Genomic DNA, 54,312 nt, shown 5'->3' on the forward strand with positions numbered 1-54,312 from the left:
GTCGTTTCCATGTAAGTAGCGATTCGCGCCAAATTAACCGGTGTTTGCCTGACTTCATTGATTGAATTTCGTGACTCGCTATCAAGCGGTTAATGGTTCGCTCGGTAACACCAGCGACATCTGCAGCTTCCTTAATGGTCAAGAGTGAGTGCTTCGTGTCGTGACTATGTCGGGAATTATTTCCTGACATAGTCGCGTGGTTAACCGACATATTGAACCCTCCTGCGCAATCGATATCCGAGTTGCTCTTCAAGTGCGAACAACACTGGCTCGAGCATGTTTTCGAGAAAAGGCAGTTGATCCGATGAGAACGGAAGTTTGAGGCAGGTGCAGACCATGTAAACCCAACTCTCAATGGCTTCGAGATTATCTTCTTCAGTGCCACATCCAAGATGCGGGACTAAGTCGCCACCAGGTATAACGTGGAGCGATACCATCAAGTTTTTCGCAAGCGCTCCCGCAAACTCTCTAGCATCACTTCGAAGCTCAATTGTGTGAGCAAGGTGGCGCGTGTGATTATGATTCATCATGGTAGGCCTCCAAGTCGTGAATATCGAAGTTTTGCTTTAAGAGGCGCTCAAATGCAGAGCCATCTTGACGTGTGAGATTAGGCACGTAGCGCGAGTACACGCGAAACAGCATCTCAGTAGAGCTGTGGCCCATTTGCCGCGCTATCCACTCAGGGCTCTCGCCAGCCGCGAGCCACAAAGTCGCGGTCGTATGCCGTGTTTGATACAGCCGACGTTTGTTAAGCCCCAGATGAGCGAGTAGGGGGTACCAGACTCGCTTTCTTACATTTCCGTGAGAAAGAGGAGTGCCAACGCGTGTGCAGAACACATAATTAAACTCATGCGTATGCTTGCGTTGTTCGAGTAATGCTTTGTAGACAATATCGCTCATCTCAATCGTGCGATAAGAGCCATCTGTTTTGGTGCTCTCGGTTCTTCCATTCACAACCGTGCTTCGGATATTGATTTGCCGGCGTTCGAAATCGACAGAATCCCAAGTAAGACCATCTACTTCAGCGGTCCGCATCCCCGTAAAGAAGCGCACAGTAAAATACTGCCGAAAATCTTCACGCACGCTTTTTATGATGAGTTGAACCTCTTCGAGTGAAAAAGGCTCAACATCAGAGCGCGGCACCTTTAATGATTTAATCCCAACGTAAGGTGAGCTAAAATTAAATCGGTTGGCTGCTTCATTCATAATCATTCGCAATGGCGTCATGATGTGATTGATACGAGATGGTGAGAGTCCTTTGTTGTTCCGTTGTGTAACTTTGGCGAGTGATGAACGGAACTGCATAATCTCTGTCTTCGTAATGCGGCCAACCTCTTTTTCACCGAAATTAGGTATAAGGTATCGGTCGAGCGTGTTGCGTACCGTATCCGAATGCGACTTACGCCATTGAATTAGCATTTCTGCGAACCAATCCTCAGCGAATATACGAAACAGTGGTGTTTCGCACGTTTGGCCTACTTCCATCCGGTCGAACTTGTGTGCCCTCGGGCTATCGGGGAAGTACCGTGAATACGAAAATGTACCCAAGGTGATTTCTGCTTCAATACGCTCCAGGAGATTCTCTACTTTTTTACGGTTTGCTCGCGTATCCGAAAGAGCCGTCATTTCTTTACAGCGAACCCCTTTGTAGCGAAAGTCTACATACAGTTTTCCGGTTTCTGGTCTCACATTTACACTACCCATGGGCTGCACCTCCTCGGGCCATCGGAATCGAAAGCGAGTGGCTGGAGAACTTGCCCATGTCATCGCGAATTGTTTCCCATAGGAAAAGAATCTTTCGTCCGCCAAACGGACGGATATAGTGAACGCCTTCAAGAAGTACAGAATCTTTTAAGCGCTCGCGAATGGTCCGTGGATCGTATTTGATTCGCTCAGAGAGCTCCTCAGTAGTCAAAAGTGTCATGCCATTTAACATGGCAACCTCCTTAGTTAAGTGATAGATTAAATAACAATAAGCATTTCTGAGATTCAAATTGCTATCCTAAATGACATGTTAGCACGCAAAAATACATTTGCAACCGCTTTTTGTCATTTTGGATGACATCTTTGTGAGGTGGGTATGATTAAGTGTCATTTGGCGAGAATGATGGGGGAGCGTAAGCTCAAGATAATGGATGTTGCACGTGAGACTGGTTTGAATCGCAACACAGTCACTTTGCTCTATAAAGAGACGGCGCAGCGTATTGATTTTGTTGCGTTAGATGTGCTTTGTAAATATTTTGAATGTGATGTGGGTGAGTTGTTGGAGTCAGTGAGTGACTGACAATCAGTTGAGGCAATCACTTTTATAGGCCTCGCTCTCAGAACAATAAACGCATCAACACGGCATATGATGCTTCACTGTCTAGATGCGGTATAACAAGAACAATAAGAAATGGCAGTAACGATAAACGAGTTAGAACAATATTTATGGGGTGCTGCCAAAATCGTATGGGGAGCTGTTGATTCAGGTGTCTGTAAAAATCACATTTTTCAAAAATTAATTGAGCGGCTTCTAAGCGAAATTCGTGGCTGAATGCTGGTTTTAGTTTATTTGTCATTACGTCACCTAATTGTCTATGTAGTGTACAATAGCACTTCAAATTAGATGGCCAAGTAACTATTCAACTAGAGATCGGCAATGGCTCACGGCGTAAAACTATGATTTCTCAAACATAATAAGCTTGCCTTTTGCTCGGAAACGCAGTGGAATTTTGCGGATAAAAAGTGTCTAGAGCACTCAGGCTCTCCTACACAGTCAGAATGAATAGTAATGGTCAATAACACTGAGGTATCGGCTACTCAAGATAAGGCAAATAATTTAAACGGCTAGTAACGAGGAAGCTAGAGGAGTGTTAGAGATTGGTATCCGGAAAGCTAACCTACAGAAAACAAGGAAATGCTTTTTATATCAATTAACTTTCACATCAAAGAGCGTAGTGCAGTCGTGATATCTTTATAGGGTATATGCTGCGTATTAATACCAAACGAAACACGAATCGCACCGGCAATACGATCTGTATCCAACCCCATAGCAGTTAAAACATGTGAAGAAATATAGCTGTTAGACGTACAGGCCGATCCATTTGATACAGCAACAATTCCCTTCAGCTTCACCATCGCCGCTTCTGAGTTAACGCCAGGTACAGAAAAATTGAGCGTGTAGGGCGAAGTATTCTGGCCATTTACTTCTGCGCCAAGCTCATCGAGAGCAGAAATAAACTCAGCTTTTAGCTTGCTGACATGTATCAGCCATTTTTGGGCGTTCTTTTTAGCCAACTCACAGGCAAGCCCTAAACCAGCAATCAGCGGTGTCGCTAATGTACCTGGCCGTAGACCTTTTTCTTGCCCGCCACCGTAATAAATTGGCTTCAATGGTGGCTTGATAAAACCTCGGCGACGCATGATCAGGGCACCAACGCCTTTTGGTGCATATAATTTGTGTCCACTGACACTGATAAAATCAATACGAGAATTATCGAGGTCAAACGGATATTTACCGAAACTTTGCGCGGCGTCTACATGCAAATAAGCGTCATGCTCTGAGAGTAATTCACATATTTCGTCAATTGGTTGAATAGCGCCAGTTTCGTTGTTTATGTGCATAATTGACACTAATACCGTGTGCTCACGCAGCGCAGCTTTAAGCTGCTCTGTATCTACTTGCCCTTGTGCTGTTGCGTCCAGATAGGTTACCTCAAAGCCTTGTTGTTCCAAATGCTCTATTGGTTCAAGTACTGCTTTGTGCTCAATTTTGCTTGTGATGATGTGCTTTTTACCAGCTTGCTCAGCGAATTTTTTGAGGCCCAAAATGGCTATGTTATTACTCTCAGTTGCACCACTAGTAAATATAACTTCAGTTTTATCTGCTGCTGCAATGTTCGCAACCTGGCTTCTAGCCAACTCAAGTGCTTGCTTTGCTTTCACTCCATACTCATGAGTACGGCTACCAGCATTGCCAAATTCTTCAACCATCATTTGATAAACTAAATCAGCGACCTCAGTGGAGACAGGTGTGGTTGCATTGTAATCAAGATAAACAGCCATAAATACAGTCCAAAATAACAAAAAAAGAGACAAATAACGTTAGCTTTGATAGGATATGCGATATTGTTCGTACGTACAATGCTATTTTTCGTACGTACAATGCTATTTTTCGTACGTACTAAGTTTTGGTTATCAGGAGCCTCTACCATGGGCAACATTGTATCGGGTTTAACTTTTCCTGCGATTCGCGGTATTCAGGCAGGTACTGAATACTACATTGTAATGTGTCCACTCAAAAGGCTAAAAAAGATTTTTACTTTTGACGAAGCAGCTTTTAGTCCAGAAAATCGGGCACAACGGGTACTGAACTTAAACCGAATACCGCAGATCACGAAATATATCCATCAAAATCGAAGTGATTATACTTTTTCATCACTCACCGCTTGTATCGAAGGTAATACCCTTTTTGAATCGATACATGCGCAAGGTCACGGAAGCAAAATCGGTAACCTGCATGTCGATGCTGATGCCGAGTTTTACCTAACTGATGGGCAGCATCGCAGTGCAGCAATTAGTCGAGCACTGGAAGAAGATCCGACACTTGGTGATGAAACTATCTCTGTCGTATTTTTTGTTAACAAAAACTTAAAGCAAAGACAAAAAGTATTCCGTGACCTTAACCTTTACCCAGTAAAAACAAGTAAATCTACAGCCGTGTTATATGGCGATAGCCCTGAAGAGCTTCTTACAAACAAAGTAGCAAAAGAAAGCTCATTCTTTAACGGTGTTATCGATTTCTCTGAGAATAGTATTAGCGCGCGCTCTGCCAAATTGTTTAAACATAGCTCTCTCTTTGCAGCTTGTTTAGAACTAACAAAAGACATAAACAATAAAAATTGGGAAGCCAAAGCCAAGAAATCAATTATGTACTGGGATGCATTGGCAAGTAACTTGCCGTTATGGCAACAAGCTAAAGCTCATCAAATCAGACCACAAGACCGAGCTCACTATGTGCTTTTCACCGCTATCTTGCTTAAATGTTTCGCTATTTTGGGGCGAGAGCTGCTTGCCAACCACAAAAACTGGAAGTCATTATTAAAAAAGTTCCAGGGAATTAATTGGGACAGAAGTAATTCAGTTATGTGGGACAGACGTTGTTTCAATAACGGGAGAATGGCGCACAATAATGCAGCTGCAATTCTTACCGTAAATGCTTTGAAACAGCACCTAGGTTTAGCATTAACAGCTGAACAGCAAAAAATGGAAGATAAGTTCTTAGGGGCAAATAATGAAAGTTAAACAAGCTGTCGAAACCTACTCTGCATTTAGCGACCGAGGTTTGAAGACTACTATCGAAGATGCCAAAACGCATGTTAAGAAGCTTTATTTGTCTGACGAGGTACCGTGGGTTATAGGCTACAGCGGTGGCAAGGATTCCACAGCTATACTTCAGCTTATTTGGTATGCCCTGCTCGATTTACAAGAGGAGGGCAAGTGCCATAAAGACGTGCATGTCATTAGCACAGATACCCTAGTAGAGAATCCTTTCGTTGCTATGTGGGTAGAAAAGTCACTGGAACGTATGAAAGAGAGCACTGCAAAACAGGGCTTACCGATTATTCCTCATCGTCTGACCCCTGCAGTAAAAGATCGTTTCTGGGTAAATCTCATTGGAAAAGGGTATCCCGCTCCACGCTATAAATTCCGCTGGTGCACAGATCGGTTGAAAATTGCGCCCTCCAATACCTTTATCAACAACTTAGTTGATAAACGCGGGGAGGCGATTCTGGTGCTTGGTACACGCAAAGCGGAAAGTAATGCTCGCGCGACGTCAATGGAGCATTACGAAAATATTGAAACCAATACCCGCAAGGCTGACGGCTTAACCGCCAACGGTAGCTTAGACCGCGTCTGGGTTTACACCCCAATAGCAGATTGGACTAACGATGACGTTTGGATTTACCTGAACTCTGTTGCCAACCCTTGGAATTTCCCTAATCAGGATTTAATGGGTATGTACCAGGGCGCTACAGAAGGCGGCGAATGTCCGCTAGTCGTAGATAAAAGCACACAAAGCTGTGGTGATAGCCGCTTTGGCTGCTATGTCTGTACCATGGTGTCTGAAGATAAATCTATGACTGCTATGATTGCCAATGATGATGAAAAAGATTGGATGCTACCCCTGCTAGCACTACGAAACGAGATCGACGTCAACGACGCGAATAGAGAGAAAAAGCTCGACAAGTTACGCCGCGATAAAGCGCGCCGCGACTTTCGTAGAATGAATGGCCGTCTTACAGTACATATCTCAAAACACGGTGCTGATATTGTGCCCGGGCCCTATATTCAAAGTTTCCGTGAGCAGTTATTAGAGAAAGTTCTGCAAGCACAAGTGGCCGTGCAGCAAATGGGGCCTGCCGAAGTTAAAAATTTGGAGCTACTCCCCCTGGAAGAGCTCGAAGAGATCCGTAGGATTTGGCTGGAAGATAAGTTAGAACTTGAAGACAGCTTGCCTGCCATTTATGAAAAAATAATAAAAAAACCTTATCCAGGCAGTAGTCGGGCCCATCACCCAGTTTTGAATAAACTAGTACTGGATAAACTAAAAAACTTTTGTGCAGAGCAAAACGACAGCGATGGTCTAATGTATCAGCAAATTCGTGCCGTCATGGCGATTGCCAACAAACATAAAAATCAGCTACGACGCGCTAATTTAGCCAAAGAACTGGATGATAGCCTAGAGAAAGGCGCTTTTTCTTCGTTGGAAGATGCAAAAATCTTTGCTTTAGAGCGTAAACGACATGAGCTGCAAATTCAGTACGATAACTCACCAAACTTATCTGATGAAGAAAAAGAGATCATTGCTGAGCAGATAGCTATTATTACCCGTTCGATTAAAGAGCAAGGATACAGCTCATTGCTGATTGAAACAGAGGTCCTCAGCGATGATATTTAAAGAGCTGCAAATAAAAAACTTCGGTATCTACCAGGGCGAGCATTCCATTAACCTTGAAGTAAGCGCTGATAAGCCTGTTATTCTGCTAGGCGCATTAAATGGAGGTGGTAAAACAACCTTTCTCGATGCCATACAATTAGTTCTATATGGTAAACATGCTAAGTGCTCAAATCGAGCTGGCACCGCTTATGGCGCATTTTTAGCTAGCTGCAAGAATCGGTCCGCGCCAGCCGATGCAGAAATAATGCTTAATTTAAGCTTTCTGCACCGTACAGAAAATCGCGTTCGCCACTACGATATTAAGCGTAGTTGGCGAGTTAAAGGCTTGGAAGCAAAAGACAAAGTCAGAGTGGAAGTAGACTATCAACATGACGAGCACTTAAGCCAATACTGGGATGACTTCGTCAACGAGTTTATTCCTCTTAGTTTGTCTGATTTATTCTTCTTTGATGGCGAAAAAATTGAGAACTTAGCGCATCCTCAACGCTCCTCAGATCTGGTTAAAACGGGCATAGAAAGCTTACTTGGGCTTGATTTACTCTCACAGTTACAAATTGATCTTTCTCAAGTAGACAAAAAACGCCGAGCAGGCAATGTAGATCAAAGCGTCATGTCCAAGGTCGAAGCCTGTGAAGATGAGATGGGGCAACATAATATAGTCATGTCCGATCTAAAAAAAGAACTGGCAGAAATTGAGCAGCAACTGAGTGATACCAATATTTCTATCAACAAAGCGCGTCAGGCAGTACGTAATACCGGTGCCCATCTGATAGAAAAGCGCGATGAGTTCAAGTTTGAACTCGGTGCTGTTGAAGCCAAGCTAAAGCTGAATAAGACAGAGCAAATCAAGCTAGCAGCCGGTGTTGGGCCCTTGGCTTTAGTTAAAGACTTGATCGAGCAAACCAAAGAACAAATTCGTTTGGAAACTGATGCTAGGCAGGCTAAAGTGCTTGATCAAGCCATAAGCGTTTATGATGAAAAAATTCTCACTGCACTTAAGACGAGCTCTGCGCCAGAACAAGCTATTGAGTATGTCAGTCACACTATGGCTGAACAAGCACAGGCTCGCCAACAGCTGACGAGCGTTGAGTGTTACCTCAATACCGAGCTTGGTATTTTTAATGGTTTGGATGAGCGTATTGAGCAGGAAGAAAAGCAGCGCCAGCGTCTAAAGAAAGAAGCTACACAATTACTAGAACAGCAAGCTTTGCTACAAAAGCAGTTAGATACCATACCCGCGTATGAATCAGTTAAACATTTAATTACTGAGTTAGCGGAATATGAAGCTACTTTTAAAAACCTACATACACGGCTGAATCAAAAACAGAAATTGCTGGAGCAAGCTACAGCAAAAAACAATGTGCTGTCTCAGCGCTATACCAATCTGTTGGCGCAACAAAATAAAGATACTTTTGAGCAAAAACGTACTATTCAAGTCAGCCAGCACATCAAAAAGCTGAAAGCGACGTTGCAAGGCTTTGCGGAGCAGCTGGTTAGCGAAAATATTGAACGCCTACAAACTCTGGTAAAACAAAGATTTGATGTTTTAGGTCGTAAATCACAGTTGATAAGTGATTTAAAAATCTGCCCTACCAGCTTCATTATTACGCTTTTTGACACCTCAGGGAATGCGCTAGAGCCAGCCAAGTTATCCGCCGGTGAGCGTCAGTTACTCGCTATTGCGATTCTGTGGGGGTTGGCGGAGGCATCAGGTAAAGAGTTACCGACCGTGATTGATACACCACTAGGTCGATTAGACGGCAAGCATCGTAGTAATCTTATTAAGAGCTACTTTCCCAAAGCTGGACCACAAGTAATCCTGTTATCAACCGATGAAGAAATTATTGGCAATTACTACAAGCAGCTAAAACCGTATATAGCCAGAGAGTTTCATATCAGCTACAACGAACAAGACAAAACATCCAGTTTTAACGAAGGGTATTTCTGATTATGCAAAGCATCGACATTATTCGTTTATCAGAGAAACAAAAGCAGCAGTTGATTATTCTGAAGCGCAAAACTGGTATCGAAAACTGGAACGTACTCTGCCGATGGGCACTATGCATGTCACTGGCCGACGCAACATTACCACCGAAGGAAGATATTCCTTCGGATAGTAATGTTGAAATGACCTGGAAGACTTTTGCTGGTGAGTTCTCTGAACTGTACTTAACTATCTTAAAAGAAGCCTACCGTAAGTTTGCTAAAACCTCTGGTAATACAGAACTATCAACTTTCGTGAAAATTCATTTGAATAGAGGTATAAATCTCTATAGTAAATCCCTGTAAAGAGTCATTATGAACGAAAGAAGTGATATTGAATTTCCAATCTGGAGAAAAAAGGTAGATCAAAGCTTTCTATTTGAGAGTGTCACGCCAATACCTAAGTGGCTATGGTCTGTTTGGGACATAGAACACACTTTTTCAAATGTTCTTTCAAAGTTAGATCCTCGTTCTGCAGTATCAATTACCTTCAAAGGCATTAAATATTCGGGACACATATTTTTCTCTGAACGAACAAATGGCCAGATGTGTCGCTTTGCGTTCGAGAAATCACTTCACGCCCAGCTTAAAGATGCATTTCTGATGTCATATATGAGGGCACTGGAAAGCCAAATTCGCAAACAAGATGGCGAAAAAGCAGATATTGAATTAGCCATACCCTTTTGGGAATTCATTGATATTGAATTTAATTCAGAAAAGAAGGAATTCACTTTCACCTGTCATTACAAGCAGTTACCAACTTTCCCTAGGCTGTTCGAAAAACTGGTTTCCTCCCCAGCAATCAAACAAGTCGATGATTTTTTAGCTGGCAAAGGTACCGACAGAATCCATAAACAAGATTGGAAACCAAGAGTTGAGTATAAAAACGAAGTCGGTGCCGAAAACGTTATTTATACTCTGCTAGATACAGAGAGAAAGCTTATCTATGTTGGTGAAGCTACAAAGCTGATAAACCGTTTTGACAACGGACATCCAGACATTTCCCAATGGGACTTTTACCGTTATAACGTATTACCAAAATCACTGGAAGTACACAGACTTACATTAGAACGAATGGCTATTCGCGATATGGCGGCTCTGATGGAAAACAAAGTAGGCATTATCAGTTTCAGTCTATCGGAATATAGGTTGGTTAATAGAAAAGTTGATAAATAGCACCTTCAAATTTGGTCTCCCATAAAAAACTTATCAAGTATGATTATATAGCTGAACCAATGCAATATTTAGGTTTCGTTTGAATTCGAACAAAAAATCATTCAAAAGCCAACCTACTAGATAATAGTCTTTCTAAAACTAAACTATGTTATTCACAGTATCTTCTAGTAATTTAGTCAGTCTCCTCAACGAGGCCTCGCTGGCATTGAAATCTCTCGAAGTAAGAGTGTATTCCGTTTTTAGTAAAACATCTTTGAACTCTCTAAAATAGACTCTAAAAAAATCCCTAGATAAATCTTTTTTACCGAGGCCTACATTGTGAATACTAGGATAAGCCCTAATTATGGCAGTAAAGCCAATTGATTTTGACAAAATGAAATCTTTCGGATTATTCCACTCGTTTGGGAAAGTGTCGCTAACTGCATTAAATAAGTTTATTATTATCTTAAATATAATTTCATCTTTACCTTCAATAAAATACTTACTAAAAGGAAGGTCTTCATAGGTTAAATCGGCATTATTCTTAATATCAAGAGCTAATTTATCAGGATTCTTACTAATGAGTGGCAATAGCGCTTTAACAAAAGCTCCTTGAGAAAGCGAAGCATTTTCTCCACCTCCTTTTCCTAACATTTTCAGACGGTCAAAAAATGGAGATTCTTCTGAAGAATTCAAAGATCTCGCCAACTCGTGGCATGTCTTGTGAGGACTTCTTGATTCGACCACATCGAATAAGTCGTATATTAATGAGGGAGATACTCTGGTTTGCTTGCTGTTGATAATAGAAAATATATATGCTTTTTGTTCTTCAGTTGCATCAATGACAAACACAACAGGTAGAGTAAACTGATCTATTTTTTCAGATTTGGCTATACCTTTAATTCTGTGCTGACCGTCTAGAACTTCCGCATAATGGCTTTCATCTTCAAACTCTACAGAACCAGCGGAAATTTTTATATTCTTTGAATTAACAGAAAGAATTATAGGGGTAGGGAAGGTTGCATCAGGATCATCACAATATAGGGTTATTTCCTTTATTCTTTTCTTTGATTCTTCTCTCTGAATACCACCGTTTACTCTTTCTTTTACCAACATGATTTGGGAAACAAATCTAGCTGGCATTGCTGTCATGAAAAAATTACCTATTGGTTGTTCAAAGTTTATCACGTTGAAATTCATAATTTATTAACTCCATCAGAGTCTAAATTATCGACTGAATTACGTAGAGCCTTCACATCATAATTTTCACGGTAAAGATAGTCGCTATCTAGGTAATTCCTATTTATACATGTTGTAATGGTAATGGATTGCTTATATCTATCAGGATTATTGATGATTTCAGACCACTTTGACGATTCAGCTTCTTTTGGGTTAGCAGCTATAATAATTTTACCGTCATCTTGCTGCTTTAGAACAACTCCCAAAGCAACCTCTGTCTGACCATGAGTGTTATCTTCAAGACATATTGAAACAACAACATCTTTATCTATTCTGATACTTTCATTATTTTCGAGAATAACTCTAGCACCTTCATTGTCATTATTCTTTGTTATCATGATAGCACTAGGCAGGGATCCAACATTAAACTTTCTTGCCTTTAACAAAACAATGTCATTGACAGCTACACGAAGACCAGAGTAGATAAAAAACAAGCTGGATAAAGCGATGAGGAGCAACGGCCAGAAGATTAGACCATGCACAGTGTGTACTAACTGCACTCCAAATGACGGAAGTAAACTTACAGAAAGTCCTATAACTGCAATTACAATAGAATGCTTTTTTCTGACCGCACCTGAAATATACTCACCTGTACTAAGCATTATTTAGCTCCCAAAAGGCTTTATCGCGCATTTTTGTTAGTGTCTTTTTACCATCGATATATAAGCTGTAATGCTTTTCCAGCTTGCGGATCGTTTCCATTAAATTCTCTTGCTCGCCTTTATCATCGACATTAAAAATTGCCTTAATATCAGCATTGCGGATCTCCGCTACGCGGTGGATCACCCAAGTGAGAATGTACGAGGCGTAGTTATTCTCACTGGTTTTAAAGTGGGTAATGTCCTGCGTGGATAGCACCACGCCTACACCGTATTCGCGGCCTTCTTTTAAAATTCGGCGCAGGCTACTGAAGTTTTGTGACATAAAGTTGTCAGCTTCATCTACTAGGATCATCTTGGTGATTTGTCTGAAATCACCCTGCACTTCAGGCTTCCCTCGTTTTTGCATTTGCGAATAAAACAGATCCAGTGTTAAAGCGACAACCAAGTTTTGTATCTCTGATGGGTACCCAGCCAGCTCAATAACCGTAACGCCTGTGGTTAGCTCGTAAAGACTGGTCATATTTTCTGGAACAGATTCAAATATCTTAAAGCGGGCTAGCTTGGATAGCGCTGCATAGAGCGAGTCTTCTTCTACTTTTTCCTGAGCCATAAACAGCGCCCAGATATCCTCAATAGTTGGAGCTGGCTTTTGCCAGGTGGAAGCGTCTTCAAGACTGATGCCTGCAGCGGTATAAGCTTCTAGGATTAAGTTTTCCAGTTTTAACTGTTGTTTAGGCCCTAAACCATAGGCTTTGGCCATGGTTTCTGAGAACCCAGCTGAAGTATGGATTGGCAACATAGGCGTATTGCCGAATAAACTGAGCGGGTTATAGGGCAGCTTAAACAGCTTGTACTTTTTAGCTTGAGTGGCATTGATAAAAGCATCATCCACATAGTCGGATTTGTAATCAAAAATCAGCATCCCAATCGGTGCACTGTTGACGTTGTTATGCTGATTTCGATAGAGCTGGGTTATCATCGCCTTAGTGAACTGGGTTTTCCCTGTGCCCATAGTGCCAATAATTCCGGTATTGGTATTCATGAAGCGAGCCGTATTGGTTGGCTCCCAATAGAGGTGCTGATCCGTTCGTGCATCGTTACCGAACAAAACTTGTAACGGCCCATCGCTGGTTTTCTCAATCGGTTGCGGGGACTTCTCTGGTTGCTCATCGCTACTTACTGAAGGGGGCACCAAAGGGTCAATTGGCTCTGCTGGATGTCGTAATTCGGTTTCGGGCTCTTCTTGGTACTCAGATGTTTTAGTTTGTGGCTGCAATAAATACTGTGCTGGTACCCGAAACAACGTTTCGCTGCTTGCCGAAGCCAGCATCTCTTTTAACGGCGTTCGAATTAAATCGCCCAACCAACCGCTTGGCAGTTCAATCTTTAAAATATCCTGCTCTTCGCTATAGCAAGCATCAAAGAAAGTACCATCTTCCACATTAACGAACAAAAAGCCCTTCGGATAGTCGTTCAGCTCAGTTAGCTGATACTCACCTTTTAACCACCATTCTCTCTGCTCGTCCAAGTCTTCAAAGTAGTCATCCTTGTACAAGTTGTACAGTTTGTACTTCTCTACTTGCATCAATACCTGACGAGCAAATAGCCCTCGATATAAAAGCCCTGCCAGGTCTTGCTTCCCTAACAAATCTTCAGTCAGGTAGCGCTTTAATTCCAACGCTTGTAAAAAGCCTTTGCTATGTGTTTGTCGTTTGCCGGTTTTAACCTCTACCGGCAGCAAATACAATTTATCGTCTTTAAAGCCCGCAAAAAGCACATCATCAGAGATAGGGCCTTGCTTGTAGCCCTGTACCGTTCGGGAGAAGTCTGACTCGCTGATTTTAAGTCCAGTATTTTTGGCAACACGAATTATTTCATCAACTGACAACGGAACCCAAGTAACATCTGAGTGAGCAAGCAATGCATTAATGAACTTGTAGGCACCGATAGTACCGCGTTTGGCTTTACGCTCGTTGGAATTATCAGTGATCATCCGAAGTAGCCAACTTCCATTGAAGGCATTGAGCTCTTCAATATATCCACCTTGTTCGTCACGCTCCAATACTTTGCGGTACAAGTCGGTTTGCTTAGTTACCGTGATGGCATCGTAATTGGTTGAGTTGGTGTAGTTGTCGGAGTAATGGATCAGCACAACATCTTTGGAAGACTCAAAGAAGTCCAGCGTTACTTTTGGATCAATGATACAAGTCCAAATAGACGAGTCGTAAGAACGTTCTAATAATTTTCTGAAGCCATCATTCACAGCCAGCGCGGTCGATTTTGCTTTACCATGCTGCTCATTCGCTTTATAAGCTGGCTTCACCAGCCGGTTGTATTGCTGAGCCAGGCGCAAATGTGGCCGGTTTGTCGTATCAACACCTTTTAAACCAAAAGCCGTAAAGTAACTATCTTGCTTATTGGCGGCGGCTTCACCAACAATTAAACCATTGCAAACCACGCCGCTTAGCTCTTGATCCGGGTCAACATCGGTACGCTCGACCCGCTGGTTGTTGCGAAAGAAACTGATATGTGCGTATTGCTGAGCTGTTACCTTTTCATTCTCATACTTGCTATAGGTTAATCGGGTTCTGAGTAAGTCGACTACTAAGTCAGAATACTCTTTCGCCTTACCTTTATTTAACTCGTACCGTAATTTAAGTTCTTCATGCTTGCTCATATCGGCAAAACGGTCAAACTCGTTATACATCAACTCATCGTCATACAAACAGACATGGATATAGGGCACTTTGTCTTTTAGGTTTTTTACCAAGTCAACTAACCCCATAAAGAGATCAAAGTTGTCGTGGTTGTTGACTGAGTTAACCAGCAGCTTGGCTCTTGGACCACAACTAAACAGCATGCTAAAAGCAGCTTGGAATTCCCCAACTTTTTCAGAGACTAACTTTCGTACATAGCTAAAGCTGGTTTCTTGCTGCGGGACTAATTGCATCCAAAAGCTATTCTCTCGATCTTTTTGAACGTAACTAAATTCGAACTTTGGGTGGTACAAATACGGAATAAGCCCTTGGGGATTCAAGCGCTCTTTGGTAATACGTGGCAAACCAGAAAAGCTTTGGGCATGCTGCTTATCGGCCAACATCTGTTCGGCCAGATACAAGTAATACGACAAAACCAGCGGATGCAGTGGAGTTATGAATTCATCACCATCAAATACTGCAAAACCAACGTGCATGAGCTGCTTTTGTGCTTTATTCAGCAAATCATTTTCTTCAATGTCACTGATGGCACCCGAGAAAGCGTTAACGACTGCACGCACTAAAGCGATGTAATCCGGATCCCAGCCGCTTAGTGAGGGTAAACTTCGCCTTTGGTGCAACTCATCCAACAAAGCAGTGTACGCTTGCTTTAATTCCGGAAAGTGACAGAAAGAAGTAACATCCAAATTGCGTCCAGCCTCATCATGGCGATAGAGCAACTGGCCTTGAATAAGCTGATCCTCCCACTGCAATAAGGTTAAACGTCGCCCTTTTGGTGCTACTTCTTGATTATCAAGAATGATTTTGTTCTTAGCTCGGTTAAAGACACCGCAGTAATCTCGATCAAATAAACGCGAGTAACGCTCAGAATCAAGTAGCAATGGCAAGCCTAATGCTTCTGATGCCACAGCACCTTCCACTTCAAAATCTAGAGTGTAACTATTAGTTATAACGGTAAAGCTAATCTCAGACGACTCATTGGCTAAGGTTTCAAAATCAATAAAACCAATATCCGCAGTTTCAAAAACCTGACCTACTTGTTCTAACGCTACCTTAGTGAAATTTTCTGAAATCTTTAGAACGTTTTCATCCGTTTGCAGCAACAATCTTTGCTGCTTAACCTGGACTAAAAAGCTGTGTGCAATATTCTGTAGTGGGAAATCTGAATCTGGTAAAATAACGACTTTAAAGCCGAAGGTTTCAGCTGTTTTTTCACGGTTGAGTTTTATAAAACAAAATACCGGTGTTTGGATATCATTACAGCTAAACTTCACCCGGCTGCGCTTACCGCCTGCATTATTAATACCAGTCAGTTGCACTTTATCTTCTGATGCGTCTTTGATCTCGACCTGATTCTTTTCAATGGCATCACCAATAAAAACAAGCTCAAAATCTGCCGCTGTCTCGCCAGCATGCAAAACTAAAATTAAATGTCTTTCGCGTTTCCCCGCTTTTGTGGGAGCTTTATCTCTACCAGTTAGTTCAACAGTTAAACCCCACTCTTCACTTTCTAAACTGAGCCCTGCCTTACGGTTTTTCTTTTGTTCTTCAAAGCAAGCACCTAGCTCAAGTGTCTCACGCCAGCAGTCGGGCTCAGAAAAATGTTCTTCAATGAATTTTTCGCCAAAGTCTAGTTCACCTAACTTTTCAACTAACTCAGCTGGAAAGCGTTCAGTAATTTCAGTAATTCTACGATGAAGTTGCTGATTCTCTTCTAGACGTTTTTGGATCTGTTCGCTCTGACTTTCATAGCGTGTCAGGTCGCTATCTACAAGCAAGTTCAGCTCATGAAAGCGTAAGTCACCATTTAAAATTGCACTGTATAACTTACTAAAACCAAAAACAGTACCGCCATTATCAATGATCTGCTCATAGACTAAATCAAGTAAAATTTCAGACACTGCACGCTGTTTATCCAATGGATTAATTAGCGTTTTCAAATGTTCTTTTAAAGTAAATGGATGCCAAACTTTGCTTGGTTGAGCCAGATCTTCCGCTGAGTTGACCAGCGTATCTAGCATACTGTTATGAACAATCAATAAGGCTGTATTCTTAAAATCACCTTGCTGTGCAGCCACTAAATCACGTAAACGGGAAATGTAATTCTCTGTATATCCATGCATGTTATCAGCATGCAAGACTGGAATTAATCGAACAGCATTTAGTTCTAAAAATGGTAACGCAGTAGAAAAATCAGAAAAGCTCGCCGATTTTTTCTCTAATAGGGCTTCTATGAGTAATTCGCTATTCTTACTATCAGGTGATTTAAACTGATAACGAAAACCAGCTTTAAACTCGCTCCGCCCCCAATCAATTAATCGCTCAGCAAGAAAGCTCTCAAACTGTTTTTCTGACATAGACTGCATCCCCACTGTCACTCATACGCTCAACATTGCCGATACGCTCATAAAATTGCACAATTTCAGCTTGGCTGTGTTTATCGAAGAAAACACCACGCTGGTTAAATCCTTTTATCAGCTCATTCAAACGCAAAGATTCTTTCGGACCGATTACCAAGTTTGTCAGCAGCAGCAGATAATCCTGATTCATTACCAATACAGAGCCAGCTGCGCCTCGTTGTTGAATAAAATCAGCGCACAGGTGTTTGAGTGTCGCTTTGGCAAAGTTACTGTTGATGTCATCTTTGTCTTTATTGCCGGTTTTGAATTGCTCGCTAGACAGCTTTAATACTTGGCTCAACGCACCTATCGGTTCTGGCTTGTCAACAAGCTCGGCTTTGGTCAAGTTACGCTCTGCCTTGAAGCTATGCGAAAATTCATTCAAATGACTTGTGACTGAGTCACAATCGCGAATGCCATCAGCCAACTGCCATAGAGGCACAATTTCTTCATGATCTGCCTGCAGCATTTCTGACATAGTTAGATAAGGAAAAATTCGATGCACATGCTTATAAAGCTGCTTGTAACCCGCATCTTTTAGGTAATGTCGCTCTGCACTTGCTTTTTCGGTATCTAGTATCAAGTAGTTTTCACAAGGCTTTGGTTCACCTTGAGACCAATTTATTAAATTGTGAGCCAACTGACTGGTATACAAAAAACCATACAAACGAAGGAAGCTCTGGAAGTTATCTAATAAATAGCGTGGTTTGGTTCCTAAGAAAGCCAAATCCTGTTTAAAACATTGAGTCATAAATGGCAAGAATGATTGCTCTGCTACCTTTCCATGCTTTTTAATTATCTTAGCTTTAAGGCCATTTTTTTCGAGCACTTCAAATAAAACCTGCTCGATAAAATTCAGCCGCATCGGAGTGAAATTCAGTAGTGTTTGACCACCCATAAGTTGCACAAACATCTCACCAATGCGTTGATTGTGTTTATTGTCTTCAGCTTCGTTGGAGCGGAATAAAAGAAACTCAGGAGCAATTTGAAGAATATCCTTTGTATCAAAGTACATGGTCTTCAACGTCGACCAAAATGATGCATCATCAATGCGCTGTTTAAATTCAGCGGCCGACAAAGCTTCAAAGGCTGAAAGATCTGGTACTGCTAGTTCTTTACGGTACACTTCACCGATCACAATGCCCAGAATACTATCCCAGTCTAGCTCTTTGCGTTCATCCTTCGTTCGTAAGGGAAAGAATCGACTCAACCGATTCTTAGTAACGACTAAATTCCGGCTCAAATTCACTTTTTGACTCCCCCGCTTACTTCTAACTCACTTCCATCTCCCTCAGCGTCATATACTCGGAGGCGAGTTGAGTCACGAAGGACCAGCAAAGTTTTCGCCTTACTAGCTCTTTCATGTAGCTCTTCAACTAGTTCATCCAGCAGTACTACCGCATTTTTGTCATGCTTATTCGGTTGATAGCCTTCACAGATTCGATACAACAAACCAAGCAAATTGATATTAATAGCGACTTTTTTAATAGGCTGCTCATCAACCTTGAGGCAAGCATGGAAAAAACCGACATGCTCCTGTTCAGCTGCCGCAGCGAGCTTGATTGCTGAATTGTCCTGCTTAATATCTACATGAGCTGCGATATGAAACCCGCCTCGCGTTGCGAGCAGCAACTCATCCTTACTTAATTGTGGCGCATTACGATTATTAAACTTGCTAATAGCTGTTAATAAAACATCACGGTAAAAAACTCTTATCTCATGCTTTGCTTCAGGTGCCTCTGGTGTGCGATGCAAGCGCCATATCGTTGAGTATTTATCAAGCAAGCTGTCACTGAAGTCGGCTTGAAAACGGTGATGGTAGTTATTGCCAATGTCTTCGTGCTGAAGCACATAGAATAAGCGTATATTACTTTCTGGCGATCGTAACTTTCTTAGATCAAAGCCTCTATCTTTTAGAGTGCTTTTAAAAGACTCAAACTCATTATCATTGATCCCTAACTTGTGGCTTAGAACAAACTGATCAATCAACTTTGTACGCAACAATGCCGGATCAAAGTCTGCAATCTTAGCTACGATTTCACTTTCACTGCAGGTAAAAAGGTTCTCTGAAAGATAGCTATCACCAGAGAACAAGTGGTACACGAAGTCAAGTAATGCCCTGGCCGTTAAAAATTGATCTTTCATCAACCTAGCTTTAAACAGCGACTCCACCACAATTCTTTGCACAGATGGGATTGATAACAGCTCGAAGTTTAAACAAAGCGTAGTATCGTGAATTGGTAGTACTTTTTCTTCATCAAAAAACTGCCGGATAATATTGTTATCTTGTGCTGTGATTCTCTGCAGTAATTGCTCAGTAAATTTTGAGCTGTAGAAATGAGCGTCCATCTTAAATTTTGGATATTGTTCAAAGTCTAAGAATACAAATTCATCATTAACTTCTGATTTTTGCAAAAAACTTTTTATGGCTTGTTTAAACTGCTCATTTGCTCCTTCTTCTGAGTAGTTACCTAGCATGCCAGTATTAATACCAACCACCAAAGATTGAGTGCCGATATCGTAATCAGAGAAGACTTTGTCTAATCGCTCAATCGCGGTCTCTTTTGGACCAAAACTATGGGTGGCATCGAGATGAAAGTGTGCTTTGTGTTGATATTGTTTACTATAACGAGTCAGGATTTCGGATTTACCATCACCACTACTACCACAGAGAAAAATGACCTTTTTTTCTGCTGCTGCATTAAGGGATTTAAGCTGATTATGAAAGTCCTGCTCTATATCGGTTTCAACATAGAGGTAGTCTTTAACTGCATCCAGGTCATCGCTTTCTACAGGCTCACGATCTGTTTTTACAGCGTAAGGTGAGGATTTAGAGAGAACACTTAAAACTTCACGAAGCCGCATCAAACTTATCCCTTAAAAGCGGTTTCACAAAAACCACTCCTTGGTAAATAGATAAAATAACCTTATCATAATAATAGCTTAGGGCAAGAGTCAAATTTGCTGAAACTTCTCATATTTAAGTGCTTTTAATGGTCTGAGATATTAGCTACCACCTACTTATAGCAACATACGGTAAAGATTTTAATATTTGTTTTCATTTGAGCTTCATTGCAACATAGTATAACTATGTTTCCTTGATGCACGACACAGACTGGTAGAGTCTGAGATTTATCGACACAGCTTTAGGTGAAAATATAAACAGGACTTCACTAGTGGAGCGATAGAAAGAGGCTCACTAGGAAGGAATAGATACTGTAAAATACCTACATACCGTTGAGCTACTTCGCGATAGAAGCTAAGTTCCAAAACACATCGGATTAGATAATATTTGCCGTGGTTTTTTGGACTGATAGACGCAAATGAGCATTTGCGCTTTCGTAGATAAGATCAATAAAAAAAGCGTTACAAAAATAGCATATTTGTATGTGGCTAAATGTCAAAATATCGGAACCGAAAAACCAGAAGAAAACACTTGGTCCCCAAATGGTCCCAGATTGGTCCCAGCTAAATATATGATACGGAACATTGATTTTAGCTAAAGGCTTACAAGAATTCGTTATATGAGCTTGTCGTGATGCAAATTGTTCCAAGATTTGTCATTGGGAAGTGCCGATAGGCGAGAGAAATGGCGCGCCCGAGAGGATTCGAACCTCTGACCTCCGCCTCCGGAGGGCGGCGCTCTATCCAGCTGAGCTACGGGCGCATTTTTTAAATTTTGACTTCTAGCTTAAACACCAATTATACGATTGACCTCCGCCTCCGGAGGGCGGCGCTCTATCCAGCTGAGCTACGGGCGCATGTTTGGTGCTTTCAAAGCAGGCGTGGATTTTAGGGAATTTCCGGTTGTATGTCCAGCACTGCGGGGAATTAATCTAATTTGTAACTGGTTGTTAAGAACGATTGCTTAAATGTTAATAACTAGTTAAATTAACTTTCCGTATTCGAGTATTTTGAGAAATGCAGTTGAGTGTGAATGAAACTACCCATAAGCAAGGTTTTGAACCGCTTGCAGTTGCTGAACAACCTGCCGTAACGCGTTCTTATACGGGTTCTTTACGCGCGGTTGTAAATGTTGCGGCATGGGCATTGTTTGGTTTTTTCTTGGTTATTTGTGTGGGTTTATGGAACCGCTCAGTAACAATGAACCACCATGAAATAAAGCATTCGGCGGAAATGCTTGAGCAAGGTGTGAAATCATACTTTGCTAGTACCGAGCTGTTTTTAAGTACGGTTGGAAATGATTTAGTTTACAACAATGTATTTGCTGATCGCGAACAAGCAATGCACCACCTGCAACGAATTACGAAACGCCAAGCTGGCGTGGCCGGCTTAGCGTTTATTACCCTTGAGGGCGAGTTTTGGGTAACCGATTTTGCACCTATTAATGAACCTCTACCTTCCTTATTAGCTAATGAATTTGCAGCGAGTGATTTTGTTACCTTTGTGGCAGAGCCTCAATTCCATATTGGCCGCCCTTATTTTTTCCAATTTTTCGATACGTGGATAGTTCCTATCCGTGCGCCTATCTTTGATGAAGCAGGGGTGCTCCTCGGTTATATGGCTATGGGTGTGGAGCTTGAAGAAGGCTTACCATTGTGGACAAATATGGTTATCCCTTCAGGTATTCAAGTGTCGCTGGTGCGGCCGGATAATCATTTAGCCTATCTGCATCCATTAATTTTGGAGCATACGGCTGATACTCTTGCGAGCGTTTACCAAGCTCAGATATCGTCGGAGCTGCAGCAATTAATGGGTGAACCCGAAGGTGTGTATCAATATCAACGAGAAAGGCTAAGTGATTCTGGCATTGAACAAGCATATGCATACCTGAAGCCGTTACCTGATTACAATTTAACGGTTATTGCCATGCGTAGCCGCTCAAAAGTTATCACCGATTGGCTCTACAGTTTAATCATTCCATTTGCGGTGTTGTTTGCGGCGTTTTTAGCGCTTTGGTATGCCGCTCGGCGGGCGAAATTCTATCTGCAAACAGCCGAGCAAGAAATTAATATTCGGCAGGGTGCGCTAATTCATAGTTTAGAACAATATGGCAAGTTAACTGCGCTCACGCCGGCTGGTGTTTATCAAGTTCGAGTTCGTAAAGATGGCGAGCGTGAGTTTATTTACTTAAGCGAGCGTGCTCGCGATTTGTTCGCGGTGCCTTCAACGGTTCCGTTATCAGATACTCTCACTTATATGGTAGAGCTAACCCACCCCGAAGATATTGAGAGTTTCGTAAATGCTGAAGAAGAGGCGGTAGTAAATAATCAATCGTTTCGTTGGGAAGGGCGCTTCCTTATTGATAATAAAACAAAATGGATTAGCGTTGAATCGCAGCCAGGTGAAGCGGATGACGAAGGAAGAATTTGGCACGGTGTGATGCTCGATATTACCGAGCGGCGAGAAACTCAAGAGCAAATAGAGGAGCTAGCACATTATGATGTGTTAACGCATTTGCCGAATCGCACGCTTTTACAAAAGCGCTTGCACGAAAGTATTTGGGATGCACGGTACAGCCAGCAGTATGCAGCGGTGCTCTCAATTGATTTAGATAACTTCAAAATCCTCAATGATAGTTTAGGGCATGAAGAAGGTGATAGAGCTTTGCTTATCGTTGCACAGCGGCTTGCGAACGTAGTTCGGGAAGAAGATACCGTTGCGCACATGTCAGCTGATGAGTTTGTGATTTTACTTACTGATCTTGGCAGCACCGAAGAAGAGGTTATAAGCAAGTGCCATGATTTTATTGCCCAGTTAAATACACTGATGCAAGATCCGCTCGTGTTGGCAAACGATTCTTACCTGTTAACCGCGAGTATTGGCGTAACATTAGTGGGGCCAGCTTCAGAGAGTATGGAGCGAGTATTGCAACAAGCTGATCAAGCCATGTATGAAGCGAAAGATGCAGGGCGAAATACCAGTGTATTTTTTGATGCTGATTTAGAAGCGCGATTAAATAGCCGGCTGGAACTTCAGCGTGATTTACATCGGGGTATAATGAACAATGAACTTGAACTGTTTTATCAGCCAAAAGTGAATTGTCAAAAAACCTGCGTTGGTGCTGAGGCACTTGTTCGTTGGTTCCACCCTACGAAAGGAATGGTTTCTCCAGCCGACTTTATTCACATTGCCGAACAATCGGGTGATATTCTTATACTTGGTAATTGGGTGCTGCGCACCGCTTGCGAGAAGCTAGTAGAGTGGGCTGAGCATGCGGAAAAATCAGATTGGACCATGTCGGTAAACGTTTCGGTGAAGCAATTAAAGGCTGATAACTTTGTAGAAGAAGTAAGCCGAAGCTTGGCCGAAACCGGTGCGCCCCCGAATAAATTAATTCTTGAAATTACTGAATCGATGCTTCTAGGTAGCACCGAAGCGGCTATTGTAACAATGCAGCAACTACGAAACCTAGGTGTACGTTTTGCGCTAGATGATTTCGGTACAGGTTATTCCAACTTAAGCTATTTACACCGTTTACCTTTGGATCAGCTGAAAATCGATCGCTCCTTTGTATCCACCAATGCAGATAAGCCCAACGCTGGCTTGGCGCAAGCGCAATTAACGCAAAGTATCATTTCACTTGGCCACACTTTAGGCTTGATTGTTGTAGCTGAAGGCGTAGAAACTGAAGAGCAGTTAAAGGCGTTAATAAACCAAGGCTGTGATATCTATCAGGGTTATTATTTTAGCGCGCCAGTTCGCTCCAGCGATTTGCCCTAATCTTCTGTTGATGCCGTTTCAATAGTTCGCGCTGTATCGGTTTATTCTTACGATTGGTCGGCTTTCACTTGCGTGGAAGCCTTTTTTTTTGCACCCTAACGCCCGATTATTTGCTAAATAGGGAATTTCTATATGAAGATTTTACGCTGGTTTGCAGTGGCAATCATACTGATGTCAGTATCTATCGCCGCCTCGGCCGAGTACCTTGAAACCAAAGTGAGTTTTACTGAGCGTTTAAATACAAGTGCTGAAACATTAGTGGTATTGGTTCCAGCTGATACTGAAGAGTTAAGCTTAAGCGGTTGGAGTAATGAAACGGCAGCTCAAGTGAATCGTGCCATGAGTGTGCGTGAGTTCACCGGTGCAGCGAAGCAGCAATTAGAAATTATTGCACCGGCCGGCTTGGCGGTAGAGCGTTTGGTACTCGTAGGTGTGGGTTCGCCAAGTGAATTGCGCCGTACTGATGCCGAAGAAATTGGTGCAGCGTTAGCTAATCATGTGAACAGTACGAAAGCTGAAACTATTCATGTGGACACACGTTTAGTAACTGATGCCGCCGATAATGCGCGCGTTAGCGCGAGCATTGCGCATGGTGTTGATTTACGTAATTACCGCTTCGATCGCTTCAAAAGCCAGCCCGATCCACGCCCGAGCCAAACCTACGAATGGTTAACTGTTGGCAATAGTTCAGCGGCAGCTCATTATGAAACCTTTCAAGGCCTTGCCAACGGCGTATTTATTGCCCGTGAATTGGTGAATTTACCGGGTAGCTCTGGTTACCCAGCAGCCTTTGCTGAAATGGCACGGGCCGCATTAGAGCCACTAGGTATTGAAGTAACGATTTTAGGCCCTGAGCAAGTGCGCGAATTAGGTATGGGTGCGCTTTATGGCGTGGCTCAAGGTAGCCAGCACAAGGCCCATCTGCTGGTTGCGCACTGGAAAGGTAGTGATGATCAGCCTATCGCTCTAGTAGGCAAAGGTAACACTTTTGATACTGGTGGTTATAACCTAAAAACCGCAGCTGCTTCTATCTTGGCAATGACTACTGATAAAGCGGGCGCTGCCGCAGTAGTTGGTGCTGTTGCAGCACTTGCTGCTGAACGCGCTCCTGTTAATGTTGTGGCCGTAGCACCGTTATCGCATAACCTGATCTCTGGCGAAGCACAATTACCCGGTGATGTGGTTACAGCTGGCGATGGTTCAACTATTGAAGTTGCGAATACGGATGCAGAAGGCCGCTTAATTCTTGCGGATGGCATTTGGTATGCACGCGAGCACTTCAACCCACGCGTAATTGCAGATATTGCAACCTTAACGGGTGCCAAAGTTGGCGCTTTAGGTACTGAATATTCAGCCATTTTCAGTGAGCAGGACGATATTATTCGCACCTTGCGCGCAGCTGGCGAAAACACTAACGAATTGGTGTGGCAGTTACCATTGGGCCCATACAGCAATATAACGAGCAGCCGCATTGCTGATCGCCGCAACACTGGCTCGCCGGGCGCTCAAGCGGGTGCTATTTTCTTACAGCATTTTGCGGGCGATACGCCTTGGGTTCATATCGATATGGCCGGTAATGCTTTAATTCAAAGTGCCAGTGGCATTCACCCTGAAGGCGCAACAGGCTACGGTGTGCGTTTGCTTACTGAATGGGTAAAAATTTACTCAGCTGAGTAATGTTACTGAGTAATGTTACTGAGTAATGTTACTGGGAAATGTTACTGGGAAATGCTAAGCAAAAGTAGTGTAAGCCTCACATTGTGATTGAAATAATGTATTATCAAAGCCTCGGTTAATCCGGGGCTTTTTTATAAAGCATAGGGCTCCAATGTGGGGCATGAGCGGAGAGCATTATGAGTAAAGAAGTGAACGAAGGCTGCGTGCGCGTAGAAGAAAAAATGGCGCCGTACACTAATCAGGTAACTACCTATAATCATCGTTGGCTGGCTGATGAGCCAGAGAGCTTGGGCGGTGCCGATGAAGGCCCAGCCCCTATGGAAATGGTGTTGGCAGGCTTAGGCGCTTGTACATCAATGACACTGCGTATGTATGCAGCTCGAAAAGAATGGCCATTAGAAAAAGTTACCGTTGATTTGCGGCACGATAAAGGCAGCAAGGGCGCAGAATCCATATCCCGGAAAATTAAATTGGAAGGTAACCTTTCTGATGAGCAACGCCAACGGTTGTTAGAAATTGCCAACAAATGCCCGGTACACAAAACACTTTTAAATAGTGAGTTAGAAATCCCAACAGAGTTATTGTAACGGGCAAAAATATTTCAAGTATTGCAAGACATAGGATTGAGAATGAGTTTATTACCTTGTGTAGAAGTTGAACCAAAGCAATCAGCTAATGCCGCTATAATTTGGCTTCACGGGCTTGGCGCGGATGGCCACGATTTTGAACCGATAGTGCCACACATCAAGTTTGCCGAAGGCGTTCATGCACGTTTTGTTTTCCCTCATGCGCCAAAAATACCGGTAACTATTAATGGTGGCATGCAAATGCCGGCTTGGTACGATATCTTAGAGATGTCTATTGAACGAAGCGTTGATGAAAAACAATTACGAAATTCCGCTGCTCAAACGATAGCTTTCATCGAGCGCGAAATTGAACGTGGTATTCCGGCTGAACGTATTGTGCTAGCGGGTTTTTCACAAGGTGGTGCGGTTGCTTATGAAGCGGCGCTGAGCTTCAACAAAAAGCTTGCGGGAGTAATGTGCTTTTCCACCTACTTAGCTACTCAGGGTTCTGTAGAATTGAGTGAAGCACAGAAAACTACGCCATTTTTGGTGCAACATGGTAGCCAAGATCCGGTTGTACCAATGCAATTAGGTGAGCAAGCAAATGCTTGGTTGCAAACGCGTGGATACGCCGTAATGTACCAAACTTACCCAATGGCTCACCAGGTGTGTGCTGAACAGCTACAAGATATTAGTAAGTTCCTACAACGCGTGTTGCTCTAGTAGTTGGCTTAGCTATCTAGCGGCAACACGCTGAAATTGAATAAAAATAATAGAGGAATCAGAGTATGCGATCACGCTCCATATTGAATTCAATGCTAATGTTGGCGTTGTTATTAACGGTTGGGTTTAGCACCGCTCTTGCTCAAGAGCAAAGCAATCGCCAACCCTTCGCCGCAGAAGATATCTTTGCTCTTGAATATGCCAATGATGTACAAGTGAGCCCAAATGGTGAACACATTGTATATGTGCGCCATAGCAACGATATCATGCAAGATTCTACTCGCCGCAGCTTGTGGTTAGTAAACGTGAAAAGTGGCGAACAAACACCACTGTTCGCCGATGAGTATCAACATAGCAGCCCCCGTTGGTCGCCCGATAGTAAACGTATCGCGTTTGTTTCTAATCAATCCGGTAGCAACCAAATTCATGTTCATTGGCTGGCAGAGAATAAAACCGCACGGGTTTCAGATCTGCGCAGTGGGCCTGGTAACTTAACGTGGTCGCCAAACGGCAAGCATTTAGCTTTTAGCATGGAAGTGCTTGCTCCAGTAACTGATTTTGCCCGCAGTGTATATCGGCCTAAGCGGCCAGAAGGCGCGCGCTGGTCTGAACCTGCGATTATCTCTGAGCGCGCGTATTACCAAGCTGATGGCCGTGGCTTTTTAGAAAGTGCTTACCGGCATATTTTTGTGGTGAGCTCGGAGGGTGGTGCCGCTCGCCAACTTACTTCTGGTGATTACAACCATGGGGGTACGCTTGCTTGGCTTCCCGATAGCACTGCCATTGTATTTTCGGCAAACCGCCGCGATGATTGGGAATACCGAGGGTTAGAAGCAAACCTATATCAAGTAGAAGTGGCCGATGGCCGTTTAACTGAACTTACCAACGAGAGTGGCCGGCAAACTAGCCCAGCGTTTTCTCCTGATGGTCGCAGTTTGGTGTTTTTGCACAGCTCAGGTGAACGTAAGCCTTACCGGAATGCGAAGTTACGGGTAATGAATTGGCGCAATAAAGAAGTAACTGAATTATTAACTGATTTTGATCGTTCGGTTGAATCGCCAGCGTGGCTTAATGGCAACACTATCGTGTTTCAATATGCAGATCGTGGCCAACTTAAGCTCGCGCGAGTATCAGCGCGTGGTGGCAGAATCAGCGATTTAACCAGCGATGTTGGCACTGGTAGCAATGGCCGGCCTTATTTGGGCGGTATGTTCAGCGCCTCTGGCGATGGTGTTGTTGCATTTACGCACGGCAACGCGCATCAGCTCGGCAACGTGGGTGTTTGGCAAGGCGGCAACGCACAAGTGCTTACCCGCTTAAACGAAGATTTATTTAGCCAACGCGAACTAGGTGAAGTGCACGAAATCACCTATAACTCGAGCATTGATAACACGGAAATTCACGGCTGGTACATTACTCCACCGGGCTTTGACCCAGAAAAAGAATATCCGCTATTAGTAGAAATTCATGGTGGCCCACACTTAGCGTATGGCCCATATTTCGCTGCCGAGTTGCAGCGTTATGCCGCGGCAGGATATGTAGTTTTCTACAATAATTACCGTGGTAGTAGCTCTTATGGCAAAGATTTTGCCATGTTGCTCGATGGTAAATATTCATCGCCGGACGATTTTGCTGATCACATGTCGGGTGTTGATGCCATGATCGCAAAAGGCTTTATTGATGAGCAAAACTTGTTTATCACCGGCGGCTCAGCAGGGGGTATCGCTACTGCTTATGCTGTGGGTTTAACCGATAGATTCAATGCAGCGGTAGCTACTAACCCTGTAATTAACTGGGTATCGAAAGTGCTTACAGCTGATAGTTATTTGGGCCAAATTGCCAATCAATTCCCTGGTATGCCTTGGGAAGAGCACGAGCATTATTGGCAGCGTTCACCGCTTTCTTTAGTAGGGAATGTAACCACGCCCACGTTGATGTTTGTGGGTGAAAGTGATCGGCGCACGCCATTATCGGATAGCCAGCAGTTCTATCAGGCACTTAAACTTCAGGGCGTTGATACGGCACTTGTGCGTGTGCCAGGCGCTTACCATGGTGTATCGGGTAGGCCTTCACGCATGATCATGAAAATTGAGCATGCCTTGGCGTGGTTTGAGCAATACAAAAAATAAAGAATAGGCCGCTACTGGCGTGGTAAGAAGCTTTTACCATAGTCAGTAGCCGGCAAACCTAAGTGGCTAGCAATGCTTTGGCCGATATCGGCAAAGCTTGTGCGCCGGCCTATGTTGCCGCCACTCTTAGGTATGGTTAAATCAGGCCCAAAGCAAATTACGGGGATATATTCCCGAGTGTGATCGCTTCCGGGCCAAGTTGGATCACAGCCGTGATCAGCCGCAATAAACACTCGATCGCCAGGCTTTAAGGCCGCAATTAATTCCGGTAGGCGTTTATCAAAATCTTCTAGCGCTTTCGCATAACCGGGTACATTTCTGCGGTGGCCATACTCCATATCAAAATCGACGAAATTTGGAAAAATAATGCTCTGCGCTGGCGCTGTTGCAATGGCATCAAGTGTGGCATCAAAAATCGCATTGTTGCCACTGGCTTTTACTTTTTGAGTAATACCTTGGTGCGCATAAATATCGGCAATTTTGCCAATACTAATTACTTCGCCGCCAGCTTCCACCAATTTATCGAGCACCGTTGGTGCAGGGGGTAATACTGAATAATCGCGGCGATTCGGCGTGCGCTTGAAGTTTTCGGCATTGCTACCAGAAAACGGCCTAGCAATCACGCGGCCTACTCGCAAACCATGGGCATCAAGTTTTTTGCGTGCCAATTCGCACAGTGCTAATAAAGGCTCTAGCCCAAAGGTTTCTTCGTGCGCCGCTATTTGCAACACACTATCTGCAGAGGTGTAAAAAATCGGCTTGCCAGTGGCCATGTGCTCATTGCCAAGGCTGGCAATGATTTCGGTACCCGAGGCATGGCAATCACCCAAAATACCCGGTAAATCGGCTTCCTGAATGATTTCACTGATGAAATCAGCAGGGAACGTGGGCACTGTAGGAGGAAAATAGTGCCAATCGAATAACACGGGCACACCGGCTATTTCCCAATGGCCGCTGGGAGTATCTTTACCGCGGCTTTGTTCTTGCGCGTAACCATATAAAGCTTGGCATGGGCCATTAAAAGCAAAGCCAGCGGGGCGTTCACCACCGCTTTCTTCCGCTAACAACCCCAAACCAAGTTTTTCTAGGTTTGGTAACGTTAATGGCCCTTGCCGTTCTACATTTGCTTTACCTGCCGCGCAGGCCTCGGCGATATGCCCAAATGTATTGGCACCTACATCACCAAAATCCTCGGCATCGGCGGAAGCGCCAACACCAAAGGAATCAAGCATGAGAATAATTGCACGAGCCATAAGTTACTCCTTACACATCATCTGCTGTAAGTGTCTCATAAACTACCGGATCTAGCTCAGGCAAAGTTTCGCTTAAGCCAATCGAAGCTTTCAACTCTACTGCTGCAGCTGCAGCGCTTACTTCATCGCGCGCATGAATCATAGCCAGCGGGCGGTTGTTATCCACAAAGGTACCAATAGGTGCAAGCTCGCTTAACCCTACTGCATGATCAATAGCATCCGCTGGGTTGGTGCGCCCACCGCCTAGGCTTACTACCACTAAACCGAGATCTCGTGTGGCAACTTCAGCTACATAACCGGGCATATCAGCATAAACCGGCATAATTACTGGTGCTTTCGGTAAATAACCTTGCCAGTTTTCTAAGAAATCGGCTGGGCCGCCGAGTGCGTGAACCATTTTGCCGAAAATTTCAGCCGCCCGGCCGGAATCTAGGGCATCGTTTAATTTCGCCGCAGCTTCTTCTTTGCTTGCTGCAATGCCGCTGAGCAACAACATTTGTATTGCTAATGTCATGGTTACTTGATGCAAGCGCGGGTTCCGGCGCACACCCGTTAAATACTCAATCGCCTCGCGCATTTCAGTAGCGTTGCCGGCGGTATCACCAAGTGCTTCGTTCATATCAGTAATAGTAGCTGATGTGCGCACGCCCGCACCATTTGCTACCGCAACAATACTGCTTGCCAGCGCGCGTGAATCTTCTAGGCTCGTCATAAACGCGCCGTTGCCAGTTTTCACATCCATTGCTAACGCTTCAAGCCCAGCTGAGAGCTTCTTAGAAAGAATGGAAGCGGTAATTAACGGAATGGAATCTACCGTAGCGGTTACATCGCGAATACTATAAAAGCGTTTATCCGCTGGCGCTAAATCGGCAGTTTGGCCAATAATGGCAACCCCAATTTCTTTTACAATACGCTGAAAATCAGCAAGCTCTGGTTGAATGTTGTAACCTGGAATACTTTCGAATTTATCCAGCGTACCGCCAGTGTGGCCCAAGCCACGGCCGGCAATCATCGGCACGTATCCGCCACACGCCGCTACCATTGGGCCGAGCATTAGGCTTACAGAATCGCTTACACCACCGGTTGAATGTTTATCAACAATGGGGCCACCGAGATTAAAGGCATCCCAGTTCAATACGGTGCCCGAATTCATCATTTCTTCAGTGAGCGCAACCCGCTCAGGCATAGCCATACCGTTAAAATAAATCGACATCGCAAATGCGGCTACTTGGCCATCGGTTACGCTTCCGTTGGAAATACCTTTCACAAAAAAGGCGATTTGCTCGCGGGTAAGGGTTTTACCATCACGTTTTGCTTTAATAATCTCTTGTGGCAACATCTCAGTATCCTCCTGATGCCGTGTGTTCTTGGCCACCTTCCAAGGTGGCCACTAAGTTCGCGCGTACCGAGCTTGCTCCTAAACGAAAGCGGCTCGGCTGAATACTTGCTTTACCCAGCACGTTTTCTGCAGCGTGCATGTAAACTAGGGCATCATCTAAATTGCGAATGCCACCGGCTGGCTTAAAGCCTATCGCATGGGTAGCGTGCGCTGCACTTTTGTTTGCGCGCTGCTGTTCAATATGTGCCTGAATCACCGAAATCATAATTTCAGCGGCTGCTGGGGTAGCATTTTCAGCTACTTTGCCGGTAGATGTCTTTATAAAATCTGCGCCACCGGCAATAGCTATCTCGCTTGCCTGTTGAATAAGCTCGGGTGTTTTAAGCTCGCCAGTTTCAATGATTACTTTTAACTGCGCGTGGTGCCCACACTCGGCCTTGCAGGCCTGCACCAATAACAAAGGTGTTTTGCTATCACCAGCAATGAGCGCTCGGTAGGGCAGAACCACATCTACCTCATCGGCACCATAAGCAATTGCCGCGCGAGTTTCTTTCACCGCGATATCAATATCATCATTACCGTGCGGGAAATTAGTTACTGTGGCTAGGCGCACCGAATATAAATCCTGTTCATCCAGTAGCTTACGGGCAAGTGGCAAAAACCGCGGGAAAATACATAAAGCAGCCACATGAATACGCTCGCCATTCGCACTACGCCAACTCGCATTGTTTACCAAGGCGGCAATATCATCTGCACTTTCTTGATCAGTAAGGCTGGTTAAATCAAGCAGTGAAAACGCCTTGGCTGCTGCCTCTCTTGTGCTATCTGCCGCGGGCGTAGGTTTGGAATCGTTCATGCCGTTATTCCTTGCTAGCTAATACATGTTCAGGGCCAAATGAATTTGGTAGTAGTTCGTGAAAAGCGATCACAGCCCTCACACCCTCTGGGCCGCAGATATGAACCGTGGTGTTGGCGTGAGCAAACTCGCGAATGCGTTGGCGGCAACCGCCACATGGAGAAACTAAACCATCGCCGTTGCCAATAACGTAAATTTCATCAATTTGGGTTACACCGGCCATTACCATGGCAGCAATTGCACTAGTTTCGGCGCAATTACCTTCAGGGTAAGAGGCATTCTCTACGTTACAACCACTAAAAATTTCGCCATTTGGGCCAGCTATAGCGGCGCCAACCGGAAACTTTGAATAGGGCGCGTAGGCCTTTGCTTGAGCCGCTTTTACGGCGGTTAACATTTGCGTTTCTGATAAAGCCTTGGTTGAACTCATTTATGCTACTACCATGTTGTTGAAACACTGAGCTAAAACACTTCATTAGTAAACGTGTTCTAGTGCCATTATGGGTTGCTGCGCCGCAATTCAATTTACTTTTCGGACCAGCAACCATTGTTTTAAAAAGGGCAGTTATCTTACCTGACTTTCTCCACTGCTGCTAACCAACGTTCATACTGTTGCTGGCGCTCTGCCTTTGTGCTTTGCGGGCTAAATGTTCCCTTGCTACCGCACAGTTTGGCCAAATCATTCAGTGAACTAAACATGCCTACCTCCAGCCCGGCTAAGAAAGCCGCGCCGCGCACACTAATTTCAGCTGTATCGGCTCTCACTACTGAATGTCCGGTTATATCGGCGAGCGCCTGCATAAACCAGCCATTGTCGGTCATACCGCCATCTACTTTTATGGTATCGATTGTTTGCCCATCAGCCACCATCGCTTTCAATAAATCGCGTGTTTGCAGTGCCACACTTCGAAGCGCTGCCGCGGCGAGTTGTTTCTTGCCTGTATCTCTAGTCATACCAAAAATTGCGGCGCGCGCATTCGGATCCCAATAGGGCGCGCCAAGGCCAGTAAAAGCAGGTATTAATATCTCACTTTGCTGGCTATCAACGCCCTCTGCCAATTGCTCCGTTTCTGCGGCGCTCTGGATAATGCCTAGCTTATCGCGGAGCCATTGCACAATAGCGCCAGCCATAAAAATGCTGCCTTCAAGTGCATAAGTTGGCTTGCCATCGATTTGGTAACCTAAAGTACTCAATAAACGGTGTTCTGAGCTTACGGGTTTATCCCCCGTGTTTACTAGGGCAAAGCAACCTGTTCCGTAAGTGCTTTTTATTTGGCCGGGCTCAATACAGGCTTGGCCCACAAGTGCACCTTGTTGATCGCCTATCATGGCGCCGATGGGTATTCCGGAATCATTGTTGTTGGCAAGGGTTTGCGGTGCAAACTGCATAGGTGCGCCTTGGCGGAAAAGTTCAGAATTGGCTATGCCAAAAGCGCTGGAATTATCACGAATTTCTGGCAGCATTGCCGAGGGTATAGCAAAGATTTCGCATAACTCAGTATCCCATTCGCGCGTGCGTAAATTCATTAGCAATGTTCGCGAAGCATTGGTGGCATCGGTTGCATGCACTTGCCCGCCACTTAAATGCCAAAGCAAAAAACTATCGATAGTGCCAAACGCCAGCTCACCCGCCTCAGCTTTTTGTCGAGCCCCTTTTACGTGGTCAAGAATCCAAGCAATTTTGGTAGCAGAAAAATAAGGGTCGAGTAGTAAACCGGTGCGTTCTCGCACCAGGGATTCTAAACCTTTATCGCGGAGTTCCTGACAACGAGCGGCGGTGCGTCGATCTTGCCAAACAATAGCACGGTATATTGGTTTTCCGCTGGCCTTGTCCCAAACAACGGTAGTTTCTCGCTGGTTAGTAATTCCGAGCACAGCAATATCATTGGTTTGTATTCCTGCATCTTTGATAGCTTGGCGGCAGGCAAGTAACGTAGTTTCCCAAATATCACTAGGGTCATGTTCAACTTGGCCGTTGGCTGGAAAATATTGTGGAAATTCACTTTGGCCGCGGCCTTGTGCGCGCAACTGGGCATTGTAAATCATGGCGCGGCTTGAAGTGGTGCCTTGATCGATAGCCAAGATATATTGGCGCTGAAGCTTGGCGGCATTGCCGCCAGCAGAAGCAAAAGTACTCATAGTAAACTCCCGAGAGGTCAGGCGATTACGATAGCACTTGTAGTGAAGGTGTCCAGTGTTCGCATAAGGCTTGTGCACCTGAGCGCGAAGAAATATTTACGTTAACATGGCCAACTTTTCGGCCTGGCCGTGAATCTTTGCCATACCAAAATGCTTGCACACGTGCATCTTGCCATAGCTCTGTGGGAATTTGAGTACAGCCGATTGCGTTTAACATAAGTGTAGGTTGAACCGCTAATTCTGGAAACGGCATGTTAGTGAGGCTGCGAATATGCAAATCAAACTGGCTAGCGTTGCAACCCGTTAAAGACCAATGGCCAGAGTTGTGCACCCGTGGTGCAATTTCGTTTACTAAAAGTTCGGCAGCATCGCCTTCACCTACAACGAAGAATTCGATAGCTAAGGTTCCCACATAACCAAGGTGTTCGGTTATACGGCGAAATGCTTCTTCTGCGGTGGCTTGCAAGCGTTCATCTACCGCTTCAAAGCCGGCAAAGGTGTGGCTTAAAATGCCATTTCTATGCACGTTTTCCACTAGCGGATAACAAAGAATTCGGCCATCTTTGGCGCGTGCACCAACAATGGAAACTTCTTTGTTAAATGGAATCATTGCCTCAATAATACCTGGCTGCACACCCGCGGAATGAGTTAGTGCCTCGGCTTCTGCGGCAGCCGAAGCGCTTTTCGGATCCCAACGCCATTGGCTTTTACCATCATAACCACCAAATGCAGCTTTAATCACCACAGCTTCTTGCCAGTTTTGCAGGGCTTGGCGAAATTCATCGGCATTTTGAAATGATTGCCATGGCGAAGTTGGAATGCGTAAATCATCACACATCTTTTTTTCAAGTTGACGATGGGTGAGCGGACGAATTTTATCAGCATCGGTGAGTAGCTTATTGGCAGCTAGCGCAACATGCTCCGGGTCGAGTTGCTCGTGTTCCCAACTTACAACATCGGCCCAATGCATGGCTTCTTCGATGCTTAAACTCAGTGCAACGTGGGCACCTGCTGGCATTACTGTGTTTGTGCGGGTGTTTACCAATAAACATTCATGGCCAAGTTGAATACTGCTTTGTGCGAGCATTTGCCCAAGCTGGCCATTACCGAGTATCAGGAGCTTCATGAATCAAGTTCCAATTTACTATTGGCAATAACAGATTCCCGTTGCTTGCTTCTAAATTGACGAATCTTATTTTGTACTTCGGTATCAGTGGTGCCAATTACTTGTGCGGCAAGCAAACCTGCGTTCGCAGCACCGGCTTCGCCCACAGCTAAAGTACCCACGGCAACGCCCTTTGGCATTTGCACAATGGATAACAGGCTATCAAGGCCTTTTAATTGTTTGCTGGCAACTGGTACACCAAACACTGGAAGACAGGTGAAAGCGGCTAACATGCCAGGTAGATGCGCCGCGCCGCCGGCTCCAGCTATTACAACCCGAGTTCCGTTTTGTTCTGCTTCTTCCATAGTGGTTGCCAGTAAATCTGGTGTTCGGTGTGCAGAAACTACACGCGCTTCCCAACTTACACCGAAATCTTCTAACATGCGGGCAGCTGCCTGCATTGTAGGCCAATCAGAGGTTGATCCCATTAAGATAAGCACAGTGGCCATTTACAGCTCCTGCTATTCTTCGCGAATAGGTAAATATGAGGGTTGTATTTCATGAAAGCCGCGGATTATAGCAGAAAAGTGGTTACTTCGCATACGTTTAATCGTTAAACTAATGGAAGATCAACAACAGCGTTATGAAAAAGGTCTAAACTTATAATAATTGCGTAACCACCGATATTCACATTTATGGAAAAGTGAGAACAGCGTTGAGCAAACTGCATCATCATGGATGGCCAAAGCGGTTGTGGAATTACCTACACAACGGTGATGTTAAGGCATTAAAATTCCAAATTAAAACTTCATTCGCATGTGTTTTCCTTTGCACAGCATTCTTTACTGGCGCCCAAGCATCGGAAGGGCTTTGGCTACCAGAACAACAACCTGATTGGCCAACCCAGCCACATGCTTCCGCGGTGTTAAAAGTAGGTGGCTGTACAGGTACTTTTGTATCTCCAGATGGGTTAGTGCTTACTAATCACCACTGTATTCTAGATCTGCTGCAATATCGTTCTACCCTTGAAAACAACTACTTAACTATGGGCTTTTTGGCCATCAACCGTAATTTAGAATTACTCGCACCACCCGATTTTATCGTAGCGCAAACATTGCAGCGTATCGATGTGACCAGCCAGGTTTTACAGGGAGTGAACGAACGTATCACCGGCAGTGCGCGGTTTAATTTGATTGCCAATAATCGCAACGACATTCTGCGCCGCTGCGAAGATGGCATTAATATTAGTTGTCGAGTAGTAGAACACTATGATGGCCTAGGATATTTGTTGGTTCGTGATCAAAATTTTCCCCAGATTAAATTAGTTTGGGCACCGCCTGCAAATGTTGGGCATTTTGGCGGCCTAGAAGATAACTGGCAGTGGCCTCGGCATAGCGCTGATTTGGCATTGTTGCGCGTTTATAATGCCGATGGCTCGGCATACGAACCAAGCCACTGGCTACCGCTCTCACCTGCAGCGCCCGCTGATGGCGAACCGGTTTATGTAGCTGGGTTCCCGGGCACTACTCAGCGTTACCGTTTGCTACAAGAAGCTGATATGGCGTTTGCTGAGTTCTATCCGAATCTGGTTCTTTATTCGGAACGTTGGATGGCTATTATTGAAACGGCAATGCAGAATAATCCGGGTATCGCGCTGCGCTATATTCCTAACTTGGTAAGGCAAGGTAATCGCTTGCAAAATATTATAGGAATGCTGGGTGCGGTGGAAAAATATGATGCACGTAGTTTATTACTTGAACAAGAACAGGAACTACGTGATTGGGTAGCTGCAACTCCAGATAATGAGCGGTTCACCACGGCCATAGCGCAAACTGAAAGTGCGCTTGAATTCCGCCAAACTACCTTGCAACGGCAACTGTGGTGGAATTTCTTCCAAGAGCTGCAATTGCCATTAGTAGCCCAGCGGCTCTATCGATTGGCGGAAGAATCTGGGCGTGCAGAAGAACGCCGTACTCGAGGCTTTCAAGCGCAACAAGTACCTGCGATTCGTTCACAGTTAATTAGCCAAGTGCGGCAATTTGCTCCGGAAGTAGAGATAAAGCTTTTGGTAGAGCTTTTAGTGCTTTATCAGGAGCTACCGGAAACTCAGAGGATTCCATTTATTGAAACCTTTTTTGAGTTAAATAATAGCTCGAGCCCTGAAACTATTACTGCTCGGGTGGAAGAAATATATGCAAATAGTAAACTTGGTGATCCTGCTGTTGTGGAAACGTTGATGAGTACCTCGTTAAGTGATTTCCGCCGCTACAATGATCCATGGATTCAGTTTGCCGTGAATTCTGCGGAGCAACGGTTACAATGGGATTTGCAAGAACGCGAACTGCGTGGTTTAGAGCAACAAGGGCGCTCGGTGTTAATGGACGCTTTTCGCCGCCAAGCTCGTTCTCAAGGTAAGCGGTTGCCTGATAATGCCAACCGAACATTTCGGTTAAGCGCAGGTTATGTGGCCGCAGAACAAGAGCCTTCAGCGCTGCAAAATGAGCCTTCAGCTGCAGAACAAGAGCCTTCAGCGCTGCAAAATGAGCCTTCAGCTGCAGAACAAGAGCCTTCAGCGCTCGAAAATGAGCCCTCAGCTGCAGAACAAGAGCTCTCAGCGCTAGAGAAAGAGCCTTCAGCGCTGGAAAATGAGCCCTCTGAGCACCATAAAGCCCCTCCAGCACGCACCACGTTACAATCGTTGCTGGCTATTGCAGGCACTGAAGAACGTTATGAGTTGCCGTTCAACATGCACGCTGCAGTAGCCGTACATGGTGCTGGCTGTTTAGCTGAAAGCGCAGAGCAACTAACCTTGAATTTCCTATCAACCGCTGATGGAACCGGTGGTAGTTCCGGCAGCCCCACAGTAAATAACCGCGGTGAGCTTATCGGTTTGGTGTTCGATTCCACCACCGATGCTATTTTAAGTGATTGGCATTTCGATGATTCTCGGCACCGTATGATACACGCCGATGTTAGGTATATTTTGTGGTTGTTAAGATATGTATATCAAGCGCATGAGCTAATGGCTGAGCTGGGCTTTAAAGAAGATGAAAATGGTTGCAGTTTAAATGACCAGCCTATTATTCCAAGGCCAGCTCGAGCTGGCGATTTTCATCAGGATCCGGCAGAGTAAAGCCGATACCAATAAGCCGCACAGGCCGGTTTTTGGCGCGTGGCCAAGCCTCGGAAAGTAGTTGATAATACAAAGATGGCGAAACACGGTTGCTTACTCTAGTTACCGTAGTTTGATTGAAATCATTGAACTTCAATTTCAGGGTTTGCCCTTTAGCATGCAAATCTTGCCAGCGTTGCCCACCTGCTCGGCGTTGCAATGAAGGCAGCAAAGTATTTTCCAAAAATCGCTCAGCATCTTTAATTTGCTTGAAATCTCGATGCAGTGTTTCTTCAACACTAATCTGCTTTCGTAAGCGAGTGGTTTGCACTGGCCGATCATCAACACCCAAGCACCGTTGAAATAACAGCATGCCAGAATGTTCACCCAGCAGGCGCTGAAGTTTCACCGGATCGGCAGTTTGGATATCACGCACCAACCGAAACCCGGCGGCATTTAAGCGTTCTTGGCTTTTTGGTCCCACGCCCGGAATGCGCTTTAACGGCAAGTTGGCTAAATACTGAATAACCTGCTCTGGCGGCACTACGAATTGGCCATCAGGCTTAAGCTCTTCAGAAGCAATTTTGGCCACCATTTTTTGGCAGGAAATACCAGCTGAAGCAGAAACACCTAATTCGCGTAGTTCACTTCGAATAGCTTCTAGCGTTAAGCTTGCGCTACCGTGGTAGCTTTGGTTTTCAGTAAGATCGATATAGAATTCATCAATTGAAGCGGGCTCAATTTTATCGGTATAGCGTAATAGTATGCTTTGAACTTGTTTCGACATCGCTTTGTAACTTGCCATATCGGGTTTTACGAACACTAAATCGGGGCATAATCGGCGCGCTTGATGCCCCGGCATTGCGCTACGAACTCCAAATTTTCTGGCAAGATAATTTGCGGTTGCAACCACACCGCGCTCGCCTCCACCGCCAACAGCAAAAGGCCTATGAGCAAGTTTGGGCTCTTTGAGTACCTCTACGGCAGCAAAAAAGGCATCAAGATCTAGGAGCGCTATTTTTCGGTTGCTGGAATGATTTGACAAAGGATGCTCATTAATCGAATTAGGCTGATCAAAAAATGATTTTTTTAATCTAAATCAGTTTTATTGCGTATATACCTAGGTACACTTAATCTGCTGAAAGTGTACCACAGCGAAGAAAATCAGCGCACTGCAAAGGCAATCCTGGATAATAAGTGCGCAAGGTAGTTTCACGAGAAGCTTTTTCTCGTTATAATCGCTGCACGTATTCAGCAATCGAATTATTTTTCGCCCTAGATGTTAATCGCATTAGTTGCGAACAGGAGAAAGCCGTGAAGTTTTTAAATCAATTAAAGTGGAAACAAGTATTGGCCGTGTTTGCGGGTGTAGCTGTAGCCGGCAGTGTAATGGCCGTTTCTGTAGATATGTCGCGTGAAGCTATCGCTGATCGAATCAAACCAAGCGCAAAAGTTCGCTTGGCTGGTGCGGAAGTAGCCCAAGCAAATGGCGCTGCAGCACAAGAAGGCGAGCGCTCAGGCGAAGCGGTATATAACCAAGCGTGTGCAGCTTGCCACACAAGTGGCGTTTTGAATGCACCACGCAGAAATAACGCCGACGATTGGGAAGCTCGTATTGCCCAAGGCATGGATGTATTACTAGAGCACTCAATTAACGGCTTCAATGCTATGCCACCACGCGGTACTTGCATGAACTGCTCAGACGATGAGATTTTAGCTGCTATCGAATATATGATTGAAGATATCTAATCTTTACAGCTCATTTTCAAAGCCGCCTTTTTGGGCGGCTTTTTTGTTTGCAATCAAGGTGCTTAGATAAATTAAAGTTGCTAGCTTTTCATTCATTAAAAGTAGTAATATACTCGGATGTTGACAATATAATAACATTTCGTTTTTGCAGTACTAACGAGATACTAAATGTAACATCGAAAGTGCGGTATTTTTGAATGAATAAATACCAGCTTGCGGAATGAGTCTGAACTGAGTTTATTGCTATATTTGTAAAAGCAGAGTAGTACTGGTGTTGCAGGATAGTTTCCTCGTATACAGGGGGTTGCTCAAGGGTGAGCGAAAAGAACCAAGGTACTCCAGAACTGGAACCCGCTACGCAAATACGTCGATTAGAACGTGTTGTGGCGCGGTTAAAGGTTTTAACACAGAAGTATCGGCAAGCTGAAGTAATTCAGCAGGCCCTTTTCCGTATTTCCGAATCAGCATCTTCTGCGCAAAATATGGAACAAATATATCGCGATGTGCACCGAATTATCGGCCAGCTCATGACCGCGAAGAATTTCTATATTTGCCTCTACACCGAAGATCGCAAATCGTTTACCTTCCCTTATTTTATTGATCAATACGATGATGCGCGAATGGTTGCCGAAGTTCCTGCTGAAGCACTAATGCGTGGTATGACAGGCTATGTATTACGCAGGGGCGAACCAATACTTTGTACCAAGCATGATATTGAAGCGCTGGTAGAGGCGGGGGAAGTTAATTTTCTCGGCTCGCTGCCGGTAGATTGGCTTGGTGTTCCACTCATTGCTAACGATGAATTTATCGGTGCTATGGTGGTGCAAAGTTACGTAGAAGAAATGCGTTACAAAACCGAAGATCTTGAATTATTGATGTTCGTTTCTCAACACGTAGTGAATGCTTTAGAGCGTTTCCGACACCGCGAATATCTAGAATCGGAAGTAGCCAAACGCACAGCAGAACTTCGACAAACCAACGTTGAACTTCGCAGTGAGATTAAAGAGCGCGAAAAAGCAGAACTGCAAAACGCGGTATTGTTTTCTATTTCCGAACTTACCAATACAGCTGAAGATATGTCTACCTTCTATCGCCAGTTGCATATTGAGGTTTCACGGTTAATCCAAGCAGAAAACTTTTATATAGCGTTGTTAACTGAGAATCGCCAGCAAGTTTATTTCCCTTATTATGCTGATGAAAATGGCTTCCAAGCGCGGCAGCGCAGTTTGCAGAAAGGCTTAACGGAATACGTATTGCGGAACCGCAAGCCGGCATATGTAGATGGCAAAATTCGTGATTCTTTGGTGGCTAAAGGCGAAGTAGTGTTATCTGAATCGCGCGGTATTTTAGCGCATCAGTGGTTAGGTTCGCCGTTAATGCTTGATGGCAGAATATTTGGTGTTATTGCTACGCAAACTTACGCAAAAGATAAACCATTCTCGCGTGAAGATTTGGAGCTACTTAACTTTGTTGCGCACCATGTTTCTGTGGCTATCGATCGTCGGCGCGCATCGGAACAATTAGCCAAGGCAAATAGCTTCCTAGAGAAGCGGATTACTGAACGTACTGAAGAACTGGTAGAAGAAATTGAGCGCAGAAAAGAAATTGAAGCTCAGCTTTACCATGATGCTCATCACGATAATCTTACTGGTTTGCCTAATCGCGCAATGTTTTCCGAACGTGTTAATCAAGCACTGGCAAGGCAAAAACGCCAGCCCAAAGACAATTTTGCGTTATTGTTCGTGGATCTCGATCGCTTTAAGAATATTAACGATACCTTGGGGCACTCGGTGGGTGATGAGTTCTTACTAGAGGTAGCGCGGCGTATTCATAGTGCTATTCGAGAGCCGGATTTTCTTGCGCGTTTGGGCGGCGATGAATTTGTTATTTTACTGGAACCGGTTAAAACAATAGATGATACCAAAGATGTAGCAAGCCGCATTATTGAAGTTATGAAAGCGCCATTCCGATTAAACGGCCAAGAACACTTTTCCGGTGCAAGTATTGGTATAGCAACTTGCCGAGGCCCTGATGATACAACCGATCGATTATTGCGTGATGCTGATGCCGCCATGTATGAGGCTAAAAACCTTGGCCGTGGCCGCTATGTGGTGTTTGATGAAGCGATTCGTAGTGGCCTTGTAGATGCGCTGAATCAAGAGGCCGCCTTGCGGCATGCAAAAGCGAAAGAAGATTTCCGGCTTTGGTATCAACCGATCTTTTCTTTAGATAGCGATACAATTCAAGGCTATGAAATGCTTGTGCGCTGGCAGCGTGGGAAAGAAACCATACTACCAGGTGATTTTATGGCACTGGCTGAACGTTCTGGTGCGATTATTGATATTGATCAATGGGTTTTATCGGAAGCGTGCCGATTAATGAAAACTCGTAAAATAGGCACTGATGCTAAACTGCCATTACACGTGAATTTATGTGTGCAACATCTACTCCGGCCGCGCCACGTACAAGCCTTAATCGATTTGGTTGCACGAAAGGGAGTTCCACACAAAAGCTTAGTGTTAGAATTTGATGAAGATGCTCTACAAAAGGAAGATTCCAGAAGAGTTTTAGCGAGCTTACGCAAGCTTAAAGAAGCTGGGTTCTTATTGGCGCTAGACGATTTTGGCAGAGTTACAGGGCCGCTTCATTTTATTTATAATTACCCCTTCGATATCATTAAGTTGGATAGAAACTTTGTGGCGCAAGTGGATCGGAAAGACCGTGCGCAAGCAATGGTTCGGCACATCGTTACGTTGTGCAAAGAACTTGGTATTGAGCTCAGTGCCGAGGGTATTGAAACCGATTCACAGCGCAAAGAGCTGAAAAAACTAGGGGTAACAAAAGGCCAAGGTAATTTGTTGAGTGCCGCACGTACAATTGAAGGTGCGAACAGTATGCCCCTAACGAAAAAAGAAGAGATATCGAAAGCGAACGATAGCGCAGAAGAAGCGGCTACCGGCAACGCCTCGAATGATATTACTTCCGCAGCATCTCGCGTAACTTCGCAAGATTAGATTCAGTTTTTTCTAGCTGTTCTTCTTTACTTACAGGTTTGCGCTGATCTTCCCAATCAATATCATCTTGCGGTAATTCCATTAAAAAACGGCTCACTTCTGGGCGAATAGTTTCACCATATTGGCGGCGCTGTTTGGCCAACGTAAATGTGAGTTTGCGCTGAGCTCGGGTAACGCCAACATAGGCCAAGCGCCGTTCTTCCTCAATATCATCATTATCAATACTGGTTTGATGCGGCAGTAAGCCCTCTTCCATGCCCACTAAAAACACATAGGGGAATTCTAAACCTTTGGAAGAATGCAGCGTCATGAGTTGTACTTGATCGGAATCATCTTCCTCATCTTGGCGCGAGAGCATATCGCGAAGCACCAAGCGGGAAACAACTTGATCAAGCGACATCGCATCATTTTCGGGGCTCCCCATGAGCATATCACTCACCCAACGGAATAGTTCGTTCACATTTTTAATTCGCATTTCAGCCGCGGTAGGGCTGCCGCTACTTTCAAATAACCAATCTTCGTAATGAATGGCTTGAATCATAGCTTTAACTGCCTGTGTAGCGTGCTGTTCGCCTGAATCACTCTCGCGTGCCGTGTGTAAAATTAGCTGAGTGAATTCTTGTACATCATGGTATGCCCGAGTAGCCAACATGGTTTTTAGGCCCGAGTGTTGGCAAGTTGCGAACAAACTAAGGTTTTCTTGGTGCGCGAGTTGGCCAATGCGCTCAATGGTGTTCGGGCCAATACCCCTGCGTGGTGTGTTAATGATACGCAAAAAAGCATTATCATCGTTTGGGTTCACCACTAAGCGTAAATAAGCCAAAATATCCTTTACTTCAGCACGAGCAAAAAATGATTGGCCACCAGTTATTTTATAGGGGATGCGGTTGTTCATCAGCGCTTTTTCAAAAATTCGCGCTTGGTGATTACCGCGGTACAAAATTGCGTAATCGCCATAACGAGTGCTATCCATAAAGCGCTCTCGGATGATTTCGGCTACTACCCGCTCGGCTTCATTTTCTTCATTTTTACCGAATATTACCCGCAGCGGCTCGCCGTATTCCATCGCGGAAAATAGCTTTTTCTCAAAAACGTGTGGGTTATTGGCAATGAGAATGTTGGCACTTTTTAAAATGCGGCCAACTGAACGATAATTTTGCTCAAGTTTGATTACTTTTAAGGTAGGAAAGTGCTTCTGCAACAACGCCAGGTTTTCCGGTTGCGCTCCACGCCAAGAGTAAATACTTTGATCATCATCACCCACCACGGTAAAACGCCCGCGCTCGCCAACTAGCAGGCGAACTAATTCATATTGGCTGGTGTTGGTATCTTGATATTCATCAACTAATAAATAGCGAATGCGTTGTTGCCAACGCTGGCGAACTTCTGGCACTTGCTTGAGCAGCAGAGTGGGCAAAAGAATGAGATCATCAAAATCAAGTGCGTTGCAGGCTTTCAAGTGGCGTTGATAGGCAACGTAAAGCTCAGCGAAAATCGCATCATCGGGCATGTTGCTATCAGGTTGCACATGCTCCGGTAGCTGCATGGCATTTTTCCAGTGGCTAATGCGCTGTTGTAAACGCTGCAGCATGGCTTTATCGGCATCTATGCTATCTTCGCTGAGCGCACTTAGTAGCGCAAAAGAATCTTGATCATCAAACAGCGAAAAGCCAGGTTTAAAGCCAAGCATTGCCGCTTCGCGGCGAATCATATCTAGGCCCAGCGTGTGAAATGTAGATACTCTTAGGCCACGGCAGTTTTTTCGGCCCAACCGTTGCGAAATTCGTTCGCGCATTTCGCGAGCGGCTTTATTAGTAAAGGTAACGGCTGCAATGTGGTTTGCTTTATAGCCAGCTTGGTTTACTAAATATGCGATTTTCTCGGTAATTACGCGAGTTTTACCACTGCCCGCGCCCGCGAGCACTAGCGTAGGGCCACTAATATATTCTACTGCCCCTTGCTGTTGTGGGTTTAATTGCATGCTTATGCCGCCGCCAAAAAATAAATTTTAATGCTGAGTGGGAAAGGGCGCATTGTACCCGAATTAGCCAATATGCCATAACCAGAATTTGCGGTATGCTGTAGCCATAGGTGCTGCCCGTTTTCAAAGCAGCAATAATAAGTAAACAGAGTAGGATAATTAATATGATTGATGCGAAAAAAATTGAGCAAATCGCGAAACAAATCACCGAAAGCATTCCACCGGGTGTGCGTGGTATGGCTGATAATTTGGAACAAAAAGTAAAACAAGCGGTGCAAGGCCAGCTGAGCAAACTTGATGTGGTAACGCGTGAAGAAATGGAAATTCAGCAGCATTTAATTTTGCGCTTGCGCCAACGTATCGAAGCGCTCGAAGCAAAGTTAGAAGAACAAGAAAAGAAATAAAAATTCTATGGGTTGTAGCCCTGTTGGCTTTGCAACCGTTTTAAGGAATTAGCCGTTGGTTTCATTTTGGCTACAGCGATTTAGTACGCGTACGCAATTTTTTATTGCCATTGCCGGCACTGGGATATTCTTGGTGGCGGTTGTTTTGCTGGGCGTGCGTAGCTATTTTTTGAGCAACTTTACGAACTACATTGCTGAGCAAGAGCAACAGCGTTTACAACCGGTAGCAGCAGTTTTTTCGGAGTATTACAGTAATCTTGTGGAACAGCTTAGCAATCGGGGCGTTGCTCAAATCGATGAGGCCGAGTTGTGGCGTATGGTGCTAACGAACATTCAACGAGATCTGCTGATAAACCCTAGCCGGGTTAATTTAGATCCGGCACTTAGTTTTAGTGAATTGAATTTAGAAACACTCGGTGGGTATCGCGTATTTGGTGTGGCTATTGAAGATCCGGTATCGGTGGCGGTGCTGAGTAACGGCGCGATTATTGCCACTTTAAGTACAGTAATGCCTCGAGGGCAAATGCAGCCAATTGATGCAGTATTTAGCCAGCAACAAGAAAAAGCACTTTTGTGGGCCGGCGGTTTTGCTCTTGCGGTTGCAGCTTTAGTGGCGTGGCTGCTGGCCATACAATTGCGCAAACGTTTATTGCTATTGCGGCAAAATACTCAGGAAATCGCGGCGGGAAACTATCAATACTTTAAACAGGGTAAATCGCTAACCGAAAATGGTACTGCAAACGATGATATTGGTGAGCTATCGCTGGCTATTAATAGTTTGGCGGAAACCCTAGCTAATACGGAAAATAATCGCCGCCAATTTATGGCCGATATTGCCCATGAGTTGCGCACGCCACTCACCATTCTGAAGGGTGAATTAGAGGCGGTAGAAGATGATATTCGCACTCCAAGCAAGGAATTTTGCCAACTACTGCTGCAACAAACCGATCAACTTAATCACCTTGTGCAAGATCTGCAATCACTCGCTCAAGTTGAAACCATGCAGTATCAATGGCAGCCGCTAGATTTAAACCAACTGTTGGTGCGCATAGCGCAGCAAATAGAAACACAAACGGAAGCTGCGGGTTTAAATATTGTATATCGCGGGCTAGCCAACCCGGTATGGGTGCAGGCGGATTCAAACCGCTTACAACAAGCGCTCATGAACCTTTTGCAAAATAGCGTGCGATATACAAAAGCGCCCGGTTCAATTGCCATTGAGCTGCAGCTTGATACGGCTGCAAAAAACGTTTACATCATTATTGAAGATAGCGCCCCGGGAGTTTCTGCGGAACATATTCCACATTTGTTCGAACGCTTTTACCGCATTGATGCGCACCGGCAACGAGCAACCGGAGGGAGTGGTTTGGGCTTAGCAATTGTGGCGCAAATTATTCGAGCGCACTCAGGTACTGTGCAGGCAAAACCCAGTGAAATGGGCGGTTTAAGTATTCAACTTAAGTTGCCACTACTGGCTAAAAATGAAATACAGCAGAATTAATTATTTTGATTGTGAATAACTAGGGAGCGCGCGGGTGAGCTATTTGCTAGTAGTGGAAGATGAGGCCGCCATACGCCAACTATTGGTTGATTATTTGCAGCAAGCTGGCCATGTGGTTAAAGCTATTGAGCGTGGTGATGATGCACTAGCGCAAATTCGTAGAGATCCACCTGAACTTGTTTTGCTTGATGTAATGCTGCCAGGCATCGATGGCTTAGAAGTATGTCGGCACGTGCGCGAGTTTAGCCATGTTCCGGTGATTTTCTTAACGGCTCGGCATGATGAAATAGATCGTATCGTTGGTTTGCGTTTAGGTGCCGATGATTACATAGTGAAGCCGTTTAGCCCTCGCGAAGTAGTAGCCCGCGTTGAAGCCATGCTCAGGCGGAGCCGATGGCATAACGAAGTGGCAGCGCAGGAACCTACTCTGGGATTACACTTAAACGTAAGTGATTACCAAGCGTTTTGGGGCGAGCAATTGCTTGACCTTACACCGGTAGAGTTTCGTTTGCTAGTGGCTTTGCAGGAACACCCAGGCCGAGTGTTCCGCCGAGATGAACTCATCGATGTAGCCTATGATGATCACCGAATTGTGAGTGATCGAACTGTTGATAGCCATATTAAGAACCTTCGGCATAAGTTGCATGCAGCTGGCGCCGAAGAGGTAATTCAGGCTGTTTACGGCGTAGGTTATCGTTACCTTTTATGAAGCTCCACAATTTCTCCATATTTAACGCATATTCACTGCACCTTTAATGGGCATACTGATTGCGAGTGATGAGGCCAATGTGGCTTATAAGGAGTGAGTGATGAAAAAATTAAATAAAATAACGAATACCTTAGTTTGTATGTTGCCAGTAATTGCAATGGGCGCAGCCATTGCTGTTGAACGTAACGCGGATGATGCTAGTGTTTCACCTACACGCATGATTTGGAGTGAGGCCCCGCCAGCACCACCTGCACCGCCAGAGCCATCAAAGCCAATGCGCATGATGTGGGTTGATCACATTAATGTAGAAGGTGATGTAGACCGTGCAGAACTTCGTGCAAGGGCTCAAGAAGTGCGTGCTGAGGCCTTACGTGAGCAGTTTCTGCAATTTGATTTAGATGGTAATGGTTTTATTACCCAAGCTGAATTCACTGAAGTTATGGTGGAGCATGCACGGAAAAATGCCGAGCAAATGTTTCAACGGTTTGGTGATGATGGCACCGGAGTTATCAGTGAAGAACGCTTTATTGAAAACTTCCAAGAGCGTCGAATTCATGGGAACCGGGGCCACGGAGCTCGCGATATTTCACCAGAAGATCGCGAACGTATTCGCCAAGCTCGAGAGCTAGCGCGCGAAGCTGCAGCAGAAGGGCGGCACCGTGTTATTGAATTACGCGCTAATGAGATGGAAATGGAATTTCATGATGGCGAGCGTTTAAGAATGCGTGGCGGTGAAGTTACCCGCACCGTTGATGAGGATGGTAACCAAGTAATTATTATTAAGCGGAAACAGAAAAAAGAAGATTAAATTTCTGTGCGTTTAACAGCAAAAGAGAGCTTTTGAGCTCTCTTTTTTATTTTTAAAATGAAGAAACTGCGCCGGTGTTTAGCTTTCCAGCTTTTTCAAAGCTTCTCTAAGATTTTCATCGTTTTCGGCGCTAACTTGAGCCTCAGCTTTCATGGCATTCGCTTCTTCTATGCGATCTTGGTGAAAGTAGATTTGCGCTAAGCGATATTGTGCCCAACCTGCTGGGGTAGTTTCAGGCACTCTGTTTTCCGCTAACAATACCTGTAAGTAGTGGGCTCCGTTTGCTAGCTCCTCACCCGATTCCGCCGCTAGCTTTCCCCACTGATAATATACTTGTGCGGCTAGCGCTTGGTGTTCTTCGTTGTCGCTATCGGTGTTCGCTAATACATACTGCATTTGGCTAAGTGCTTCGGCATATTTTTGGGCATTTACGCGCAACGCTATGTAATTTATTCGAATGCTTAGGTTCTCGGGCTGATCATTAAACCAAGCTAACCATGCGGCTTCTTCTGCCTCAGTATCTTCGGCCATTGCAGCCAAGGCAATATCAGCCTGAAAGCGAAATGGGCTATTTAGTTGTTTCAGGCGCTCGGCGTGAAAAGCAGCCTGATCTTTATCACCGCCTGCGATACCTGGAGCGTTGGCGTGAAATTGCAATAGGCTTAAGTGCGCTAGTTCATGATTAGGTTCTTTTTCCAGCGCCTCATTCCATTGGTTACGCATACGGCGGGCTAAGAAGGGTAAACGAATAGCGCTGGCATCGTTCATGGAAAGTACCGTGATAATGCCTTCAAGAAAATGATAATCACCAGTATTACCAAGGGTTCGGCGCAACTGCTTGAGTGCCTTATCGGCTGCTTTATGATCGTTTTCGCTAAGCGCAGCAACTACCGGTGCGAAGCCTTTATCAAGATGATCAAAATTAAAGCGTTGCTCTTGTGCGCTTGCACTCGTTAAAACGCTGAGCCATAGCAGGGCCACCACAATGAGTTGCGGAACCCGGAGGCTTTTTATAAATATCGTGTGCATAAATACCCTTAGCATCAACATCTTTCGCCTAAGCGCTCTTACATGAGCGATTGGGAATAAAAAACAACCAAGGGTTAGCATAGCGTAGAATATTTATGCCTAGTTAGCGAAAATGTGTTTCAGAATATTTTTAGCAAGCTAGATATGAAGTTATCAGGGCCTAACTAGGATCTTAGCAAGGCTATAACATCGATTAGAGGCATTGGTTTATAGAAATAGAAGCCTTGAATTGCATCACAATGAAGCGCTGAACTAAATTCGGCTTGCTCCTTCGTTTCAACGCCTTCCACAACTATTTTCTTATCCAAGCTTTTTGCTAAATAGATTACCGATTCTGCAATTTTGCGGCTTTCAGAGCTTTCGGAAATATCTTTGATGAATGAACGATCGATTTTAATAATATCTACCGGTAGGCGGTGCAATAGGCTCAGGCTCGAAAAGCCGGTGCCAAAATCATCTAAAGATACTTGTATACCGAGCGCACGTAGCTCGTTTAATTTTACAGATAAATGCGCATGATCTTTACTCAAAACACTTTCGGTAAGTTCTACATTTAATGTATCTGGCGAAACTTTATAGCTGTTTAAGGTGCCAATAATTGAATCAACCAAGTTACCTCGATCGAATAACTGTGCCGATAAGTTAATCGCCATAGTGAGTTCAGGCGTTATTTTCTGTAGTTTTGCAAGTGAGGCAACGGCTTCTTCCAGTACAAGGGCCGATAACGCAATAATTTGCCCAGTTTGCTCGGCAACTGGAATAAAATCTCCCGGAGGGATAAAGCTTCCATCAGGTTGCGGCCAGCGTGCGAGCGCTTCGAAACCGATAATTTCATGATTGTACGTAGAAACTACTGGCTGAAAATGAACTCGGAACTCTTTATCTTCAATAGCGCGCTGAATTTTAGCGCGCAAGCGATACTGTTTTTCATAGCGCATAGCCATATCATGGCTAAATATTGAATAAGTATTACCACCGTTAACCTTCGCTTCCGACATTGCAACGTCGGCATTTTGAATCAATTTGGTGGCTGTTTCTTCGGCATCTCCCACTGAAGCTATACCAATGCTTGCAGTTAAATGAATATCCAAAGCATTAATATCAAAGTTACGCTCTATTTCTTGATTCAGTTGAATTGCAATTTGTACTGCTTTGGCTTCCGAAGCGTTCGGCAGAAACACAATAAATTCATCACCACTGAAACGAGCGGCTAGAGCTTCATTTGGAAGGCAGCTCTCTATTCGTTTGGCCGTTTCAGCAAGAATACGGTTACCAACGGTTAAGCCAAGGCTATCGTTTATGGGTTTAAAGCCATCGAGATCGATGAAAAGAACACGAATACTATGCGCGTTGTATTCGGATAACATTAATCTAATGTTTTCTTCGAGTACATCTCGGCGCAATAGCCCTGTTACACCATCAAATTTTGCTAAACGATCAAGCTTCAAGCGCTCCACTTTGAGTTTATTGTTGGTATCAATGATGAAAATAAACAACAACGAGAGTACAAACGAAAAAATTAGTACTAGCTGGTTTGTCCGCGCTTGTGTCCACAGCAAACTGTAATCGGAAATAACAACAGTGAAGTTTGGTGTGTAGGCATCCATAAGGTTACGCGAATTCGCGAACTGGAATGGGTAATTACTATCGAGTTGGTTTTGCGTGAGCACATCAAAATTTGGCGTGTTAATAGCTATTAGCATGTTATCGGCGAGCTCGAGGTATAGTTGGAAGTACTTTAAGTGCTCAACCTGCCGAAACGTTGCGAAACTATTCAAATCGATAGCCACCAATATTTGCGCGTGCAACGATTCATTCTCGAAAACAGGTTCGGAGAAAAATAGGATAGGGTATCTCTTATCTAGCGAAACGCGAGAAACCGAAAACGCTTGAACGCCTCGGTTCTCTTCAAACCAATGGCTCACTAAGCTGGTTATCTCTTGATCAGCAAAAATACTAGCATCAAGTTCATCGCTTAAATCTGATTTACTTACGTGGGTTGTTTCTCCATCTGCATCAAAAATTGTAATAGATAAAGCATGGCTGTGATCGCGAATGAATAAATCTAAATCCAGTTGTTTTAATGAGGGGTTGGTATCGGTGAGTACCCAACGCGTAGCTACTTTTTCAATAGAATTATTATATGTATAAAGCTTTTGCTGTAATTCATGGGTAGCCTGATTAATTAGAGATAATGAGCGCTTTTCTAGTTCCTCGGTATTAATAATCGATAGTGATAGCCAAAGTAATAATCCAGCTAGAGATACAAGTACAGCAGGCATAACGCTATTTTTTATTTCACGGAATAGAACGGTGTGGCAGCTTCCGCGTACCAAAGAGGCTAGCCCTAGCATGCCGATGATAACGGCCAATAAAGAGATACCAATTGGATTATCGAGTGTAGTTTCTGGTGTGAAATGAAATACCCAGCCAGTAACGATAACAATCAACGAAAATAGCAGAGAAGCAGAACCAAAAATCAGCCATGCAATATCGCTCACTTTGCTTTGCAGTTTTAATAAACTGCAACCACCAAGAAGCAAAATAAATGTGGCAAGTGCGCACGGTGCAATACCGTAGCCATTGGTTGCTACAGGAAAAAGGGTAGGAAAAAACAAACCAAGGTATAGAAAGCTCGCATACCCGATAGAAATCAAAGCACCTAATACCCGAGTGTGCGCACTACTAGATATACCCAACAACATAGTGGCGCCTATCACTATCATAGCGATACCGGAAACCATCATAAATTCGGGTCTGAGCAAGTCAACCTGGCCAAAAAAGCGATATGTAATCGCAATGATGCCAGTTAACACTGCTGTAAGTGCCGCAGTTGCATAATATGCAGCTGATACCTCTCGGTTCTTGAGTATGAGCACTATGAATTCTTCTGTGTTGAACTATTAAAAGATAATCACTTGTGGGCCCTATAATGCACGAATTTGCAATCGCTAGAACAAGTGGATACAAAAATAAAAGTAAATTTCATATAAATTTTAGTCAAGAATAGCAATGAGGAATTGGTTTGCACAAGCGTTTTAGTGGTCCGATTACAAAATACCCCGAAGGGAGTATCTTTCTCATGTGTTTCCTAGCGTTGCGGGGCGAAATCGCATTCTTTTTGAAAGCCCCTAACGGCGTATAACGACGCACGTTTGTGCTTAGTTTACTTTGGGTTTGATAGGTGTTCTTCATTAGGCGTAATCGTTCGTGCGTAATCACTGAAATTTTAGGAAATAGTTAGCCCCTTTGCTGATTCGAGCTAAACTTTTCGTTTTGCAGGAAGCAATCGAGGTAGCTATGGGATTAGCAGTGGTGTTAACGCGGGCGCAGTTGGGTATGGAATCGCCATTGGTGCGGGTAGAAGTAAATGTGGCCCGTGGGGTGCCGGGCTTTCAGATTATTGGTATGCCGGAAACTACGGTGCGTGAAGCGCGAGATAGGGTAAAAACCGCAATTCTCAATAGTGGCTTGGAATTTCCGGTGGCGAAGATAACTATCAACCTATCGCCGGCCGAATTACCCAAACAAGGGGCACGGTTTGATTTGGCCATGGCTCTTGGGATTTTGGTGGCTGATGAATCAATTAATGAGGGTGAGCTCAGCCAACTCGAGTGTTACGGCGAACTGGCGCTTGATGGTGCGGTGCGGCGAATTGATGGCGTTTTACCGGCTTTGCTTGCCGCAACTGATGCTGGCCGCCGAGCGTTAGTTCCCGCTGCAAATACAACCGAAGCTGCGCTGCTGCGTAAGCCAGGTGCTTATGCGGTTACTTCGCTCGCTGCGGCGGTAAGGCATGTTGAACAGAGCTCATTGCTGAGGCTTATTGAACCTGTACAGTTGCCTTCGCGCCCTGCGGGCGTTGCCGATATCGCTGATGTGGAAGGGCAAGAACAAGCAAAACGAGCCTTGTTGTTGGCGGCCGCAGGTGGGCACAATATATTGTTCGTGGGGCCTCCAGGCACTGGAAAAACCATGTTGGCAAAGCGTTTAATTGGCTTAATGCCGCCGTTACCAGAGCCTGAAGCGCTCGAAGTTGCCGCCATAAGTTCGCTTACAGGTGAAAAATTTGATCCGGAACGTTGGCGACAACGGCCATTTCGTGCGCCTCATCATTCTTGCTCTGCCGCGGCGCTAGTGGGGGGCGGTTGTGAGATACAGAAATAAATGAGAATTTACAGAATAAAATGATACTAAATTTTGGTATGAGTTTTTCCAGACGCCCCTCAAGAAACCCAATGTTAAGTAGTCAGCCATGAATTAATCTCGTAAACAACTCGAAAGAGACTCCTCAACCTTACTTTAATGTGTTTGTTCTATGCGTGCATAAATTGTCGATTATGAGCATGAATTAAACCGTTAGCTAAGCTCACCGTGCTTGTGATTGCGCCAGCGCATGCTCATATGAGAGTTAAAAAAATGTTGCGTAATTTTTAAAACTCCGGTATTTATCAAAATAACTACTCGCTATTTAGCAAAGGACTATGCGATGACCC

40 protein-coding genes and 1 tRNA gene are annotated in these 54,312 nt (G+C 44.5%); 19 read left to right on the forward strand and 22 right to left on the reverse strand.

Annotated features, from left to right (window positions below):
* From A28LD_RS12475 to A28LD_RS11565, 4 genes are all read right to left on the reverse strand, one after another.
* Positions 1-211 (reverse strand): helix-turn-helix domain-containing protein (locus tag A28LD_RS12475; RefSeq protein ID WP_007421257.1); only part of this gene is annotated, 211 nt, incomplete at its 3' end.
* Complete coding sequence (locus A28LD_RS11555) at positions 201-530, reverse strand: hypothetical protein (protein ID WP_007421258.1); 330 nt, start codon at positions 528-530, stop codon at positions 201-203. The genes A28LD_RS12475 and A28LD_RS11555, both read right to left, overlap by 11 nt.
* On the reverse strand, positions 517-1,704 hold the full coding sequence (locus A28LD_RS11560) for an Arm DNA-binding domain-containing protein (RefSeq protein ID WP_007421259.1): 1,188 nt from the start codon (positions 1,702-1,704) through the stop codon (positions 517-519). Before A28LD_RS11560 ends, A28LD_RS11555 begins: the two co-directional genes overlap by 14 nt.
* Complete coding sequence (locus A28LD_RS11565) at positions 1,697-1,936, reverse strand: hypothetical protein (protein ID WP_007421260.1); 240 nt, start codon at positions 1,934-1,936, stop codon at positions 1,697-1,699. Before A28LD_RS11565 ends, A28LD_RS11560 begins: the two co-directional genes overlap by 8 nt.
* Positions 1,937-2,080: 144 nt before the next feature.
* On the opposite strand from A28LD_RS11565, the gene A28LD_RS11570 reads away from it, so the two are divergent.
* Positions 2,081-2,284 (forward strand): helix-turn-helix domain-containing protein, encoded by a 204-nt coding sequence (locus A28LD_RS11570; RefSeq protein WP_007421261.1) that lies wholly within the window; start codon positions 2,081-2,083, stop codon positions 2,282-2,284.
* A gap of 638 nt (positions 2,285-2,922) precedes the next feature.
* Here the strand turns inward: A28LD_RS11570 and dndA are convergent.
* Positions 2,923-4,047 (reverse strand): cysteine desulfurase DndA, encoded by a 1,125-nt coding sequence (gene dndA / locus A28LD_RS11580; protein ID WP_007421263.1) that lies wholly within the window; start codon positions 4,045-4,047, stop codon positions 2,923-2,925.
* Positions 4,048-4,194: 147 nt separating this feature from the next.
* On the opposite strand from dndA, the gene dndB reads away from it, so the two are divergent.
* Genes dndB through A28LD_RS11605 form a run of 5 tightly spaced genes read left to right on the forward strand, consistent with a single transcriptional unit; the run spans position 4,195 to position 10,102 of the window.
* Positions 4,195-5,286, forward strand: coding sequence for a DNA sulfur modification protein DndB (dndB, locus tag A28LD_RS11585; RefSeq protein ID WP_007421264.1), 1,092 nt, complete (start codon positions 4,195-4,197; stop codon positions 5,284-5,286).
* Complete coding sequence (gene dndC / locus A28LD_RS11590) at positions 5,276-6,943, forward strand: DNA phosphorothioation system sulfurtransferase DndC (RefSeq protein WP_007421265.1); 1,668 nt, start codon at positions 5,276-5,278, stop codon at positions 6,941-6,943. The genes dndB and dndC overlap by 11 nt, the downstream gene beginning before the upstream one ends.
* A complete protein-coding gene (gene dndD / locus A28LD_RS11595; protein WP_007421266.1) occupies positions 6,933-8,891 on the forward strand; it encodes a DNA sulfur modification protein DndD in 1,959 nt (652 codons plus the stop codon). The genes dndC and dndD overlap by 11 nt, the downstream gene beginning before the upstream one ends.
* 2 nt (positions 8,892-8,893) lie before the next feature.
* Complete coding sequence (gene dndE, locus A28LD_RS11600; protein WP_007421267.1) at positions 8,894-9,232, forward strand: DNA sulfur modification protein DndE; 339 nt, start codon at positions 8,894-8,896, stop codon at positions 9,230-9,232.
* Positions 9,233-9,241: 9 nt separating this feature from the next.
* Positions 9,242-10,102 carry a GIY-YIG nuclease family protein gene (locus A28LD_RS11605; protein ID WP_007421268.1) on the forward strand — a complete coding sequence of 287 codons (861 nt, stop codon included), beginning with the start codon at positions 9,242-9,244 and terminating at the stop codon, positions 10,100-10,102.
* A 138-nt stretch (positions 10,103-10,240) separates the two neighbouring features.
* On the opposite strand, the gene A28LD_RS11610 is transcribed toward A28LD_RS11605, so the two are convergent.
* The 6 genes from A28LD_RS11610 to A28LD_RS11635 form a co-directional block, all read right to left on the reverse strand.
* A complete protein-coding gene (locus A28LD_RS11610; protein WP_007421269.1) occupies positions 10,241-11,281 on the reverse strand; it encodes a DGQHR domain-containing protein in 1,041 nt (346 codons plus the stop codon).
* Complete coding sequence (locus A28LD_RS11615; RefSeq protein WP_007421270.1) at positions 11,278-11,922, reverse strand: hypothetical protein; 645 nt, start codon at positions 11,920-11,922, stop codon at positions 11,278-11,280. The genes A28LD_RS11610 and A28LD_RS11615 overlap by 4 nt, the downstream gene beginning before the upstream one ends.
* Positions 11,915-16,996: a DNA phosphorothioation-dependent restriction protein DptH gene (dptH, locus tag A28LD_RS11620; protein ID WP_007421271.1), complete on the reverse strand. Its 5,082-nt coding sequence runs from the start codon at positions 16,994-16,996 to the stop codon at positions 11,915-11,917. Before dptH ends, A28LD_RS11615 begins: the two co-directional genes overlap by 8 nt.
* On the reverse strand, positions 16,977-18,281 hold the full coding sequence (dptG, locus tag A28LD_RS11625) for a DNA phosphorothioation-dependent restriction protein DptG (protein ID WP_139043599.1): 1,305 nt from the start codon (positions 18,279-18,281) through the stop codon (positions 16,977-16,979). Before dptG ends, dptH begins: the two co-directional genes overlap by 20 nt.
* Before the next feature lie 2 nt (positions 18,282-18,283).
* Positions 18,284-19,903 carry a DNA phosphorothioation-dependent restriction protein DptF gene (gene dptF / locus A28LD_RS11630; protein WP_007421273.1) on the reverse strand — a complete coding sequence of 540 codons (1,620 nt, stop codon included), beginning with the start codon at positions 19,901-19,903 and terminating at the stop codon, positions 18,284-18,286.
* A 725-nt stretch (positions 19,904-20,628) separates the two neighbouring features.
* A tRNA-Arg gene (locus tag A28LD_RS11635) sits at positions 20,629-20,705 on the reverse strand.
* A 266-nt stretch (positions 20,706-20,971) separates the two neighbouring features.
* Here A28LD_RS11635 and A28LD_RS12090 point away from each other — a divergent pair.
* From A28LD_RS12090 to A28LD_RS11660, 5 genes are all read left to right on the forward strand, one after another.
* Positions 20,972-23,722 (forward strand): bifunctional diguanylate cyclase/phosphodiesterase, encoded by a 2,751-nt coding sequence (locus A28LD_RS12090; protein ID WP_050795196.1) that lies wholly within the window; start codon positions 20,972-20,974, stop codon positions 23,720-23,722.
* Between the two features lie 132 nt (positions 23,723-23,854).
* Entirely contained in the window at positions 23,855-25,399 is a 1,545-nt protein-coding gene (locus A28LD_RS11645; protein ID WP_007421275.1) for a leucyl aminopeptidase family protein, read from the forward strand.
* Positions 25,400-25,575: 176 nt separating this feature from the next.
* A complete protein-coding gene (locus A28LD_RS11650) occupies positions 25,576-25,986 on the forward strand; it encodes an OsmC family protein (protein WP_007421276.1) in 411 nt (136 codons plus the stop codon).
* Between the two features lie 42 nt (positions 25,987-26,028).
* Positions 26,029-26,688: an alpha/beta hydrolase gene (locus A28LD_RS11655; protein ID WP_007421277.1), complete on the forward strand. Its 660-nt coding sequence runs from the start codon at positions 26,029-26,031 to the stop codon at positions 26,686-26,688.
* Between the two features lie 65 nt (positions 26,689-26,753).
* The gene (locus A28LD_RS11660; protein WP_007421278.1) at positions 26,754-28,817 is read left to right on the forward strand and encodes an alpha/beta hydrolase family protein; all 2,064 of its coding nucleotides are present in this window, start codon (positions 26,754-26,756) and stop codon (positions 28,815-28,817) included.
* 11 nt (positions 28,818-28,828) lie between these two features.
* On the opposite strand, the gene A28LD_RS11665 is transcribed toward A28LD_RS11660, so the two are convergent.
* The 7 genes from A28LD_RS11665 to purE all read right to left on the reverse strand — a co-directional run bounded on the left by A28LD_RS11665 (position 28,829) and on the right by purE (position 36,018).
* On the reverse strand, positions 28,829-30,070 hold the full coding sequence (locus A28LD_RS11665; protein WP_007421279.1) for a phosphopentomutase: 1,242 nt from the start codon (positions 30,068-30,070) through the stop codon (positions 28,829-28,831).
* 10 nt (positions 30,071-30,080) lie between these two features.
* Positions 30,081-31,409 (reverse strand): thymidine phosphorylase, encoded by a 1,329-nt coding sequence (gene deoA / locus A28LD_RS11670; RefSeq protein WP_007421280.1) that lies wholly within the window; start codon positions 31,407-31,409, stop codon positions 30,081-30,083.
* Between the two features lies 1 nt (position 31,410).
* Positions 31,411-32,265, reverse strand: a complete 855-nt coding sequence (deoC, locus tag A28LD_RS11675) for a deoxyribose-phosphate aldolase (protein ID WP_007421281.1) — start codon at positions 32,263-32,265, stop codon at positions 31,411-31,413.
* A gap of 4 nt (positions 32,266-32,269) precedes the next feature.
* Positions 32,270-32,695: a cytidine deaminase gene (cdd, locus tag A28LD_RS11680; protein ID WP_007421282.1), complete on the reverse strand. Its 426-nt coding sequence runs from the start codon at positions 32,693-32,695 to the stop codon at positions 32,270-32,272.
* A gap of 140 nt (positions 32,696-32,835) precedes the next feature.
* A complete protein-coding gene (gene glpK / locus A28LD_RS11685; protein ID WP_007421283.1) occupies positions 32,836-34,404 on the reverse strand; it encodes a glycerol kinase GlpK in 1,569 nt (522 codons plus the stop codon).
* Positions 34,405-34,429: 25 nt separating this feature from the next.
* Positions 34,430-35,530, reverse strand: a complete 1,101-nt coding sequence (locus A28LD_RS11690) for an ATP-grasp domain-containing protein (protein WP_007421284.1) — start codon at positions 35,528-35,530, stop codon at positions 34,430-34,432.
* Positions 35,527-36,018, reverse strand: coding sequence for a 5-(carboxyamino)imidazole ribonucleotide mutase (gene purE, locus A28LD_RS11695; protein WP_007421285.1), 492 nt, complete (start codon positions 36,016-36,018; stop codon positions 35,527-35,529). The genes A28LD_RS11690 and purE overlap by 4 nt, the downstream gene beginning before the upstream one ends.
* Positions 36,019-36,224: 206 nt before the next feature.
* Between purE and A28LD_RS11700 the strand changes: the two genes are divergently transcribed.
* Positions 36,225-38,642: a S46 family peptidase gene (locus A28LD_RS11700; protein ID WP_007421286.1), complete on the forward strand. Its 2,418-nt coding sequence runs from the start codon at positions 36,225-36,227 to the stop codon at positions 38,640-38,642.
* On the opposite strand, the gene dinB is transcribed toward A28LD_RS11700, so the two are convergent.
* Entirely contained in the window at positions 38,590-39,666 is a 1,077-nt protein-coding gene (dinB, locus tag A28LD_RS11705; protein WP_007421287.1) for a DNA polymerase IV, read from the reverse strand. The two genes, A28LD_RS11700 and dinB, sit on opposite strands and share 53 nt — an antisense overlap.
* Before the next feature lie 269 nt (positions 39,667-39,935).
* On the opposite strand from dinB, the gene A28LD_RS11710 reads away from it, so the two are divergent.
* Positions 39,936-40,370, forward strand: coding sequence for a c-type cytochrome (locus A28LD_RS11710; protein ID WP_007421288.1), 435 nt, complete (start codon positions 39,936-39,938; stop codon positions 40,368-40,370).
* 314 nt (positions 40,371-40,684) lie between these two features.
* Complete coding sequence (locus A28LD_RS11715; RefSeq protein WP_007421289.1) at positions 40,685-43,384, forward strand: sensor domain-containing phosphodiesterase; 2,700 nt, start codon at positions 40,685-40,687, stop codon at positions 43,382-43,384.
* Here A28LD_RS11715 and rep read toward each other — a convergent pair.
* Positions 43,347-45,365, reverse strand: a complete 2,019-nt coding sequence (gene rep, locus A28LD_RS11720) for a DNA helicase Rep (RefSeq protein WP_007421290.1) — start codon at positions 45,363-45,365, stop codon at positions 43,347-43,349. The genes A28LD_RS11715 and rep overlap by 38 nt on opposite strands.
* Positions 45,366-45,529: 164 nt before the next feature.
* On the opposite strand from rep, the gene A28LD_RS11725 reads away from it, so the two are divergent.
* The 4 genes from A28LD_RS11725 to A28LD_RS11740 all read left to right on the forward strand — a co-directional run bounded on the left by A28LD_RS11725 (position 45,530) and on the right by A28LD_RS11740 (position 48,787).
* The gene (locus A28LD_RS11725) at positions 45,530-45,769 is read left to right on the forward strand and encodes an accessory factor UbiK family protein (protein WP_007421291.1); all 240 of its coding nucleotides are present in this window, start codon (positions 45,530-45,532) and stop codon (positions 45,767-45,769) included.
* Positions 45,770-45,824: 55 nt separating this feature from the next.
* Positions 45,825-47,270 carry an ATP-binding protein gene (locus A28LD_RS11730; RefSeq protein ID WP_007421292.1) on the forward strand — a complete coding sequence of 482 codons (1,446 nt, stop codon included), beginning with the start codon at positions 45,825-45,827 and terminating at the stop codon, positions 47,268-47,270.
* A 34-nt stretch (positions 47,271-47,304) separates the two neighbouring features.
* Positions 47,305-47,979 (forward strand): response regulator, encoded by a 675-nt coding sequence (locus A28LD_RS11735; protein WP_007421293.1) that lies wholly within the window; start codon positions 47,305-47,307, stop codon positions 47,977-47,979.
* Between the two features lie 100 nt (positions 47,980-48,079).
* Complete coding sequence (locus A28LD_RS11740; RefSeq protein WP_007421294.1) at positions 48,080-48,787, forward strand: hypothetical protein; 708 nt, start codon at positions 48,080-48,082, stop codon at positions 48,785-48,787.
* Between the two features lie 78 nt (positions 48,788-48,865).
* On the opposite strand, the gene A28LD_RS11745 is transcribed toward A28LD_RS11740, so the two are convergent.
* A complete protein-coding gene (locus A28LD_RS11745; protein ID WP_007421295.1) occupies positions 48,866-49,816 on the reverse strand; it encodes a hypothetical protein in 951 nt (316 codons plus the stop codon).
* Positions 49,817-49,980: 164 nt separating this feature from the next.
* On the reverse strand, positions 49,981-52,695 hold the full coding sequence (locus tag A28LD_RS12095) for an EAL domain-containing protein (RefSeq protein ID WP_007421296.1): 2,715 nt from the start codon (positions 52,693-52,695) through the stop codon (positions 49,981-49,983).
* A gap of 421 nt (positions 52,696-53,116) precedes the next feature.
* On the opposite strand from A28LD_RS12095, the gene A28LD_RS11755 reads away from it, so the two are divergent.
* On the forward strand, positions 53,117-53,983 hold the full coding sequence (locus A28LD_RS11755; protein WP_007421297.1) for a magnesium chelatase domain-containing protein: 867 nt from the start codon (positions 53,117-53,119) through the stop codon (positions 53,981-53,983).
* Positions 53,984-54,312: the final 329 nt, after the last annotated feature.

Origin of the sequence: Idiomarina sp. A28L, from assembly GCF_000218785.1 — a bacterium.
GTDB lineage: Bacteria > Pseudomonadota > Gammaproteobacteria > Enterobacterales > Alteromonadaceae > Aliidiomarina.

What these genes read in the sequence shown, in the direction of transcription:
- A28LD_RS11555 (WP_007421258.1), bottom strand. Translation starts at nt 530, where the DNA reads ATGATGAATCATAATCACACGCGCCACCTTGCTCACACAATTGAGCTT.
- A28LD_RS11560 (WP_007421259.1), bottom strand. Translation starts at nt 1,704, where the DNA reads ATGGGTAGTGTAAATGTGAGACCAGAAACCGGAAAACTGTATGTAGAC.
- A28LD_RS11565 (WP_007421260.1), bottom strand. Translation starts at nt 1,936, where the DNA reads ATGTTAAATGGCATGACACTTTTGACTACTGAGGAGCTCTCTGAGCGA.
- A28LD_RS11570 (WP_007421261.1), top strand. Translation starts at nt 2,081, where the DNA reads ATGATTAAGTGTCATTTGGCGAGAATGATGGGGGAGCGTAAGCTCAAG.
- dndA (WP_007421263.1), bottom strand. Translation starts at nt 4,047, where the DNA reads ATGGCTGTTTATCTTGATTACAATGCAACCACACCTGTCTCCACTGAG.
- dndB (WP_007421264.1), top strand. Translation starts at nt 4,195, where the DNA reads ATGGGCAACATTGTATCGGGTTTAACTTTTCCTGCGATTCGCGGTATT.
- dndC (WP_007421265.1), top strand. Translation starts at nt 5,276, where the DNA reads ATGAAAGTTAAACAAGCTGTCGAAACCTACTCTGCATTTAGCGACCGA.
- dndD (WP_007421266.1), top strand. Translation starts at nt 6,933, where the DNA reads ATGATATTTAAAGAGCTGCAAATAAAAAACTTCGGTATCTACCAGGGC.
- dndE (WP_007421267.1), top strand. Translation starts at nt 8,894, where the DNA reads ATGCAAAGCATCGACATTATTCGTTTATCAGAGAAACAAAAGCAGCAG.
- A28LD_RS11605 (WP_007421268.1), top strand. Translation starts at nt 9,242, where the DNA reads ATGAACGAAAGAAGTGATATTGAATTTCCAATCTGGAGAAAAAAGGTA.
- A28LD_RS11610 (WP_007421269.1), bottom strand. Translation starts at nt 11,281, where the DNA reads ATGAATTTCAACGTGATAAACTTTGAACAACCAATAGGTAATTTTTTC.
- A28LD_RS11615 (WP_007421270.1), bottom strand. Translation starts at nt 11,922, where the DNA reads ATGCTTAGTACAGGTGAGTATATTTCAGGTGCGGTCAGAAAAAAGCAT.
- dptH (WP_007421271.1), bottom strand. Translation starts at nt 16,996, where the DNA reads ATGTCAGAAAAACAGTTTGAGAGCTTTCTTGCTGAGCGATTAATTGAT.
- dptF (WP_007421273.1), bottom strand. Translation starts at nt 19,903, where the DNA reads ATGCGGCTTCGTGAAGTTTTAAGTGTTCTCTCTAAATCCTCACCTTAC.
- A28LD_RS11645 (WP_007421275.1), top strand. Translation starts at nt 23,855, where the DNA reads ATGAAGATTTTACGCTGGTTTGCAGTGGCAATCATACTGATGTCAGTA.
- A28LD_RS11650 (WP_007421276.1), top strand. Translation starts at nt 25,576, where the DNA reads ATGAGTAAAGAAGTGAACGAAGGCTGCGTGCGCGTAGAAGAAAAAATG.
- A28LD_RS11655 (WP_007421277.1), top strand. Translation starts at nt 26,029, where the DNA reads ATGAGTTTATTACCTTGTGTAGAAGTTGAACCAAAGCAATCAGCTAAT.
- A28LD_RS11660 (WP_007421278.1), top strand. Translation starts at nt 26,754, where the DNA reads ATGCGATCACGCTCCATATTGAATTCAATGCTAATGTTGGCGTTGTTA.
- A28LD_RS11665 (WP_007421279.1), bottom strand. Translation starts at nt 30,070, where the DNA reads ATGGCTCGTGCAATTATTCTCATGCTTGATTCCTTTGGTGTTGGCGCT.
- deoA (WP_007421280.1), bottom strand. Translation starts at nt 31,409, where the DNA reads ATGTTGCCACAAGAGATTATTAAAGCAAAACGTGATGGTAAAACCCTT.
- deoC (WP_007421281.1), bottom strand. Translation starts at nt 32,265, where the DNA reads ATGAACGATTCCAAACCTACGCCCGCGGCAGATAGCACAAGAGAGGCA.
- cdd (WP_007421282.1), bottom strand. Translation starts at nt 32,695, where the DNA reads ATGAGTTCAACCAAGGCTTTATCAGAAACGCAAATGTTAACCGCCGTA.
- glpK (WP_007421283.1), bottom strand. Translation starts at nt 34,404, where the DNA reads ATGAGTACTTTTGCTTCTGCTGGCGGCAATGCCGCCAAGCTTCAGCGC.
- A28LD_RS11690 (WP_007421284.1), bottom strand. Translation starts at nt 35,530, where the DNA reads ATGAAGCTCCTGATACTCGGTAATGGCCAGCTTGGGCAAATGCTCGCA.
- purE (WP_007421285.1), bottom strand. Translation starts at nt 36,018, where the DNA reads ATGGCCACTGTGCTTATCTTAATGGGATCAACCTCTGATTGGCCTACA.
- rep (WP_007421290.1), bottom strand. Translation starts at nt 45,365, where the DNA reads ATGCAATTAAACCCACAACAGCAAGGGGCAGTAGAATATATTAGTGGC.
- A28LD_RS11725 (WP_007421291.1), top strand. Translation starts at nt 45,530, where the DNA reads ATGATTGATGCGAAAAAAATTGAGCAAATCGCGAAACAAATCACCGAA.
- A28LD_RS11740 (WP_007421294.1), top strand. Translation starts at nt 48,080, where the DNA reads ATGAAAAAATTAAATAAAATAACGAATACCTTAGTTTGTATGTTGCCA.
- A28LD_RS11745 (WP_007421295.1), bottom strand. Translation starts at nt 49,816, where the DNA reads ATGCACACGATATTTATAAAAAGCCTCCGGGTTCCGCAACTCATTGTG.
- A28LD_RS11755 (WP_007421297.1), top strand. Translation starts at nt 53,117, where the DNA reads ATGGGATTAGCAGTGGTGTTAACGCGGGCGCAGTTGGGTATGGAATCG.